Raw genomic sequence first — 56585 nt, 5'->3', positions numbered from 1 at the left:
CGTGATGGCCGGCCCGATCCACCTGGATCCACACCGTCTCGTCGGGATGGCTGCGGAGGGTCCGATGCGCGCCCTTCCACATGACGAGGTCGTCCTCCATCTGCAGGTGGACGAGCAACCTGGCCCCTTCGCCGGCGGCGCGCATGTCCGGCAGCGCGCCGTCATCGGCGGGGCGCCACGACGTGGCCGGCTCCAATGCCCTGATCGGCAACTCCCGTGGGTCCAGAATTCCGTGAAGCTCCTGCAGCGCCGGGACGTCCCAGCGCCACTGCCCCTCCTTGCGTTCGGCGAGCACGGACCGCCCCGCCGTCACCCGGTCCTCATGGATCGTCAGTTCGCCGGGCACGCCATTGCGCACAAGGCCAGGCGAGTGGCCGAACTCGGCGACGATGAACTCATCGAGCATCCGCAGGTCGGCGTCCTGCAGCCGTCGGCTTTCCGGGCCGCTCCCGGCATCGGACGGCCTGAACCTCAGCAGCGAGTCGGCCTGCGGGCCGTCCTTCATCCCGGGCCAGACGATCCGTATCGTCCCCGCCGCCCGGTCGAGCGTCTGTGTCGCCTGGGGCATGAACCGGGCCAGACGCGCCAACGGGGTCGCCTCGTCCACCCCGACATCGATCGGGGTCTGCAGCGAGGCCATCCTCGCCTGCCGTTGTGGCAGCAGGCTGGCCAGCAGATCGCCGCGATGGACCCGGCTGCCATCAGGATACGAGGTCCATCCCACGCCCGGGGCCGGGGCGTCGCTCAGATAGATCGGCGTCTGCAGCAGATGGCTGCGGGCCAGTTGCATCGCCGTGCCGTGCACGACGTCCAGAACGTCCAGTGCCGCGTGGTCATTCGCGTCGTCCGACAGGGACATCCGGATCACGGCGTCCGCATCGACGGCGAACGGGCGTTCGCTCAGCATGACCTCCAGGAGCGCCAGGGTCTGCCGCGCATAGGACCGCCCGACGGGATCGGGCCGGGTCTCGAGGGGGAGCCTGTCCATGGCGCTCACCGCGCTTTGCAAACCGAAGAGCAGGGCCGCGTCATGAAGCGGGACGTCCATCGACGGGTCGAAGCGCTGGAGCAACTGCGACGGCATCCGCGCCCGTTCGACCAGACCCGTCGGGAGGCCGCTCCAGGACAGCTCCGCAACATCCCGGCCAAGGGGATCGCCGATGTCGGACAGCTGGATGTAGGCCGCGCGGAGCTTCTCTGGATCCCGCTGCCAGACGCCGTCGGCGATCAACCTCGCCACAGGGGGCAAGGCGCCGACCGGGATGTCGTCGTCCAGTTGGGAGAACAGCGCTGCCAGGTTGGCCCGCGTGTTCTCGACCACGGCGTCGGGAGCGCCGGCCGTCAGTGTCATGAGGCCGCCCCTGGCTTGAGTCGATGTCAGCGTGGAGAACAGCTCGGAGAGCCTGCCGGCCGCGCCCGGTCGAAGATCCCGGACCTCGGACGGCTCGACGGTCTGGATGGCGGCCAGTCCGTAGGAATCGCCCTCCCCGGCGGGGTACTTGTCGGTCCGGACGATCTCGCCGGTGCCGGGGTTCCTCTTGAAGACCCAGGTCACGTCGGGCGCACGGGTCGTCTCGTCCGCGCCCGGATACCGTCGCGTGAACCGGGACCGCGCCTCTTCGCCCGCCTCCAGGTGCATCTTCAAGTGCTCGCTGTACGAGACCAGTGCGGCGTCCGGGCGGATCACGCCCTGGCGGATCGCATGATCCAGGAACTCGGCGCCGAAGCTGTGCTGGACCGACGGCGTCTCGAGCGCGCAGGAGACCAGCGTGACCTGTTCGGCCCGGCCCTTCAGCTGGAGCTGGTCGAGCACCTGGGCGACCCTGTCCACCAGCGTCGTGGAGAGATACCCCGACAAGGCCTGCGACCGTGTCGCCAGGTCATGTCGTCCATGGCCTGTGATCTCGATCTTGACGGGGAGATCGGCGGCGGCCTGCCGCAGCAGGCGCTCTCCCCACCGGATCACGTGGTTGCCGGCGCTGTCCACCTGGATCCAGACCATCTCATCCCGATGGCGGACGATGCTCCGACGCGCATAACGGAGCATGACCGGATCGTCCTCCATCTGCAGCAGCACGCGGAGCTTCGAAGCGCCTCCGCGGGGGAGTCTTTCCTTCGGCCAGCGCAGGCCGTGGAGATCGAAGTCCCACGACGACACCGGCTTCGATCGATCCGCCGAGCCTCCGCCGTGCCCCACGGCCGACCAATGTTGGCGGAGCGCTTCATGGACCGGCACCCACCCGCCGTCCTTCCGATCGGCAAGCGTGGCGCGGCCGGCGGTCAGCGCGACCCCGTCGAACCTCAAGTCGCCGGGCACGGCGTTCAACGACGACACGGACGAGTCGAAGAACGCGCCGACGAGGAACTCGTCGACGGCACGGATCTCGGCCTCCTGAACGCGCTGGCTGTGCGAGCCGGGCATGGCATCGGCCGCCGCGAACCGCAGCACCGAATCGGCCTGCGGTCCCTCCGGGGTCCTGGGCCAGACGATCGTGATCGTGCCCGCGCCCCGGTCAAGCTGCTGCTTCGCGTCCGGCATGAACGCGAACAGGCGGGACAGCGGATGAACCTCGTCGAAGTCGGCGCTGCCGTTGGTCCGCGCCCGCGTGATCTGCGCTCGACGCCCCGCCAGCAGGTCCGGCAGGAGATCACCGTGATGGACGCGACTGCCGTCCTCATGGCGCGCCCATCCGGCGTCGGATGGCTCCCGCGCGAAATCCGTCAGGTAGACCGGCGCCGGCATGACGCCCTTGCGGGCGAGCTTCATCGACGTGCCGTGCACGATCTCGAGGACGCGCAGTCGCGCGCGATCACCGGCCTCTCCGGACGCGGCCAGGGCATCCAGGTGATCCGCATCGACCGTGAACGGCCGTCCGCTCAGCGTGGCCTGCAGCAAGGCCAAGGTCTGTCGCCCCAGCTGAAGACGGACCGGATCGTTCCCGGTCCCGGCGGCCCCCCCGTCCAACGCGCGCACGCCGGCGTCCACGCTTTCCATGAACGCGAATTCCTCGATCGGGAGTGCCAGGGTCCTGGGGGAGCGCGACAGCAGCGCCGACGGCATGCGCCCTCGATCGACGACACCCATCGGGCGATCGTCGACCTGCCAGTGACGAGGCGCCTGCGGGAAAGGGTCGTACGCACGGGAGAGCGCGACAAACCCGTCGTGCATCAGGTCCGGGTCCTGTCGCCAGAGGCCGTCGGCGATCAACCGCGCGGCGCGCGGCAGGAGGTCAGCGTCCGCCTGCGGCTGCTCGGCGCCCAGGTCCCCCAGGCGGCGCAGGACCGCCGTCGCGATCGCATCGGGCGTCTCGCCGAGGAGCACGGCCTGGAATCCCTCCGTCGCGTCGATCGGCACCTTCTTCAACGTGCCCTTCAGCGTCGAGAACAGCTCGAACAGCTTGCCGGCCTGACCGGCCTGGGGAATCCCGCGTGCTCGCTCCGGGGCGACGCCGACGTCATCGGCACCATCGAACGACAGGGCCGATCGCCGATGTTCCGGTGAAAGATCATCGACCTCTCCCCGCCCCAGCCCCAGCGCCAAGGCTTGGACCGGCATCGCCGGATACTTGTCCCGGACCGTGATTTCTCCGGTCTCCGCATGCCGCTGATAGATCAGCGTCACATCGGGCGCGCGATGGCGTCTCTCCGCGCCCCTGAACGGCGACGAGGTGCGCCGCCAGTGTCTCTCGGGGACGTACATCAAGTGCCTGTAGGCGGTCACGGACGCCGAGGGGGTCACCAGCCCGTCGCCGTAGGCACTGCGAAGAAACGGCTCGGCAAAGCCGGTGTCGGCTGCCAGGGATTCCAGAGCGCAGGAAAACAGGACGACATGATCCGCCGGCCGGTGTATCCCGTACCCGCGCAAGGTGTCCGTGGCCAGTCGCGACAACTCCGTCGGTCTGTGGTTGCCCACGGTGATGGTTCCACCGTCGTTCCACACCCGGAATCCATGACCGGCGATCATCAGCTTGATGGACGTTTCGGGTCCGACCAGCTGCGCGAGCGCCTCGCCGTGAACGATGCGCGACTCCCCGGAGGGGCCTCGCTGAATCCAGATCGTGAAGGCGGGCGCCTTGTCGGCCAGCGCGTTGCCCAATGCCTGGCTGGCGTCGTCCGCCTGGACCTGAAGGACGATGCGCAACTCGTCCAGGATCCCTGCCGTTCGCGTGACACCCGGCGACTTGCCGGGCAACGACCATTCGGACAGCGCAGGTTCCTCCTTGATCCAGTACGTGCCGAAGGAGGAGATGGCTTCCCGGACTGCCGCTCGATCGAGGCGCCAGCCCTCAGGGGAATGCTCGGCCAGTGTCAGGCGCCCGGCCCTGATGCGTCCGGCCTCCATGACCAGGTGGTCGGGCAGGTTCCAGGTACCGTCGAAGTGAGCGACGGCGAACGCCTCCATCGAACGGAGCGTCTCGTCCTGGCGCCTTCGCGCAGCCTCTCCGTCCTCCGGTTGCCAGGGCTCGAACCGCATCGTCTTGGTATACGGTGCGCGCGCGTCGGTCAGTTCGAGCGTGAGCGTCCCCTTGCCGCGATCCAGGATCTGATCTGCTTCGGAAGAGCGCATCGCAAAGATCTTCCAGGGCTCGCGATCGTCGATGACCGGTGGCTCACGCCGGACCGGCTGGCCAGCGGGTCCGGCGGCACTGGACACCACCGCGCCATCCTTCCAGGACATGATCGCCGGCGGCGCCAACGCGCCCTGCCCGGCTGCCCATTGCACGTCTGGAAAGACCTTCCAGAACGCCTGCAGACGCGCCTGATCACGGGGTGCCGAGGAGCCGGTCAGCGCCTCGATGGTCTCCGCGTTGACCCTGAGCGTGTGTCCGGCCATGGCGGCTCGGAGGACCTCCTCGATCAGGTGGGACAGCTGCCCCCGCACGCCGGGTCCGGCAGCATCGGCCGGAAACTCTCCCGACGATGCCAAGTCACGGATCCGTTCGTTCACGGCCTGCACAGCCTGGAGGAAGAAGGCAGTGACGCTCGACAGCTTCGCACTCTTCGGTTTGTGCGATGAGAACGCGTATTTGACGGATTCAGGATCCACCTTGGCACTCACGTCGGTGCCGCTCAACATCTCATCGGGCAGCAGGTTGACGTACTGTTCGGACGTCGTGCCGATGGCGTACGTCTCCGGATGACTCTTCCCGACGATCTGCCGGATGACGTCGTACGCCCGATAGAGTTGTTCAGGATCAGCTTCCCAGAGCCCTCGCGCGAGCGCCGAAGAAGCCTCTTCCAGCAGCCGCGCATGCGAAGGCCCCGAACGGGTCACGTCCCGCTTCGGTCCGAGGATCTGCCGGGCAGCCTCCACAAGCTCCGGTGGGCAGAGGGGGATCGTGGTGGACGACGCCTCGGTCGCCCACGACGCCTTCCATCGCTGCGTCAACAGGAGCAAAGCCCCTTCCGCCTCGATGCCGGACGGCCCGTTGTCGTACGGGTTGGTCCGGTGCATGAAGCGCGCCCCGGTATCAGGCAGCCCGTCCCAGTCGTCCTTGAGGACCGGGAGCCGGCGCGCCCCCTCGTCGGCGGCGCCGTCCGTCCGATCGCCCGGCGGCATCGACGGTCCGCCGATCGGTTCAACGTCGGGGGGAACTTGTCGCGCCGGGTGACCTGCCGCGTGGCCGGATCGAACTCGTACACGAAGGTCCCTTCAGGGGCGTGCGTCTCGTACGGCCCGCCCATGTAGGACTGCAATTCGCGCGATCCGCCCGTCGCCACCCGGAGCGCGTGGGCATAGGCGGTCAGCGTCGTGACGCCGGGGCTGAGCAGGCGCTCGCCGTGCGCCGCGCGGAGGAACTCGCTGCCGTAATCATGCGGGAGGACCGGGGTGGCAAGGACGCAGGTGTCCAGGGTGATCTGGTCGACCAGCCCGGGGGGCAGTCGCAGCTCCCAGAGTGCCTTGCGCACCCGCTGAGCCAGCGCCTTGGGCGAGTAACCGGAGAGCGCGGCCTGCGCCCCTCGACCTCGCCGGCCAGCGTGACCGACGATCTCCAGCTTGACGGTGCCGTCCTTCGCCAGACGGCCGAGGAGCTCCTCGCCGGACACGACCCGCACACCGTGGGAGCGATTGAGCTGGACGTGGACGGACTCCCCCGGGTGCTTCGCCATCAAGGCCGCGGCGGTGCCCTGCATATCGACCTCCCTGGGCCCGTCCGGCTCCAGCTGCAGGATGAGGCGCAGACGGGGCACGGCTGGGTCTTGAGAAGCACGCCTCGGGGCCACGCGCGACTGCATGTCTGCAAAGGACCCGACGACATCGTGCGAGGCCAGCACGGTGAGGGCCTGGTTGATGGCGGCGGCATCGGCGGACCAGCGTCCCCCTGTCCGGGTGGCGACGACCAGTTTTCCCGCCAGGATCCTGTCTCCGTCCAGTTGCATCTCCGGAGGGAAGACGACCGACGGATCGACGATGTCCGGCGTGAAATGCGCTCGCACGAAGTCGTCGAGCAGCCGGATCTGACGATTCTGATTCGCGCGCGCTTCGGCGGAGGCCTTGTCGGGCAGAGGATCGAATCGCACGATCGACTTGAACGCGCCGATGCCCCCCGTGGCGCCACGTTCAACGACGATGCGCCCCTTGGCGCGATCGAGCCTCTGCGACACGGTCCCCTGATCGGCCCAGAACGCGCGCAGGGGTGCCTTCGGATCGACCGGCGCATCCGGTCTCATCGGCAGCGGCGGCGGCAACGGTGCCGACAACGCGTCCAGGAGGTCCGCGTCGGTGAACATCAGTCGGCTGTCAGGCAGTTCGCGCCACTCCGGGCGGTTGAAGTCGGAGACGAAGCGCGGGGTCTTCGACAGGCCGCGCTTGGCCAGCCGTTGCAGCATCGGGTAGACCGACCGCAGCGCATCGAGCCGGGACCGGTCCGCGTCCGCCGTCGAGGCGGCCATGGCCGTGACAGCGCCAGCGTCGATCATGAACGGCTCGCGCAGGACGGCCGCCCTGAACACCTGCTCCATCACGCGCGCCGACGCCAGCCGCGCGCCATCGATGCCCGGGGCGGTCGCCACGACCTCCAGCGCGTCGGACATGGCAACGAGCCATGCGGCCTTGTCCCTTCGCACCGCCCGTCCGGCCTGCAGTGCCGCTCGACCGCGAAGCTCGAGTTCAGGTTCCGCCGCAAACCATCCCGGAGCGTCGCTTCGCAGCATCACGCGATCCCTGAACTTGCCGCGCGTCATCTTGAACGCCGACTCGACCTTCCGGTAAGCGTCGTACAGCTTGCGTGGGCCCACGTCGCGCAGCGCCTCGACGAGGGTTTCGCCCGCCTGGCGGAGCTGCGCTTCCATCTGCACCAGGATCGACGGGTCCGACTTCGATCTCGACGTCATGTCGGCCGTGGCGGACCGCGTCGCGATCTCCGGCGAAGCCTCCGGCTTCACCTCCGAATCGAGGGTCAGGACATTCCAGAGCGCGGCGACCGAGCGGTCGACGGCCGTCGATTCGAGGCCGCCGCCGCTCGCAAACTTCGGAAGCACACGCTCCAGATCCTGCGAGAGCAGGTCGAGCAGACCCTGGTTCGCCCGGGCTTCGAGCCGATGCGGCTCCGTGCCCGCCGCGCGGATCAACGCTTCCGTCTTGCGGCCGAGGTGGCGTCGCATCGGTGGCGTCCACGCCGTCGCGCCTTCCTGCTGGGGAACGGGAGACGGCGCGTCGAGAGCAGCAGCGGACGGAGCGGAGGTGTGCGTTTGGGAAGTCATGAAAGCTGTCGCAGGAAATCTGAACAGCGCCTCAGTGACAACCTCCGTCCCGCGGTTGTCGTGTTCGCCGACGGTTCCCGACGGCGAACCCGGGCATCCGACAACCGGACCTCAGACCGGGCCGCAGACTGGACCACAAGCCGGGCCGCAAGCCGGGCCTCAGACCGGCCCACTACACTGCCGCCCGATGCTCAACCGCATTTCCTTCCGCCAGATGCTGCTGATCGGCTTCCTGTCGATCGCCGGCCTGCTCGCCGCCGCGTCGCTGGGCGGCCTGCTGACGCTCGAACGGCTGACCGTGCAGAGCCGCGAAGCCGTCGTGCGCGCCGCGCGCATGAGCAGCGAGGTGCAGCAGCTCGGCGACCGCGGCGTCAGCATGGAACGCGCCGCGCGGCAGTACGCCGTCCTGGAGGACCACGTGCTGCGCCAGCGCTTCGAGGAGGACGCCGACGACGCCGAGCGGCTGCTCGGCCTGCTGCGCGCGCAAGGCCTGACCCCCGCGCCGCTGGACGCCTGGAAGACCAAGCTCGACGAGATCCGCGCGCTGATGGACACGCCCCGCGGCGCCAATCCGCGCAAGCGCGAGACCGACCTGATGACGCGCTTCCGCGAGCTCGGCGGCCAGACCGGCGGCCTCGCCGAGGACGTCCGCAAGCACGCCGAGACCAGCAACCGCGTGCTGCAGGACAAGCTCGAGAACGGCCGCGTGCTGCTCGGCCAGCAGGTGCTGGGCGCGATCGGCGTCGCGGCGCTGCTGTCGCTGGTGTTCGGGATCTTCCTGACCCGTCCGCTGCGCCACCTCGCCCGCGCCATCAAGGGCCTGGGCGAGAACCGCCTGGACGACCGCATCGAGATCCGCGGCCCCGCCGACCTGCGCGTGATCGGCCAGCGCCTGGACTGGCTGCGGCTGCGCCTGGCGGAACTCGATGCCGACAAGGCGCGTTTCCTGCGGCACGTCTCGCACGAGCTCAAGACCCCGCTGGCCGCGCTGCGCGAAGGCACGGCGCTGCTGGAGGACGAAGTCGCCGGACCGCTCAACGACAAGCAGAAGGAAGTCGCCCGCATCCTGCGCGACAACACCGCCGTGCTGCAGCGCCAGATCGAGGACCTGCTGCGCTTCAACGCCGCCGCCTTCGAGGCGCGCGACCTCAAGCCGCAGCGCACCGAGCTCATGTCCCTGATCCAGGGCACGATCGACCACCAGCGGCTGCAATGGCAGGCACGCGGATTGCACATCGCGCTCAACGGCGGACCGCTCGAGGCGGATGTCGACCCGGCCAAGATCGCGGCCGCCGTCGGCAACCTCCTCTCCAATGCGATACGCTTCGCCCCGCCCGGCGGCCGCGTCGACATCGACCTCGCGCGCCAGGGCGGCCAGCTCACCATCGACCTGCGGGACGACGGACCGGGCGTCGCGCCGGCGGACCAGGCCCGGATCTTCGAGCCCTTCTACCGCGGCGAACGCCAGCCCGAAGACGCCCTGAAGGGCACGGGCATCGGCCTGTCCATCGTCACCGAATACATCGCCGCCCACGGTGGTCACATCGACCTGCTGCCCGCCGACCAGGGCGCCCATTTCAGAATCACGCTGCCATGCGCCCACACGCCCCGGTTCCTGAAGTCCACCAACGCCTGACGGCCCGCCCCGCGCCGGCCGGCCCGCGCGGGTCCGCGCCTGTCGCCGTCCGCCTTGCCGCCTGCTTCGCCGTGGGCCTGTCGACGATCGTGGCCGCCGGCTGCGCGCAGCAGCCGCCCCGGACCATCGTCAAGGAAGTGCGCGTGCAGGTGCCGGTGCAGGTGCCCGTCGTCGCGCCCACCGACAACGCGGCGCGCATCGTGCTCAACCTCAACGACCGGCTGCGCCAGATGAGCCCGCTCGAACTCGCGCAGGAAGTCGCCCCGCGCGACGACGGCGCGCTGCCGCCCGGCAACGCCGTGCAGCTCGCGCTCGCGCTGATGTTCAGCCACGCCAACGGCGAGACCTTCCGCGCCCAGACGCTGCTCGACCAGGTCCTGCGCGACGCGCGCCCGGAGGCCGACGAATGGCGCCCCATGGCGCAGTTCCTCGTCGACCGCGTCGCCGAGCAGCGCCGCATGGAAGGCGAGCTCGACAAGACCCGCCTGGCCCGCGACGACCTGCAGCGCCGCCTTGATGAGGCGAACCGCAAGCTCGAGGCGCTGAAGGCGATCGAGCGCAGCCTCGGCGGGCCGCGCTCGGCGTTGGACAAGCCATGAGCGCCGCGCAGGGTCGTTCCGAGGGGCTCACATGAGCGGTGGTGCACGCCTGCTGATCGTCGACGACGACGCCGACCTGCTCAAGCTGCTGTCGATGCGGCTGGAGGCCGCCGGTTACGACGTCACCGCCGTCGGCAGCGCCGAGGCCGCGCTCGCGCAACTGGACGTGCAGCGGCCCGCGCTGGTGCTCAGCGACGTGCAACTGCCCGGCATGGACGGGCTGGCGCTGTTCAACACGATCCGCGAGCGCCACCCCGCCCTGCCCGTCATCCTGCTGACCGCGCACGGCACGATCCCCGACGCCGTCGCCGCAACCGCGCAGGGCGTCTACACCTACCTGACCAAGCCCTTCGACGGTCGCGCGCTGCTCGACACCATCGCGCAAGCCCTGACCCTCACCGCCGTCCACCAGGACGACAGCCCCGACCAGGCCTGGCGTGAATCCATCGTCAGCCGTTCCAACGTGATGGCCGAGGTGCTGGCCGAGGCCCGCCTGGTCTCGGCCTCGCAGGCGCCGATATTGATCCGCGGCGAGAGCGGCAGCGGCAAGGAACTGCTCGCCCGCGCGATCCACGCAGCCAGCCCGCGCGCGAAGCGGCCCTTCGTCGCCGTCAACTGCGGCGCGATCCCGGAGCCGCTGCTGGAGTCCGAGCTCTTCGGCCACGTGAAGGGCGCCTTCACCGGCGCGCTCGCGAACCACCGCGGCCTGTTCCAGGCCGCCGACGGCGGCACGCTGCTGCTCGACGAGATCGGCGACATGCCGCTGCCGCTGCAGGTCAAGCTGCTGCGCGTGCTGCAGGAACATCAGGTGCGCCCGGTCGGCGCCAGCGCCTCGGTGCCGATCGACGTGCGCATCCTGTCCGCGACCCACCGCGACCTCGAGGCCGCGCTGGCCGAGGGCCAGTTCCGCGAGGACCTCTACTACCGCCTCAACGTCGTCAGCCTGACGCTGCCCACGCTGGACGAGCGCCGCGAGGACATCCCGCTGCTGGCGCAGCACTTCCTGCAGAAGCTCGCCGCGAAGTACGACAAGCGCGTCAACGGCTTCGCCCCCGACGCGCTGAAGGCGCTGACGATGGCCACCTGGCCGGGCAACGTGCGCCAGCTCCACAACGTCGTGGAACAGGTCAGCGCGCTGGCCACGTCGCCGCTGATCCCGCTCTCGCTGGTGCAGCGCGCGCTGCGCCTGCCCAGCATTGAAGTACTTCCTTACGCCGAGGCGCGACAGCGCTTCGAACGCGAGTACCTGGTGGGCCTGCTCAAGCTCACCGACGGCAATGTCGCCGATGCGGCGCGGCTCGCCGACCGCAACCGGACCGAGTTCTACCGCTTGCTGCAGCGCAACGGACTGGAGCCGTCGATGTTCCGCGCCGACGGGCCTGTCGCCGATTAGCGACAAGAAAATCCCTTTCAAATCAACGACTTGGAAGAAGAGGCGGCAATCCCGTCGCCTCACGGCGACAGAAATTCCCGTGTGCGGCACCGCACCAACGACGCAAGTCGTTGATTCATAACGGAAATCCCATGTGGCACAGGCCTTGCAGTAGGTCTGTCACATGAGAAATATTCACTCCCCCTCCTCTCGGGTCCTCATCCAGGCGGCCAGTGCCCGCCTCCAGGCCGACCAGCGTCGGTGGATGGGGTCGGTTCTCGGGCTCGCGGTCGGCGCGGCGCTGCTGGCGGCTTCCGTCGCGGCGCACGCCTTCGGCTTCGACGAGGTGGCCGAGCGCGCCAAGGCGCTCGCCGCCAAGCCCTACGTCGCGCCGCCGGATTCGCTGCCGGTCGAGTTGAAGAACCTCAACTACGACCAGATGCGCGACATCCGTTTCAAGCCGGCGCGCGCGCTGTGGCGCGAGGAGAAGCTCCCCTTCGAGCTGATGTTCTTCCACCTGGGCCACTACCAGACCCAGGCCGTGCGCATCAACGAGATCGTCGGCGGCCAGGCAAGACCTGTCCCCTTCAAGCGCGAGGACTTCGACTACGGCAAGAACAGCCAGCTGTCGCCGCAGAAGTGGGGCGACGTCGGTTATGCAGGCTTCCGCGCGCATTACGCGCTCAACAACGACAAGTACAAGGACGAGCTGGCCGTCTTCCTGGGCGCGAGCTACTTCCGCGTGCTCGGCGCCAACCAGCATTACGGCCTGTCGGCGCGCGGCCTGGCCATCGACACCGTCGGCGGCAAGGGCGAGGAATTCCCGCGCTTCAGCGAGTTCTGGATCGAGCGCCCCACGGCCGACGCGAAGTCGCTGACCGTGCATGCGCTGATGGACTCGCAGCGCGCCAGCGGCGCCTACACCTTCGTGATCAAGCCGGGCGCCGAGACGGTCGTCGAGACGCGCGCGCGGCTGTTCCTGCGCTCGCCGGTCGCGACGCTGGCGCTGGCGCCGCTGACCAGCATGTACCTGTTCGGCGAGAACCAGCCGCAGAAGGGCGACTTCCGGCCCGAGGTCCACGACAGCGACGGCCTGATGGTCGCCAGCGCGAGCGGCGAATGGATCTGGCGTCCGCTGATCAACCCGAACGGCACGCTGACGACCTCGTTCACCTTGCCGGGCGTGAAGGGCTTCGGCCTGATGCAGCGCGACCGCCGCTTCGCCAGCTACGAGGACACCGAGGCGCGCTACGAGATGCGTCCCTCCGCCTGGGTCGAGCCGACCAGCGACTGGGGTCCGGGCCGCGTGGAGCTGATGTCGCTGCACACGCCCGACGAGACCCACGACAACGTCGTCGCCTACTGGGTGCCGGCGAAGCAGCCGGCCCCGGGCCAGCCGCTGGACTACTCGTACCGCCTGCACCTGCAGGGCGAGCAGCAGCAACGCCCGCCCGGCGCCTGGGCCGTGCAGACGCGCACCGGCTACAGCTACGCCAAGCTCGACAAGAACGAGCAGCAGTTCATCGTCGACTTCGAAGGCCCGTCGCTCGCCGCGCTGCCCGCCGGCGCCGAGGTCAAGGCCGTCGCCAGCACCAATGGCAACGGCGAGGTCACCGAGGTCAACGCCTATCCGAATCCGGTCACCGGCGGCTGGCGCATGGCCGTCCGCATCAAGCAGCTCCGCCCCGGTCAGTCGACCGAGCTGCGCGGCTTCCTCCAGACAAAGCAACAGGTCCTCACCGAGACCTGGAGCCTGATTCTTCCTCCCCAGTGAAGGAGCACGACATGACCGCATCCCTGCCCACCGGCACCCTGCATCAGGCGGCTTCCGCGCCGGGTCCCGTCGGACCGAGCGCCCCGGCGATCAAGCGCGGCGCGATGGTGCCCCGCGCCTGGGGCCAGCGCACGCCGCCGGTCGAGTCGCTGCCCGCCGCCCAGCCCCCCGAGGCCTGGGAGACCGCAGCGAAGCACCGCCGCAACGCGCTGAAGCTGTCGATCCTCGGCGCCACCGCGCTGGCGACCAGCGTGCTCTGGCGCACCCACAACGGCTGGGCCGCCGACCCCTGGGCCTTCGCGCTGCAATGCGTGCACCTGGCGCTGTTCGCGCTGCTGTTCGCCTGGGTCAGCGCCGGCTGCGTCACCGCGGTGATGGGCTTCTGGGTCATGCTGCGCGGCGACCGTCACGCCATCAGCATCAAGGACGCCGGCAATGACGCGCTCGGCGCCGACGCGCGCACCGCGCTCATCATGCCGATCTGCAACGAGGACGTGACCACCGTCTTCGCCGGCCTGCGCGCCAGCTGCGAGTCGCTCGCGGCCGCCGGCGCGCTGCGCCTGTTCGACGTCTACATCCTGTCCGACAGCAGCGACCCCGAGCGCCGCACGCAGGAGCTGGCCGCCTGGGCCGAGCTGCGCGCGCAGTTCGCCGGCCGCGGCCGCATCCATTACCGCTGGCGCCAGCGCCGGGTGAAGAAGAAGGCCGGCAACGTCGCCGACTTCTGCCGCCGCTGGGGCCGCAACTACCGCTACATGGTGGTGCTGGACGCCGACAGCGTGATGAGCGGCGACTGCCTGCTGGGCCTGGTCCGTCTGATGGAGAAGCACCCGCGCGCCGGCATCCTGCAGGCCGCCAACCAGGTCTGCGGTCACGACACGCCGCACGCCCGCGCGCAGCAGTTCGCGAGCCGCGTGACGGGTCGCCTGTTCGCCGCCGGCATGCAGTTCTGGCAGCTGGGCGAGGCCCACTACTGGGGCCACAACGCGATCATCCGCGTCGAGCCCTTCATGAAGCATTGCGCCCTGGCCCCGCTGCGCGGCAAGGACATCATGTCCCACGACTTCGTCGAGGCCGCGCTGATGCGCCGAGCCGGCTACCAGGTGTGGCTGGTGGCGGACCTGCCGGGCAGCTATGAACAACAGCCGCCGCACCTGCTGGCCGAGCTGCAGCGCGACCGCCGCTGGTGCCAGGGCAACATCCAGAACGCCGGCCTGATCGCCGAACCCGGCCTGCACGGCGTGCACCGCGCGATGCTGGTCACCGGCGCGCTGTCCTACCTGGCCGCGCCGCTGTGGCTGCTGTACGTGGGCCTGGGCGTGCTGCTCTGGAACGTCGGCGGCAGCGATGCCTTCCAGCCCTTCCTGGAAGACGGCTCGCTGGCCCCGGGCGTGGCCACGCTGTGGTTCGGCACGATCGGCATGCTGGTCCTGCCGCGACTGCTGTCGGTGGCCGCGCTGATCCTGCGCGGCGAGCAGTCGCAGTACGGCGGCTCGCTGAAGCTGGTGGCGTCCTGCGCCACCGAGGCCGGCATGTCGCTGCTGCAGGCGCCGCTGCGGATGGTCGCCCACTCGATCTTCTGCGTGGTCGCGCTGACGGGGATCTCGCTGGACTGGAAGTCCCCGCCGCGGGCCGCCGAGGATGTGTCCTGGCGCGAAGCGTTCGCCGCCTACGGCCGCATCAGCGCGGTGACGCTGGTCCTCACCGCACTGATCGGCGCGCTGAGCCCGTCGACGCTGATCTGGATCGCGCCGATCGCCCTGCCGCTGCTGCTGGCCGCGCCGATCACGGTGCTGTCGAGCCGCTCCCGCCTGGGCGAGCGCATGCGCCGCGCCGGCCTGCTGGTGATCCCGGAGGAAAGCCGCACGCCGACCGTGTTGCGCAACGCCTGGGCCTATGGTCGCCAGGAGCGTCATCTCCCCGGCTTCGCCGACCTGCTGGCGAGCCGCCGCCTGACCGCGCTGGCAGCCGAGGCGATGGGTCGCCGCGACGTCGGCCAGGGCACGCGCGCACAGGTCCGTGGGCATCGCATCAGCGAACTGACGGCGCAACCGGGTGCGCTCGACACGATGTCGAATGCCGATCGCATGCGCTTCCTGAGCGAGCCGGGTCACCTGCTGCGCCTGGCGCAGCCGCTGCGCCCCTCGACGTTCACCGAGGTCCGCCCGGACCTGCGACTGGCGGCCTGATCAGAGAAACGCTCCATCGGCCCGGGCACCCGTCGACGAGTCATGGCGGAGGCGCGGCGCCCGGGACCGGTGGTTGCGTTGCGCGTGCGGGAGGCCGAGCGCGGGCGCTCCACGGTGCAGGGGGCATCCCTCCGGGAACCCCCAGCACCATTCCGGCCCCAGCAGCGCTCGCGGTGTTCCCGTTTCGACCGCTACGTCGGATCCCGGTCGTAGGTTCTGACCTCCTCCGGCAATCGGACCCAGCCGTGCATGCGGCAGGTATAGACCGAGTCCTGCGGGGGCGGGAACGACGGATCCGCGAAGGCGCCGACGGCGACGCCGACCGAGCCTTCGACACCCTCTTCCGTGTGGAAGACGTTGCTGCCGCAGACCGGGCAGAAGTGGAAGCGGAAACGGGCGCCTTGGTCCCCGGCGCGCACGAACTCGGTGGCGATGCCGACGACCTCGTAGGGCTCGGCGAAAGCCGCCAGCGTCGCGAAGACACTGCCCGTGCGACGCTGGCACGCCAGGCAATGGCAGAGGCCGGTTCCCAACGGCTCTCCCTGCACCACGATCTTCAATTGGCCGCAACTGCACGAAGCGGTACGTGAAGCCATGCGATCACCTCCCTGGAGACCGTCTGTGGAACGGCCATGCTAAGCGCTGCCTTAGTGTGCTGGCTACAACTCTGAGACATCGTTGCCACAACGACATGCATGGGCGTCCCCAGAGTGGGGGATGCGCGCGGGCCGGAGACTTGCCCTGGCATCGCCCTGATGCGGGGCCTACATCGCCCAGAGGCGGGGCGAGGTGCCGTCCAGGCCCCACAAGACCTGACGCCAAGCGGCCCAGCAGCGGCGCAGCAGCAGCGACACCGGCTCGACGACCGGTCCCAGCGCCCGCACCACCAGCACGCCGTCCTGCGCCGCCGTGGCGCCGGCGGTGAGGCGCAGCGGATCGGCCTCGATCAGCGCGCGGACGGCGTCCAGTGCCTGCTCGCGACGTTCGCGTCCGATCGCGGTGCCGGCGGCGAACACCAGGGTGCCCAGGCAACGGTGGCCGGCCAGTCCGAGGTCTCCGTCCATCAGCAAGGCGTCGTCCGCATCGAGCAGGCCGCGTTCGAGCCAGGCGCCCGGGATCTCCAAATGCTGCTGGAAACGTCCTGACGCATACGGCTGCCCCGCGCCGGGCAGGCCAAGCGCGGTGATGTCCCACGCGAACATTTCCGCCGTCGGCGCGAGCGTGAAGCGGGCCTCGTTGAGCGCCTCGCAGCCGGGATAGGCGATCGCCTCGAGCGGCAGCCATTCGAGCCGCGCGTGATCGCCCAGCTGCGCCTGCACGCGCTGTGTCGCGAGCGCGCCCGACGGGCTGCGATAGAAACGCGTCGCGCCCGGCGTGGTCACCAGCGCGTGCGCGCCCTCCCCCACCGTCACGGCGATGTCCAAGGTATCCCCGCCGACCAGGCCGCTGGGCGGATGCACCAGCACGCTGTGGCAGATCCCGTCGCCTTCCGGATAAAGGCTCTTCAGCAGGCGCAGCGGTCCCTCATGGTCATGGCTGACGACGCAGCGACCGCGCTCGACGCGGTAGTCGGCGCGCAGGCGGGCCAGCCACTGCTTGGCGGCCGGATCGTTGGAGGAGGCGGAAGCGGGGGAAGGCGAGGACTCGGGAGGCGCGGTCATGGGCGCGGATGTTAGGGGCATCCGCCCCTCATTTCGGCAGCGTGACCCAGGCGTAGTCCAGCCAGTTGTCGGCGCGGTGAACGGCCTTCACGCCCTGGCGCACCGCCCACGGCGCCGCCTGCCGATGCAGGGGCAGGACGTGGATCTGCTCACGGTACTCCTGCAGCGCGGCCCGGATCAGCTGCTCGCGCTTGACGGGATCGGCCTCGGTCGAGGAGGCGCCCGCGAGTTGATCGAACTTCGGATTCCTCGACCGGCCGTAGTTGTAGTAACCGGCGCCGGACGGCTTGTCGTCGCTGCGGTAGACCGGCGTCAGGATGGTCTCCGCGTCGGTGATCGCGCCGCCCCAGCCCATCAGGTAGAGGCTGGTCTCGTAGCGCTCCAGCTTGGGGAAGTACAGGACACGCGGCATCGCGTTCACCTTCACCTTCACCTTGATCTGCGCCCACATCGACGCCAGGGCGAGGCAGATGGCCTCGTCGTTGACGTAGCGGTTGTTGGGGCAGTCCAGCGTCACCTCGAAGCCGTCCGCATAACCGGCGTCGGCCATGGCCTTGCGCGCGGCGGCGAGATCGAACGGCAGGCGCGTCTCCAGCGCCGGATCGCCGAAGGCGCCGAGCGGCGACGGCGTCAGCCCGCCCGTGGGCTGCGACAGCCCGTTCATCAGCCGCTTGTGGATGGCGTCGATGTCGATGGCCTGGTACATCGCGCGGCGAACGCGCAGGTCCTGGAACGGGTTCTTGCCGCTGGGCGAGCGGCCGTACACCAGCGTGTCGCGCGCCTGGTCCATGCCGACGAAGATCAGGCGGTTCTCGAGCCCCTCGATCACCTGCACGCCCGCTGTCGCGCGCAGCCGCGGCACGTCGCGCGGCGCGGGATCGAGCAGCAGGTCGATCTCCCCCGACACCAGCGCGGCGAGCCGCGTCGCGTCGTTCGAGATCGGCGTGAACTGCACCTCCTGCACGTTGCCCTCGAAGCGGCCCCACCAGTTGGGGTTGCGCTTGTAGACGGTGCGGATGCCGGGCTGGCGGCGGACCAGCATGAAGGGGCCGGTGCCGTTCGTGTTGAAGCTGGCGAAGCTCTCCTCGTTGTCCTTGAAGCTGAGCGGCTTCGTCACCTTGTGCTGTTCGCTCCAGGACTTGCTCATGATGAAGAGCAGGTCCAGGTGCTGCAGGAAGATCGGGTTGAAGCGCGGCTGGGTGATCTCGACGGTGAGCTCGTCGAGCTTGCGCGCGGTGCCGACCGCGTTGGCGTAGACGGCGACCTGCGAGGTCGGCGCCTTGGCGCGCTGCAGCGAGAAGACGACGTCGTCGGCGGTGAACGCCGAGCCGTCATGGAACCTGACGTTGGGACGCAGCTTGAAGCGCCAGACGAGCGGGCCGACCTGCGTCCACTCGGAGGCAAGACCCGGCACGATGTTGAGCTGGCGGTCGCGGGCGGTGAGCCGCTCGTAGACCTGCGAGTTCATGCCGTTGGTCAGGCTCTCGTTCTGCGAGTGCGGGTCCATCGTCTGGGCGTCGCCCTGGCTGGCCCAGCGCAGCGTCTGCGCGTGGGCCGCCGGCGCGCCGCCGACAGCTCCCCCGACCACGCCGGCGCACAGCGCCAGCAGCATGAGCAGTCGTGTCATCCCGCGCTCCCCGACGTCGTGTGATGTCGGGGAGTGTAGGGAGCACGGGCTCAGCGGGAGGTCGGGGTCTTTCCGGACGGGTCACTGCTCATCGGGCAGTACGCGAGAAGGGACAGTGAAATTCTGGGCGTAGTGCCAAGCCCTGCGCGCAGCCTCTTCTTCCGACCACGACCCTGCAACCCCCGACGTCGGCGTGGGCATCGGCAGCCGTTTTCGATTCATATCAAACAGACCGGGGTACATCCGCAACATGGCTTCGAACATCAGCTGGCGTGAGCGCGCAAAAACTTCGTGCATGGGTTCCGTCGTGTACATGTGAAAGTTCCTTGTCGATAAACGGAAAAGGGAGCAGTTGGACCGTAGGCGCAGCGAGGGTGTTGAGCGAAGACATCGAATGGCCGAGCCGCGTCGCGACCTCGGCCACTGCATCCATCGGCTCCCGGACGTCGTAGAACAGCCGCTGAGCCTCCTTGCGATCGATCGCGAACGCATGCGATGGATATCGCCGCATCAATTCATTGATCCCGTCCGCACCGATGTTGCCGCCCTTCTGCGCCAGACGCTCCCCGTAGGCGGCGGCAATGGCCATCGCACGCGTCACCTCGACGAGCCGACGAGGATCGACCTTTTCGAGCAGCGGCCGGAACAGTCGCGCGGTCATCAATGAAGCCGCATTGACTGCCGCCTCGTTGGACAGGCCCTGGGCCGAGATGGCATGCACCGCGATGGCGAAGCTCTGTATCTGGTGTGGCAGCAGCTGGTCCAGGACGCCGCCGAACTCGAGCCCGGAGCCGCGAACCGAGAATTCGCCCACCCTCGGAACCTGCATGTCGATAGGCCCCAACTCGCCACGATCGCCCATGTGCAACACGGACGCGCCGAGCACGATCAGCGTTCCCGCGCTCTTGCAGTAGCGCGGCACGAGCGCCTCGACACGCTTGTAATGAAATCCCAGGGCCCTCGCGATACGGGACGCCGCATGCGGATCACCACCAGGCGTCTCCAATACGACAAGGACATGCTCGTTCGTGCGGTGCTCGTCGAGCACTGTGCTCAGTCGTTCATAGCCCTCGACTGTGACCGGCCCCGCATAGGTCACTACATCGAACGGCGGTGCCAGAGGCGCCGCCCTTGATCGTTGGGCCGGCACATCGTTGGCCGGCGCCACTTCCTTCATAAGAACTGCCATCAGATGCCCTCCAGCGCCATTCATCAGCGCGAGGTCTGCATCTTCGAGCGGACGCGTCAGGCGAACCATTGCCTGAACTAGGAGACTTTCACCTCAAAGATTGAGGAGCGCCACCGCTCTGAGTCAGCGGCAGCCACCAAGACTTGCTGTCATCGCGTGGACCGTCTCTCCCGAGGCGATCCCCCGGCGTCACTTCGCCGGCGCCTGCCAGAGCTCGTCGAGCCGCTGGAAGCCCCAGGTGGCCGGATCCTCGCGGCCGACGATGCGGTCCGACGCGTGGTTCGCCGACAGGTCCAGCACCTGCGTCGGGATCGGCATCTGCGACTTCGTCGAATAGAACACCCGCACCCGCGGCGCCGTCAGCGCCGTGGCGTTCTGCTCCAGCACCACCCCCAGGCGGCCCGACTGCAGCTTCACCAGCGTCCCCACCGGATAGATGCCCACGCACTTCACGAAGGCCTGGAACACCCGCGGATCGAAATGCCCCGTCCACTGCGCCATCCGCGCCAGCGACGACGCCGGATCCCACGCGTTCTTGTAGGGCCGGTTCGAGGTGATCGCGTCGTACACGTCGCACACCGCGCCCATGCGCGACAGCAGGCTGATCTGCTCGCCCGCCAGCTTGCCGGGGTAGCCCGTGCCGTCCATCTTCTCGTGATGCCGCAGCGCGACGTCCAGCGCCGCCTCGGGCACCGAGGTGCCTTCCTTGAGCATCTCGAAGCCGCGCGTCGGGTGGTCGCGCATGATCGCGAACTCGGCGTCGGTCAGCGCGCCCGGCTTGTTCAGCACGTTCAGCGGCATCATCATCTTGCCGACGTCATGCAGCAGACCGGCGAGGCCGGCCTCGCGCGTGCGCGGCTCGTCCAGACCCATCTGCCGCGCCAGCGACACCATCAGCGCGCACACCGCCACCGAGTGCATGTAGGTGTAGTCGTCCTTGGTCTTCAGCCTCGCCAGGCTGATCAGCGCCGACGGATTGCGGACCACCGAGCTCGCGACCTCCTCGACCAGGGGCAGACATTGCTCGGCGTCGATCGCCTTGCCCAGCCGGGCCTCGCCGAACAGCGTCATCACCGCGCGCTTGGAGCGCTGCATCACCTGCGTGGCGCGCTCGAGCTCCTCGCCCATCGACGCGGGCGCGGTGCTCAACTCGAGTCGCGGCGCCGCGGCAAGGACGGCGGGAGCGGCGGGAGGCTCCGTCGCCGCGGGCGCCGCGGGCGCCGCGGACGGGGCGGGCGCGGCAGCGGGCGGAGCCAGGGCCGCCTTCGGCGCCTCGGGGGCGTCGACGTCCAGGCCCTTGGACGCGTCGATCCAGCAGAACGGCACGCCGCTGGCCTTCAGCGCCTTCAGATCCTCGGGATCGGTGAGGACGAATTTCGTCTTCCAGAAAGGGTGCGACAGCCACGACCCTTCCATCCCTTGCAGATACATGCCCAGCTTCACCTGGGCGGTGGGGACCTTCTTCAGCATGACTGGCGTTTTCGTCCAGGGCAACACAGTATGGCGCCCTCCCCGGCGCACGCACAGTCAGTACAGGCAATAAAAAACCGCCCTAGCGGGCGGTTGGCTACTGCTCTTCGCTTGCACCGAGGCTGGCTCACAGCCTGCCACGGATCAACGGAACCGCGATTGCGGGACTGTACGGAGTTCGGATGGCAAGCCTGCCAAATATTGCGACAGAAGCTTCAGTTCGGCGTGACTGAATTGCTTCACCTGGCCCGCCATCACCGCGTTGGTGCGCCCGTGATACGGCTTGCCCTCGATCTGGTAGGACTTCAGCGCCACGTACAGATAGTCGGCGTGCTGGCCGGCGATCTTGGGGTAGGTGCCGTCGATCGGCTTGCTGAAGTTGGCGCCATGACAGCTCGCGCACGCGCCCTTGTCCAGCAGCTTCTTGACGTCGGCCGGCGCCTCGACCGTCGCGGGCACCGCGTCGACCTTGGCCAGGCCGGCGTAGTACTCGGAGATCTCGGTGATGTCCCGGTCGCCCAACGGCAGCGCGATGCCGCGCATGGTCGGGTGCTTGCGGTCGCCCTTGGCGTACGCCGTCAGCGCATTGGCGATGTACTTGGCGTTCTGGCCCGCGATCATCGGGACCTTGTGCACCTCGGGGAAGGTGGCCTGATAGCCGGGGATGCCATGGCAGCCGATGCACATGGCCACCTTGGCCTGCACCGGGGCCTGGGGGCCAGGTGTTGCCGCGGACGTCGCGGCGGGGGTGGTCGTCGACGGCGCTTGTCCCGGCGCGGGCGACGAAGGGGCGTTGGACTGAGCGGCTACAACAAACGCACTTCCGGCCAGCATCAACGCGAGGGAGATCTGCAGTTGTCTTCTCATGGTCCCGATCTTCTAGGATTTGGGGCGGCGCGATTATAGGGGGGGCCCTATATACTGGTTTTCACCCCTGCGCTAGAGAAGCCCCTCATGAAATTCCAAGGTTCCCAGGACTACGTCGCCACGCCCGACCTGATGCTGGCGGTCAACGCGGCCATCACGCTGACGCGGCCGCTGCTGGTCAAGGGCGAACCGGGCACCGGCAAGACGCTGCTGGCCGAGGAAGTCGCCAAGGCCCTGGGACTGCCGCTGCTGCAGTGGCACGTGAAGAGCACGACCCAGGCGCAGCAGGGCCTGTACGAGTACGACGCGGTCAGCCGGCTGCGCGACAGCCAGCTCGGCGACGACAAGGTGCGCGACATCGCCAACTACATCGTCAAGGGCACGCTGTGGGAGGCTTTCGCGTCGGACACGCCGGTGGCGCTGCTGATCGACGAGATCGACAAGGCCGACATCGAGTTCCCCAACGACCTGCTGCGCGAGCTCGACCGCATGGAGTTCTACGTCTACGAGACCCGCGAGTGGGTCCGGGCGAAACACCGGCCGCTGGTGTTCATCACCTCCAACAACGAGAAGGAGCTGCCCGACGCCTTCCTGCGCCGCTGCTTCTTCCACTACATCAAGTTCCCCGAGGCCGACACGATGCAGGCCATCGTCGACGTCCACTTCCCCGGGCTGAAGAAGGACCTGCTGGCCGTCGCGCTGAAGACCTTCTACGACGTGCGCAAGCTGCCGGGGCTGAAGAAGAAGCCCTCCACGTCGGAACTGATCGACTGGCTCAAGCTGCTGCTGGCCGAGGACATCCCGCTGGAGGCGCTGCAGACGCAGGACGACAAGGTCGCGATCCCGCCGCTGGTGGGCGCGCTGCTGAAGAACGAGCAGGACCTGACCCTGTTCGAGAAACTCGTCTACATGCAGAGCCGCAACCGCTGAGCAGGGTCAGCTGAGCAGAGTCAGCTGGGCAGGATCCGCCGAAGCCGCCGGGCCAGAACAAAATCGGAACAAGGATGAGACAGGCATGAGCCAAGACTTCAACGCCGCCTGGCGCACCGCGCTGGCCGACGCGCTGGGATTCGTCGGCGGCGGCGTGATCGGCCTGCTGGTCGGCCGCTCGCTGGGATGGGAATTCATCGGCGAGCCCGGCTGGGGGCCCACACAGATCCTGGGCCTGCTGACCATCCTCGTCGGCATGGGCGGCTGCCGCTGGCTGCTGCGCCGGCTGCTGCTCGGCAACAAGGGCTGAGGCCCGCCCTGCCCTCGCCCGTCCTTCACCCTCCCCCTTTTCCTCGCACCGCCGGCCGAGGGTCGGCTCGACTCATGACCGCACCCACCCCCTTCACCGCGCCGGTCACGCTGACCGGCCCGCATGCGCGGATCGAGCCGTTGTCGCAGGATCACCGCGAGGCGCTGGTCGACGCGGTCGCCGACGGCGAGCTCTGGAAGCTCTGGTACACCACCGTGCCCGCGCCCGACCGCATGGGCGCGGAGATCGACCGGCGCCTGGGACTGCGCGACGCGGGCTCGATGAACCCGTTCACCGTGTTCGATGCCGACGGCCGCGTCGCCGGCATGACGACCTACATGAACATCGACGCGACCAATCGCCGCGTCGAGATCGGCTCCACCTGGACCCGCGCGTCCAGCCAGCGCAGCGGGCTGAACACGCAGTGCAAGCTGCTGCTGCTGCGGCACGCGTTCGAGACGCTGGACTGCATCGCGGTGGAGTTCCGCACCAACCGCCTCAACACGCAGAGCCGCCGCGCGATCGAGCGCCTGGGCGCGCAGCTCGACGGCATCCTGCGCTCGCACGTGATCATGCCCAGCGGCCTGCCGCGCGACACCGCCGTCTACAGCATCACCGCGGCCGAATGGCCGACCATCCAGACCCACCTGCAGTGGCTACTCGACAAACCCCGGAGCGCCTGATGCCCGCCGTGAAGAAGACTCCCGCGAAGACCCCCGCAAAGACTCCCGCGAAGAAGCCCATCAAGAAGCTCGCGATCCGGAAGCCCGCCGCCACGAAGAGCGCATCGAAGAAGAACGCCTCCGCGTTGAAGACCTTCGACGTCGACGCGCTGTGGGCGCTGGCGCGCATCGGCGCGCCGAGCCTGTCGCCGGACGGCGCGCAGGCCGTCGTGCCGGTGACGCGCTACGACATGGAGAAGAACAAGGGGGCGACCGCGCTGTGGCTGCTGTCGACGCTGGGCGGCGAGCCGCGCGTGCTGACCTCCGCCGGCGAGAAGGACGGCCAGCCGCGCTGGAGCCCGACCGGCGAATCCGTCGCCTTCATCGCGCGTCGCGACCAGGAAGGCGACAAGGACGACGCACCGCAGCTCTACGTGATCCCGCCTGATGGCGGCGAGGCCCGCCGCGTGACGAAGCTGCCTTTCGGCGTCGAGTCCTTCAAGTGGTTCCCCGACGGCCAGCGCCTGGCCTTCGTGTCCTGGGTCGACCCGGGCCTGAAGGGCCAGGCCGCGCAGGCCGATCGCCGCAAGGCCGAGAAGGACCGCAAGGAATCGGCCTACGTGACCGAGGAAGGTTTCTACCGCTTCTGGGACCACTCGCTGCCGATGAACCGCGTGCCACATCTGCACGTGATCGACCTGGCCAGCGGCGAGGTCCGCGACCTGTTCGAGGGCACCGAATTCGAACTCAGCCGCGCCGAGCCCGATGCCGACACCTTCGACATCTCGCCGGACGGCCGCCGCATCGTGTTCAGCTTCGACCCGAACACGCCCAAGACGCTGGAGCACCGCAACGCGCTGGCCGAGATCGACGTCCGCTCGGGCCGCGCGCAGGTGCTGCTGCACGAGCCGGGCTGGGACCTGGTCGCGCCGGTCTACAGCCACGCGGGCCACCACATCGCCTTCATCGCCACCCACCAGGGCCTGAAGCACACGATGCCGCAGCAGCTGGCGGTGCTCGACACGCACGGCAACTGGGCTGTGCTGTCGGAGGACTGGGACCAGGAAGTCGCCGCCCCGCTGCGCTGGGACGAGGACGACCTCGGCGTGCTCTTCTGCGCCGAGGACCAGGGCCGCCGCCATCTCTACCGCTTCGACGTGAAGACGCTGCACGCGTTCCCGCTGTGCGAGGGCGGCCATGTCGGCGCGTTCGCGCTCGAGGCCGGCACGCTGGTCGTGCTGCACGACAGCGCGTCCTTCCCGCCGCAGGTCTCCGTCGTCGATCGCGAGGGCGACGCCGAGGAGCAGGTGCTGCACCGCATCGAATCCTTCAACGACGAGGCGCTCGCCTCATTGCGCTTCGGCGAGGTCGAAGAGCTCTGGTACGAAGGCGCGCTGGGCGAGCTCGTCCAGATGTGGCTCTACCACCCGCCCGGCTTCGACCCGAAGCAGAAGACCAAGGTGCCGCTGATGCAGCTGATCCACGGCGGCCCGCACACCGCCATGGGCGACAGCTGGCACTGGCGCTGGAACCACCAGGCGATGGCGTCGCAGGGCTACGTCGTCGCCTGCGTGAATTACCACGGCTCGTCGAGCTTCGGAAACCGCTTCGCCGACTCGATCACCGGGCGTTGGGGCGAGCTGGAACTGCAGGACGTGGAAATCGCGACCGACCTGCTGCTCAAGCAGCCCTGGGCCGATCCGAAGCGGGTCTTCGCCACGGGCGGCAGCTACGGCGGCTACATGGTCGCGTGGATGAACGGCCACGTGCCGGCCGGCCGCTACCAGGCCTACGTCTGCCACGCGGGCTGCTTCGACTGGACGGCGATGTTCGCGAACGACGCCTACCTGTGGCATGCCAAGGAGTTGGGCACGGCGTACTGGAAGGATCCGGCCAAGGTCGCCGCGCAAAGCCCGATCGGCTACGCGCAGCACTTCAACACGCCGACGCTGGTCATCCACGGCCAGCTCGACTACCGCGTCCCCGATGCCCAGGGCCTGGCCTACTACAACACGCTGAAGGCGCAGGGCGTCGACGCCCGGCTCGTCTGGTTCCCCGACGAGAACCATTGGGTCATGAAGCCGCGCAACTCCAGGCTCTGGTACGGCGAGTTCTTCGACTGGCTCAAGCGCCACGACACGACCGGCACGAAGGCGGGCATCAAGGCCGGCGCGAAGTCGGAGGCGAAAGCGAAAGCGGGCGCGGGAGCGAAAGCGGGCGCAAGGAGCGGCTCGAAGAAGCAGCGCGCCTGAGGAGCAGCACCAGCAACGCGAGGCCCGCCGCGGCCATCGCGAGCGTCGAGGGCTCCGGCACCGCCGGCGGCGGCAGCTGCTCGGTACGCGGTGGCAGCACGAACAGCGGCGGCGTCGGCACGGAGAACGGTGGCGGTCCCGCGGGCGGTGGCCCGATCGACACGCGCGGCGGACTCGAGAACGAACCCGGCGGCGTCTCCGGCACGCCGGTCAAGGGCGTGGGCGGCAATGTCGACAAGGGCGGCGTGTCCGCCGGCACCGGTGTCGGCGCACCGGCGCCCGGCGGATCGAAGAGCAGTTCGCCTTCGCCGGGTGGCGTGGCGCCTCCACCCCCGCCGCCGCCCGGCACGCGGGCGACGCGGCTCACGTTGCGGCACACGGTGGGCACCATCACGCAGGCCGTGCCTTCGCAATAGACCAGCGCACGCTCGCGCTGATCGTCGGACCAGCGATCCCGCGTGACGCTCGCACAGACGCGTCCCTGGCCGAAATGCATGTCGCGGATCTGCGGCTCGTAGCCCGCGTTCCCCTCGATGCGATCGCGCGAGATCTCGACGACGTCGTCGTACTCGTGCGCCCGCATCCGCGTCTTGAGGCGCTCACGCACCGCCGGCGCAAGATCGGTGTAGCGGTCGACGGCCGCGGGCACGTCGCCCATGAAGCTGTCGTGGCCCGGACGGTCCCATGAACAGGCGGCAGGCGCGGCGGCCCGCGCCGGCACGGGGGCGAGGAGCGCCCCAACCGCAAAGGCGGCAAACAGGTACTGCAGTCGTGACATGGGAGGGCGACGGCCCTGTGGGACCTCGGCAAAGTTGAACGCGAGCTTCCTTTGGCAAGACCGGGACCCGGGGACAGGTGTTGCGCAAGGCGTACTGCGTATCGCCGAGAGCGTCGCGCGACTGCGTGTGGCGCGACGGTGGGTGGCGCGACTGCGTGTCGCCAAGCGCGGGCACTCCACGGCGCAGGGGGCATCCCTCCGGGAACCCCCAGCACCATTCCGGCCCCAGCATCGCCCGTTGACTGCGGGCCTGGGTGTGCGAGGTGCTGGCTACACCTCGTCCCAGTCGAGGTCGCCGCAGAGGACGCGCAGGCGGCCATCCTGCCAGTAGGCGACGGATACGGTCACGCACATCCTGGCGCCGTGCAGGCTCAGGTAGGGGCGCGTGGTCTGGATCTCGCCGACCGTCTCGACCGCGCGGCGGAAATAGGGTCGGCGCGCCCAGCGGGCATCACCCGCACGCTCCATCGGCAGGAAACGTGGATCGATCTCCGCCGGGCCCGAGGCGGGCACCGCGCGCGCACCGATCTCCCGGCCGTCGTCGTCCAGCAGGTAGCACATCTGCGCCCCGTCCAGCTTGAGGAAGGGCTGGCAGGCCTCGACCAGCGGACGCCCCTGCTGCACCGTCTGCAGCGCCAGCGCCAGCGCCGTGCGGAACGGCGTCAGCCGGTCCAGGTGATCACGCCGCAGTTGCGCCTGGCGCTCGTTGAACAGGCGCCAGACATCCTCCAGCGCGGACACGCCCTCGCCGTCGCGCAGGAACGGCGCCGGATGGCCGAAGGCGAAACCCTGCACCAGGTCGACGTCCGCATCCATCGCGAGCTGCGCATCCTCGACGGTCTCGATGCCCTCCAGCAGCACCAGCGAACCGCACTCGTGCAGCAGCGCCACCATCTGCGAGAGAACCCGCGCCATGCGCCGCGAGCCGCGCGAGCGCATCAGCAGCGAACGGTCCAGCTTGACGATCTCCGGCCGGATCCGCCAGATGCGATCGAAGTTCGAGTGCCCCACGCCGAAGTCGTCCAGCGCCAGCAGGCAGCCGGTGGCGCGCGCGGCCTCGACCGCCTCCTCGAAGCTGTCGTCGCGAGCCATCACGTCCTCGGTGACCTCGAAGACCAGGCGGTGCGTCGGCAGGCCCAGCTGATGCACGACCTCGACCGCGCGCGCCAGCATGCGCACCTGCAGCGCCGCGTGCATGAAGACGGCCGGATGGATGTTCAGGAACAGCCAGCAGTCCGGCTGCCGCTGCGCGACGAAGTTGTGCACGTGCAGCAGGCGGCACAGGCGGTCGAGCCAGATCTGCTGCTCGAAGCTGCCGACGCCCTCGAAGGCGGTGACCGGGGTGATGGGACGGCCGCGCTCGTCCTCGACGCGGATCAGGCCCTCGTAGCCGACCGGCCGGCGGTGCGGATAGCTGTAGACCGGCTGGAACGCGCTGGTCAGCCGGTAGTTCTGGAAGCTGCCGACCCAACGGCCGCGCTCCTCGCCGACGGCGCCGTACAGCGCCTGCAGCATGCCTTCGACCTCGGCGTTGTCGTCGCCGCTGCCTGTCCCGTGATCCATTCGCCCGACCCCAACGTTGGAGGCTGCGCGGTTCCGCGACCGCGGAGCCGTGTTTGACGCCGATGCTACGCCTGGGACCCGCCGGCCGGCATGGATAATGCCCTGATGCCCCGGAGTCCAGGGGGAGGCCCATGCTGATCCAGTTCTTCTACACGCTGCGCGCCGCCAAGCTGCCCGTCTCCGTCAAGGAGTACCTGACCCTGCTCGAAGCGATGAAGGCCGGCGTGCTCGACGACACCGACATCGGTGGCAGCGGCCCCACGGTGGACAAGTTCTACGCGCTCGCCCGGACCTCGCTGGTCAAGGACGAGGCGCTGTTCGACAAGTTCGACCGCGCCTTCGCCGCCTACTTCAAGGGCGTCGAGCTGATGGGCGACCTGTTCAAGGCCTTGCCGCAGGAATGGCTGACGAAACAGCTCGAACGCGAGCTGACGCCCGAGCAGCTCGCGCAGCTGAAGGCGCTGGACTGGGACGAGCTGATGGACACGCTGCGCCAGCGGCTCGAGGAACAGCAGGAACGCCACGAAGGCGGCAGCCGCTGGATCGGCACCGGCGGCACCAGCCCCTTCGGCAACGGCGGCGCGAATCCGCGCGGCGTCCGCATCGGCGGCCCCGGCGGCCAGCGCAGCGCGGTCAAGGTCTGGGACCAGCGCGCCTACAAGGACTACGACGACAACATCGAGCTGGGCACCCGCAACATCAAGGTCGCGCTGCGCCGGCTGCGCCGCTTCGCGCGCGAGGGGTCGGAGCTGGAGCTCGACCTCGACGACACCATCCACAAGACCGCCGCCAACGCCGGCATGCTCGACATCCGCATGATCCCGGAGCGTCACAACAAGGTGAAGCTGCTGCTGCTGATGGACGTCGGCGGCACGATGGATGAGCACGTGCACCGCGTCGAGGAGCTGTTCTCCGCGGTCAAGAGCGAGTTCAAGCACCTGGAGTTCTTCTACTTCCACAACTGCGTCTACGACTTCGTGTGGAAGAACAACCGGCGCCGCTTCAGCGAGAAGACCTCGACCTGGGACCTGATCCACAAGTACAACCGGGACTACAAGCTCATCTTCGTCGGCGACGCCACGATGAGCCCCTACGAGATCCTCCAGCCCGGCGGCAGCGTCGAGTACAACAACGAGGAAGCCGGCGCCGAATGGCTGCAGCGGCTCACCGCCCATTTCAACAAGCACGTCTGGATCAACCCCGAACCGGCCGGGGTCTGGCAATACCGCCAGAGCATCTCGCTGATCCAGCAGTTGATGCAGCAACGCATGATGCCGCTCACCATGGGCGGACTCGAACAGGCGATGCGCGTGCTCAACCGATGACGGCGACGACCCTGACGCGTCCGGTGACTCATTGGCTGCGGCGCGCGCTGCCGATCTTCACGATCGGCGCGGCGCTCGCGCTGCTGGGCGGCTGCTCGCTGCTGCCCACCGACCGCAAGGCGCAGCTGAAGGTCGCGGCGACCGAAGAGGCCGATGCCAACAATCCCTACGTGACCAGCACGCGCAAGATCTCGGCCTATGAGCTGACCGTCGAGGCGCCGCCCGAGCTGCGCTCGCTGCTGATGGAGCACCTGGACCTGGCGCGCTTCCGCGACACGCCCGAGGACATGCGCCTGACCGCCGGGGAGTTGCGCCGGCTTGCCGCCGTCGCGCCCGAGCAGGCCACCAAGCTGCTGGAGACCGCCGGCTACTTCAACGCCAAGGTCCGGACCGAGGAAGTGGGCGACCTGTCCGACGGCGTGCGCAACCTGCGGCTGATCGTCGACACCGGCCCGCGCGCGCTGGTCCGGCAGATGGACCTGCGCATCGAGGGCCCGCTGAAGACCGCCACCGAGCGCGGCGACAAGCTCGCGGTGGCCCTCGACCGCACGTTGACGCAGAGCTGGCTGCTGCCGCCGCAGACGGGCTTCAGCCAGGGCGACTGGGCCGCCGCCAAGAACGCGCTGCTGACGCGCGCGCGGGCGCAGGGCTATCCGCTGGCCCGGATGACGCACAGCGAGGCCGTCGTGCAGGCCGACGACAACCAGGTCGACATCGCCGTCACGCTGGAGAGCGGGCCGCTGTTCACGCTCGGCGAGCTGACCGTCGAGGGCCTGAACCACCAGCCCGAGGAAAGCGTGCGCCGGCTGGCGGGCTACCAGCTGCACCAGCCCTACAACGAGAAACTGCTGCTCGACTTCCAGGAGCGTCTGGTGGGCACGCAGCTGTTCGACAGCGCCAGCGTCGAGATCCAGCCCGAGAGCGTCACCCCGCCGCCCGGCGCCGAGACCGTCGAGGTGCCGGTGACCGTGAAGATCCGCGAGGCCGCGCGCCAGCAGGTCACGCTGGGCGTCGGCTACCGGACCGTCGACGGCCCGAGCGCCAACATCGAATACACGCACCGCAAGCCCTTCGGGCTCAACATCCGCGAGCGCAGCAAGCTCGAGCTGTCGCGCGTCCGCCAGGCGCTGGACACGGAAATCAGCTCCCACCCGCAACCCAACATGCAGCGCAGCCTGGCGCTGGTGAAGGTCGAGCGCATCGACGACAACGACCAGGTCAACCTCAACCTCAGCACCCGCTTCGGTTATGCGAAGGAGACGGAGCCCGAGGACCGGCTGACCTACGTCGAGGTCATCCGGTCCTGGGAACACAAGCCGGCGGTTCCGACGACGGTGGCCGGCGCGGTGTCGCTGAACCAGCAGATGACGTGGCGGCGGCTGGACTCGCGCGTGCTGCCGACCAAGGGCTGGAGCGCCACCGCCACGGTCGGCGGCGGCTGGGCCGACAGCTCGGCGGAGAAGAACGGCCCGTTCGCGCGGGCGACCGGCAAGGTCTACTGGTACTCGCCGCTGTCGGGGCGCTGGCTGTTCTCGACACGGCTCGAGGGCGGCCAGATCCTGGCCAAGGGCAAGCTGGGCCTGCCGGAGGCGCTGCGCTTCCGGACCGGTGGCGACGACAGCGTGCGCGGCTACGGCTACAACGACCTGGGCCCGGTGAACTCCACCGGCGCGCAGACCGGCGGCCGCGTGCTGCTCAACGGCAGCGTCGAGGTCTCGCACCCGCTCACGCCGCGCATCCCGCAGCTGATGGGCGCCGTGTTCATCGACGCCGGCCAGGCCGCGCAGAACTGGGGCGACTACCACCCCGCCTGGGCCTACGGCACCGGCCTGCGTTATCGCAGCCCGGTCGGCGTGCTGCGCTTCGACTTCGCCAAGGGCAACCTGGTCGACAAGTGGCGCCTGCATTTCAGCGTCGGCATCAACCTGTAATCCGATGAGCGACCCGCGCGACGACCTTCCCACGCCCTCGTCTCCGGACGCGGCGCCCGGCGGCGTGCCCGCGCCGGCGGCGGCGGCGGCACCCGCCGCTTCGGCTTCGGTCGAGGCAGAGGCAGAGGCCGCACCGCGTCGCCGCCGTCGCGGCCGTGGCCTGCTGTGGGTGCTGCTCACGATCCCGGTGCTGATCGGCCTGATCGCGCTCGCCCTGACCTGGGCGCTGAAGACGGAAGGCGGCACCGCCTACATCCTGGCGAAAGTGCCGGGCCTGTCGCTGCAGAACGCACGCGGCCGGCTGCTGGGCGACTTCGATGTCGACCGCGCCGAGCTCGTGCTGCCCGGCACCGAGGACCGCATCGTCCTCGAGCAACTGCAATGGCGGAACGTTCGGCTGGTCTGGAACCGTTCGCCGCTGCTGTGGGGCGAAGTCCGGGCGGACCGGCTGGCCATCGCGCGCCTGCGGGTGCAGGTCGCGCCCAGCGCGTCGACCGAACCGGCCAAGCCGCCGCTCAGCCTGCTGTCGCCGGTCGCGATCACGATCGCGGACCTGGAGATCGGCGAGGTCTTCGCTCCCGGCCTGGTGCAGCCGCTGCGCGGCCTGCGCGGCAGCGCGGCGCTGGGCGCCGACGGCGGCAGGCAGCACGCGCTGACCGTCAAGTCCTTGGGCTGGCAACAACTGACCCTCGCCGGCGAAGCACGGATCGCGACGCAGGACGACCTGAAGCTCGCCAGCCGCTGGACGCTGAGCCAGCCGACCGGCGAGCTGCCGTGGACCGCGCCGTTCCAGCTCGACGGCCCGATCGCGGACCTGACGCTGAAGGGCTCGCTCGAGGCGGCGAAGCAGCGTCTGCAGGTGCAGGCGCGCCTGCAGGCGTTCGCGCCCTTCCCCGTCGCGCAGCTGGAGACGCAGGCCAAGGACCTGGACCTCGCCGCGCTGCTGCCCGGCACCGCCGGCGTGCCGCGCACCGGCCTCAGCGGCAAGGTCACGATGACGCCGAACGCGGACAAGTCGCTCAGCGTCAAGGCGGACCTGGACAACAGCGCCGCCGGCCGGCTCGACCAGGATCGCCTGCCGCTGCGTCAACTGCAGCTGGACCTGCTGCTCGATCCGTCGAACTGGACCCGGCTGCGCCTGCCTCGACTGGACGCACTGCTGACCGGCGGCGGCCGGCTGCAGGCGGTGGGTCAGACCAGCCAGGCCGACGGCAGCGTGCTGACGCTGCGCCTCACCGGCCTGGACAGCCGCCAGATCGACGCGCGTTGGCCCGTGGTCCAGGCGCGCGGTGAGCTCAAGCTCAGCACCAAGGCCAACCTGGTGAAGGCCTCCGCGGACCAGTCGCTGCAGGTCGAAGGCGACCTCACCGGGCAACTCGGCCAAGGCAAGCTGCAGGCGCCGCTCGCGGTCACGCTGGCTGCGGAACTGCGCACGCAGTCGATCGACGTGCAACGCCTGCAGGCGCGCTCGGGCGCCGCCACGCTGAACGCCGCGGGCGAGTTCACGCTGAACGAGGCCCTCGACTTCGCCTCGGGCTGGAAGACCCGCGTGGAAGCCTCCGTGCAGGGCCTGGATCCGCGCCGCCTCAGCCCGGAGCCCCTGCCCGCCGGCGCGGCGCCGCAGGCCATCAACGGCCGCTTGAAGGCTGCGCTCCAGTCGGTGCGCGGCAGCCTGTGGCCGCAGGGCAAGGCCGAGCTCGACCTGCAACCCAGTCAATGGCAAGGCCTGCCCCTCAGCGGCCAGGTCCGCTACAGCCGCAACGGGACCGCCGCGCCGGACCTGCTGGCCGATCTGCGACTGGCCGACGCGACGCTGCAGGCGCGCAGCCGCATCAACGCCGCGGCGCGGCGCGAGCAGGTCGATCTGTCGATCAATGCGAACGCGCCCAGGCTCGCCAGCCTGCAGCCGATGCTGCGCGCGCAGTTCCCGCAGGCGACGATCGTCGGCAGCGCGCAGGCGCAGGCGACCGTCGTGCTGATCCAGCCGGGCGCGCGCCAGGCCCAGTACGGCAGCGACGGCAAGTGGCAGTTGCAGGGCTTCGGGCTCTCCGGCGTGCCGGGCCTGCCGGCCAACTCCGGCAGCCGGCCGGCGCTGCAGCTGGACAACGCCTCAGGCCAATGGACGCTGTCCAGCCTCAAGGACGCGAAGCTCGCGTGGACCACGCAGCTCCGCAACCTGCGGCTGCCGCAGCAGAGCATGCGACTCGACGAGCTGCAGCTGGACCTCTCCGGCAGTTGGGCGCAACACCGCCTGACGCTGACGACGCAGGGCCAGGTGCCGCTGCCGCCGGTGCTGACGCACCCGGCGCCGACCAAGGTGGTCGCGCGGGCACAGGCGGCGAGCGCGAGCGGTTCCGCCCTCGCGCAGACGGTGCCGCTGGACCCGCAGGGCGCGCGCGCGCGGATCGCGCTGGACGGCGCGCTGGAAGCCGATCCGCTGCAGGCCTGGCGCCAGGGCGCGGTGTGGAACGCGCGCGGGCTGACGCTCGCGCTGGAAGCCAGCCAGCAGGCCACGCCGCTGCTGAAGGCCGGACCGCTGGCGCTCGCGCTGAGGCTGGATCCGGGACTCGACCCGCGCCAGGCGACGCTCGCGCCGGGGCGGATGGAGCTGCTCGGCGCCGGCCTGCGCTGGGATCGCATGATGTGGCAGAGCTCCAACCAGCCCAACCTGCCCTCGGGCGAGTGGGACGTCCAGGCGGTGATGGAGCCGCTGGCCGCCGCACCGGTGCTGAGCAAGCTGCAGCCCGACTTCGGCTGGGGCGGTGACCTGCAGATCGAAGGCCGGTTCAAGTCGCGGCGCGACGCGCGCGGCCTGACGGTGGACGCGATGCTCGAACGCACCAAAGGCGACCTGACCGTCACCGACGAAGTCAGCACGCAGCGGCTCGCGCTCACCGACCTGCGGCTGGGCGTGATCGCGGACCAGGGCGTGTGGCATCTGGTGCAGGGCGTGGCCGGCGAGAACATGGGCGCCATCGGCGGCGCGGTGACCTTCCGGACCGCCAATGCGCACGCGCTGCCGACGCCGGGCGCCAAGCTCGAGGGCGGCATCGAGGCCAAGGTCGACAACATGGGCAACTGGGGCCCGTGGCTGCCGGCGGGCTGGCGCCTGGGCGGCAGCCTGGCCGCGACGCTGAACTTCGGCGGCACGCTGGGCGCGCCGGAAGTCCGCGGCCAGGCCGGCGCGCAGAAGCTGTCGCTGCGCAATCCGCTGATGGGCGTGGACATGCAGCAGGGCGAGCTCGCGCTGACGATGAGCGGCCGCGAAGCCAAGCTCGAGAAGTTCACCGCGCGCGCCGGCAACGGCACGGTCAACATGGACGGCACGCTGCGCTTCGGCGCGCAGCCCAGCGCGGAGCTGTCGTTGAAGGCGGACACCTTCGCGCTGCTGCAGCGCGTGGACCGGCGCATCGTCGCCACCGGCGCCGCGCAGCTCAAGGCCAGCGCGCAGCTGCTGGACCTGAAGGGACAGTTCGTCGTCGCCGAGGGGCTGTTCGACTTCTCGCGCGGCGATGCGCCGCAACTCGACAGCGACGTGCAGGTCGTGCGCCAGAACGCGCCGCCCAAGGCCGTCGACGGCAGCGGCAAGCCGATGCGGCTCAAGCTCGACCTGGACCTGGACCTCGGACGGCGCCTGCAGCTCAAGGGCTACGGCATCGACACGAAGCTGCGCGGCCTGCTGCACCTCGCGCAGGACGGTCAGCCGCGGCCGCAGATGACCGGCGAGGTCCGCAGCGAAGGCGGCACCTTCAACGCCTACGGCCAGAAGCTGGTCGTCGAGCGCGGCATCTTCAGCTTCGTCGGACCGCTGGACAACCCGCGGCTGGACGTGCTCGCGATCCGGCCCGACATGGAGAACGAGGCGGTCCGCGTCGGCGTGACGGTCACCGGCACGGCCAGCAGCCCGCGGATCAAGCTCTATTCCGAGCCCGACATGAGCGAGACCAACAAGCTCTCGTGGCTGGTGCTGGGACGCTCGCCGGACAACCTGGGCCGCAGCGACACCGCGCTGATGCAACGCGCCGCGATGGCGCTGATCAGCGGCGACGGCGAGAGCGCCAGCGACAAGCTGATCCACAACATCGGTCTGGACGAGCTGTCCTTCAGCGGCGAAGGCGACGATGCGCGCGGCACCGTGGTGCGGCTGGGCAAGCAGGTCAGCCGCAACGTCTTCGTCGCCTACGAGCGCGGGCTGAACGCCACCACGGGGTCCTGGCAGGTGATCTACAAGCTCGCTCAGCGCTTCACGCTGCGGGCGCAGGCCAACGAGTACCAGCAGGGCCTGGACGTGATCTGGCAGTGGAAGTGGGAGTAGCGGTCCGATAGCAAGCGCATGGCATGGGCATGGCAGTCGGAACGGCAGCGGGCGTGGTCGCCTGCACGCCAGCCCGGGCGGGCCCACTGAGGCGCGCGGCTTCATGCGAGAATCCGCCGCTTTCGCGGACAGGGCCCCACCGGGGCCGGTTCACGCGGGCTCTCCGTAGTTCAATGGATAGAACGGCCGCCTCCTAAGCGGCAAATACAGGTTCGATTCCTGTCGGAGGGACCAACGCCTGGCGTCGGTCCCGACGCCTTCCGCGCTCCTGCGGCACTAGCGCTTCAGCACGATCGTCACCAGCGCCGACGCGTCCACCACGCCGGTCACCGTGTGCACCACGCCCCCTTCGAGATAGCACAGCTGCCCCGCGCGCAAGGGCTGGCGCTGCTCCGCGCCGTCGCGCTGGACGATCAGCTCGAGTTCGCCTTCCAGGCAATGCAGCGTGATCTCGCCGTCGACCTTGTGCGACGGCAGCGACTTGCCCTTGGGCAGGACGACACGCATCACCTCCAGGCCCTCCGACTTGAACAGTGCGGAAGACGGTGTCGCGGTCAGCGCGGCACCCAGCGGCGCGACATCGATCGGCTGGGCGGGGGCGGCATGCGGCAAGGCCATGGAACTCCTCCTGGTGGGCGGGCGACTGCGGCGCGTCGAGGTCGCACCGCGGCTGGCGTTGCATCGATCATGGCACCGTCCGTGCCCGTTCGCATCCCCGAGGCGGCCGACACCCTGCCGGAAGTCATTCCCCGCGTTCACCCACCGCGTACCCACCGTTTCCACACCGCGCCCGGAATGCGCGCAAGATGCTCGCGATACGCGTAAATGCGGGGTAAACCGGCTTTTCATGCCGGGCCGCTTTTTTGCCTCACGCATATACTGGGAACGCCTTTGTTCCGTCCCGCACAACGGGGACGGACCATGCGGCGCCAAGCAGCCAGGCTGTACTGATTCAAGGTTTTTCATCATGGGCGCCAAACTGAAAGTCGCGGGCTGGGTCGCATTGGGTGCGATGGCCGGTGTCATGACGACGATGCAGCTGCAGGCCAATGCCCGCAGCACCACCAGCCCCCTTCCGCTCGAGGAACTGCAGCAGCTCGCCGCCGTCTTCGGGATCGTGAAGTCCGACTACGTCGAGTCCGTCGACGAGAAGAAGCTGATCAACGACGCCATCTCCGGCATGGTCAGCGGCCTGGACCCCCACTCCCAGTTCTTCGACAAGAAGAGCTTCAAGGAATTCCGCGAGAGCACGTCCGGCAAGTTCGTCGGCGTCGGCATCGAGATCGGCATGGAAGACGGCCTGGTCAAGATCGTCTCGCCGATCGAAGGCAGCCCCGCCTTCCGCGCCGGCCTCAAGAGCGGCGACCTGATCAGCAAGATCGACGACACGGCCGTGCGCGGCCTCACGCTCGATCAAGCGGTCAAGAAGATGCGCGGCGAACCGGCCACCAAGGTCACGCTGTCGATCTACCGCAAGTCGGAAAGCCGCACCTTCCCCGTCACGATCAGCCGCGAGGAAATCCGCGTGCAGAGCGTGCGCGCCAAGCTGGTCGAACCGGGCTACGCCTGGATCCGCGTGAGCCAGTTCCAGGACCGCACCGTCGAGGACTTCAGCCAGAAGCTGGCCGAGCTCTACAAGCAGGACCCCAAGATCAAGGGCGTCGTGCTGGACCTGCGCAATGACCCGGGCGGCCTGCTCGAGGGCGCGGTCGCGATCTCCGCGGCCTTCCTGCCCAAGGGCGTCGAGGTCGTGTCGACCAATGGCCAGCTCGCCGAGTCGAAGGCCAGCTACCGCGCCGATCCGGACTTCTACGCCCGCCGCGGCTCGGGCGATCCGCTGCGCCGCCTGCCGGACGCGATCAAGAACGTGCCGATGGTGGTGCTGGTGAACGAAGGTTCCGCCTCGGCCAGCGAGATCGTCGCCGGCGCGCTGCAGGACCACAAGCGGGCGACCGTGATGGGCCTGCAGACCTTCGGCAAGGGCTCGGTGCAGACTGTGCGCCAGTTGGGCCCGGACACGGCGGTCAAGCTGACCACCGCGCGCTACTACACGCCGAGCGGCCGCTCGATCCAGGCCAAGGGCATCGTCCCGGACATCCCGCTGGACGAGACCGCCGAGGGCAACGTCTTCGCCGAGCTGCGCATGCGCGAGGCCGACCTGGAGAAGCACCTCCACGGCTCGGACGAGAAGACGGAAGAGTCGCGCTCCAAGGAACTGGAGAAGATCCGCGAGGAACGTCGCCAGAAGCTGGAAGCCGACTACGCCAAGCGCGCCGAAGCACCGAAGCCGCTGCCCGAGTTCGGCAGCGCGGAAGACTTCCCGCTGCGCCAGGCGCTGAACCAACTGCAAGGCAAGCCGGTCGCGGTCTCCAAGGTCGCGCAGGAACGCAAGGCGGAAGCGAAGACCGAATAAGTCTTCCCCAGCCCCAAAGACAAACGCCCGATGCTTGCATCGGGCGTTTTGCTTGGTGGGTGCCGATCAACTCGGCGAGGTGCCGTTGCTTTCTTCCGCTTCGGCGTCCGGGGCCTTCGAGTAGCGGGCGAAGGCGTTGGCGGCCCAGAGGCCGACTTCGTAGAGCAGGCACATCGGGATCGCCAGCGCGAGCTGCGAGACGATGTCCGGCGGCGTGATCACCGCCGCGATGACGAAGGCCAGCACGATGAAGTAGCCGCGGAACTGCTTGAGCTGCGGCACCGTGACGATGCCCATGCGCGCCAGCACCACCACCACCACCGGCACCTCGAACGCGGCCCCGAAGGCGATGAACATGTTCATCACGAAGCCCAGGTAGGCCTCGATGTCCGGCGCCGCCGTGATGCTCTTGGGCGCGAAGCTCTGGATGAAGGTGAAGACCTTGCCGAACACGAAGAAGTAGCAGAACGCCACGCCCGCGAAGAACAGCAGCGTGCTCGACACCACCAGCGGCATCACCAGGCGCTTCTCGTGGGAGTACAAGCCCGGCGCGACGAAGGCCCAGACCTGGTACAGCACCACCGGCAAGGCCACCAGGAAGGCCGCCAGCAAGGTGATCTTCAAGGGCACGAGGAACGGCGACAGCACGTTCGTCGCGATCATGGAGCTGCCCTGCGGCAGGTGCGAGACCAGCGGCACCGCGAGCAGGTCGAACAGACCGCCCGGACCGGGCCAGGCGCACAGCACCCCGAAAGCGATGGCGACCGCCACCAGCGCCCGGATCAACCGGTCGCGCAGCTCCATCAGGTGGGACACAAAAGGCTGTTCGGTGCCGGCCAGTTCGTCTTCTTGGGGGCTGCTCATGGGGCTCGGCGGGAGGGACGGAAGCGCGCCACGCGGGCCGCGCCGGATTGGGCGTGGCGACGCACGCCCTGCCGCTGCTTGTACCAGACCGGCGTGGCGCCGCGCTTGAGGCGCCAGTTCTTCTTCGGATGCGCGTAGACAGGGACCTGCCCGCCGTAGCCACCGATCGTGCCGTCCGCGTTCGTCCCGTCCACGGACAGGTCGGACCAGGTGGACTGCAGCGACTGGTTGGCGGCGTCCATCTGCTCCTGCACGCTGGACTGCACGTCGTTGACGGCGGTCTGGAACTGGCCCTTCATCTTCTGGAGTTCCTCCAGTTCGATGGACCGGTTCACCTCCGCCTTCACGTCGGACACGTAACGCTGCGCCTTGCCCAGCAGCGTGCCCACGGTGCGGGCAACGCGCGGCAGGCGCTCAGGGCCGAGCACGACCAGCGCCACGGCGCCGATCAGCACCAGCTTGTCAAAGCCGAAATCGACCATGCGAGCCGCGCTCAGGAGCGCGTCTTGGCGTCGACGTCGACGGTGTTCGGATCAGCCGCCTTGTTGGCGTTGGCCACCTGCTGCGGCGGCGTCTCGGACGAGGTGCCGTCCTTCATGCCGTCCTTGAAGCCCTTGACGGCAGCACCCAGGTCGCCGCCCACGTTGCGCAGCTTCTTGGTGCCGAAGACGGCGATCACGACGACCAGCACGATCAGCCAGTGCCAAATACTCAAACCACCCATGACAATCTCCAGAGTCGGAAGCCGAAATTCTACGGTGCGCGCATGACAGGCATGTCGGCGATCAATGCCCGTCCATGGCCGCATCAGCGGCTTATGGACCTCGTGCTAACCGCTGAGCGAACAGCGAACGTCACTGTTCGCCACGGTTGCGCTGCGGATTGCTGCAGCGGCGGCCAGTAAATGAGGCCGGCGCTCAGCCTTTCAACCAGGGACGCGGACCGCCGATGGCGTGCATGTGGAGGTGGAACACCTCCTGGCCACCATCCGATCCGGTGTTGATGACGGTCCGGAAACCATTTGTGACGCCGAGTTCCTTCATCAACGTCGGCACCAGCACGGACATCTTGCCGAGCAGCGGCGCGTGCTCGGGCTGCAGGTCGACCATGCTGGCGATGTGCTGCTTGGGAATCAGCAGGAAATGCACCGGCGCCCACGGATGGATGTCGTGGAAGCCGATCAGGTCGTCGTCCTCGTAGACCTTCTTCGCGGGAATCTGGCCCTGGACGATCTTGCAGAAGATGCAGTTGGGGTCGTGGCTCATGGTCGGCGGCGGTCGGAAGCGGTCGAAAAGCGGTCGAAACGGTGAACGGTTGTCAGATCGGCATGGGCCGGCGGTCATTCATGGCCAGCCAGCCTCGCACGATGCGGTAGAGGAACCAGATCGAGATCAGGCACCAGGCGATCCAGCCCGGGATGATGAACAGGAACCACAGCGGGATCGTGACGACGTACAGGATGCCGCACCACAGCACGCTGCGCAGCCGCCAGGAGAAGTGGGTGGCCTGCCAGGTGCCGGCGGCCTCGTCGCGCTTCACCAGGTCGACGATCACCGCGACGATCAGCAGCACGATGCTGGCCTGCACGCCGGGCAGCAGCGCGCCGATCGCGACGACGGCATGCAGCGCGTAGCTGATGATCCCGACGGTGCGCAGGCCTGCTTCGCGCTGCGGGTCGAGGACGACGTCGGGCGGCTGCGGTTCGAACGTTTGGGTCATGCGTTCTCCTTCATGCGTCCCCCGGACGGGGGCTTCGACGGGCGAATTCCTCGAGGCCGGACAGCCCTTCGCGACGGGCCAGCTCGGCCAGCACCTGCTCGGGACGCAGGTCGAAGGCCGCCAGGGCGACGATCGAATGGAACCACAGGTCGGCGACCTCGTAGACCAGCTTGTCCGGCACGCCGTCCTTGGCCGCGAGCACGACCTCGGTCGCTTCCTCGCCGACCTTCTTGAGGATCTGGTCCAGACCCTTGGCGAACAGCTTGGCGACGTAGCTCTTGTCGGGATCGCCCTCGGCGCGGCGTTGGGCGACGACATCGCCCAGATGCGCCAGGACGTCGGTCCCGTTCAGCGGAGCCGTTGCCGCGGCAGTCAGCGGTGCCGTCACCGCGGGCGACGGGCTGTCGGGCGGGAACGGCGTGTCTGGCGCGGCGGTCAGGTCAGGCGTATCCATGGCGCTCATGCCTTGTAGATGCTGGCCGGGTCCTTGAGGACCGGCTCGACCGTCGTCCACACGCCGTTCTCCAGCTTCTGGAAGAAGCAGCTGTGGCGGCCGGTGTGGCAGGCGATGCCCGGTTCGTGGCCGTGCTGCGTGATGCTCAGCAGCACGACGTCGTTGTCGCAGTCCAGCCGGATGCCGTGGACCTGCTGCACGTGGCCGGACTCCTCGCCCTTGTGCCACAGCCGCTGGCGCGAGCGGCTCCAGTAGACCGCCTCGCCGACCTCGGCGGTGCGGGCCAGGGCCTCGCGATTCATCCACGCGAACATCAGGATGTCGTTCGAGCCCTGTTCCTGGGCGATGACGGGCACCAGCCCGTCGCGGTCCCACTTGATCTGATCCAGCCAGTCCATCGGGGCAGTGTAGTCCGCGGTCGCCGCGGCGGCAGCGTTCACACCATCGGTCGTGCCTTCAGACGACATGGGTCGCCCCGACGTGGAAACGCTCCGCGGCGAACCACTGCAGCACCGGGATCGTGCCCGGCAGCACCGGTTGCACCTGCACCGGCAGATGCTGCCAGCTCATCGACTGGCCTTCGCGCATCTCGAACTCGCCCTGCCACTCGTACACCTTGCAGAAGTGCAGCCGCACCTTGGCGTGCGGGTACTCCATCAGCTCGATCTTCCACGGCTGCGCCGCGCCGATCGTGATGCCGAGCTCCTCGTGCAGTTCGCGACGCAGGGCCTGCTCGACGGTCTCGCCAGCTTCGAGCTTGCCGCCCGGGAACTCCCAGTAGCCGGCGTAGACCTTGCCCTCGGGGCGCGAGGTCAGCAGGAACTCGGTCTCGCGGCCGTTCGGCTCGCGGCGCACCAGCACGCCGACGGCCACGTCCACCGGCACGCGATCGCTCGCGGCGGACGGGCTGTGCGGGTTCGCGGATTCGTTCTTTGAAGACATGGACTTGTCAGACATGGTCGAGGCCCTCCGGCGCATCGCCGTCCCGGGCCGGGGCCGCGGCGCCGTCGGCGGCACCGCCCGCAGCAGCCCCCTGGCCCGCCAGATCGCGGGCGAACTGGTAGGCGACGCGCCCCGAGCGCGATCCGCGTTCCAGCGCCCAGACCAGCGCCGGCTGGCGCGCGGCCTCGATGCGGGCGGCATCCAGGCCGAAATGCGTCAGCCACTGCGCGACGATCGCGAGGTACTCCTGCTGACTGAAGCTGTAGAAGCTGATCCACAGGCCGAAGCGCTCGGACAGCGAGATCTTCTCCTCCACCGCCTCGCCCGGATGCACCTCGACATTGCCGTCGCGCTCCGAGTAGGTGGAGGCGAGGTTGTCCTTCATCTGCTCGGGCAGCAGGTGGCGGCGGTTGCTGGTCGCGTAGATCAGCAGGTTATCGGTGGCCGCGGCGACCGAGCCGTCCAGCATCGACTTCAAGGCCTTGTAGCCGGCCTCGCCTTCGTCGAAGCTGAGGTCGTCGCAGAAGATCACGAAGCGTTCCGGGCGATCGGCGACCAGGTCGGCCAGGTCCGGCAGGTCGACCAGGTCGCCCTTGTCGACCTCGATCAGGCGCAGGCCCTGTCCGGCGAATTCGTTGAGGCAGGCCTTGATCAGCGAGCTCTTGCCGGTGCCGCGTGCGCCCGTCAGCAGCACGTTGTTGGCAGGCTGGCCCTGCACGAACTGGCGCGTGTTGCGCAGCAGGCGATCCTTCTGCGGCTCGACCTCCTTGAGGTCGGCGAGCCGGATCGTGGAGAGGTGCTTCACCGGCTCCAGCCGGGCGCTCGCGCCGCGCTTGCGGTAGCGGAAGGCGACCGCGGCGTCCCAGTCGGGCGGCGTCAGGGGCTGGGGCAGCACGGCCTCCAGGCGGTTCAACAGCGCGTCGGCGCGCCGCAGCACAGCTTCAAGGGCGTCGGGAACATTGGCCATAGCCACCGAGTGTAGGCGGCGCCCCGAGCCGTTCAGGGCGCTTGGCATCGCGAAAGCTCAGGCGAGCATTCGCATCGCGGCATCCAACTGTTCGGTGGGAAGCCGCTTGAAGCCGGAACGTGCATAACGCTGCAGCCGGCCGATGATGAAGCTCACCAGCACCGAGGCCTGCGCCTGGGCCTCGACGGTCGGCGTGGTCGATCCCGAGGCTTCCGCGGCGGTGCGCAGTCCTTGCCGCAGCGAGGACTCGACCTTGTCGAAGAACTGGTTCATGCGCGCGACCAGGCGCTCGTTCTCGTAGACCAGCGCGTCGCCGACCATCACGCGGGCCATGCCCGGATTGCGCTCGCCGAACTGCAGCAGCACCGCGACGATGCGCTGGGCCTGCGCCAGGCCGTCGGTCTCGCGTTCGGCGATCTGGTTGAGCAGCGAGAAGATGCTGGTCTCGATGAATTCGATGAGGCCCTCGAACATCTGGGCCTTGCTGGCGAAGTGGCGGTAGAGCGCCGCCTCGCTGACCTCCAGCCGCGCCGCGAGCGCGGCGGTGGTCACCCGTTCCGCGCCGGGCTGCTCCAGCATGCTGGCCAGCGTCTGCAGGATCTGCACCCGGCGCTCGCCCGGCTTGAGCCGCTTGCGTGGCAGCTCCGCCGGCTTGGCAGCGGCGGAGTCCGGGGTGTCCGAGGAGCTGGGGTGCATGGAAGGGGCCGAAGTGTGCGGCGATTCTGGCACAGCCGGAACGCCGTCTTGACGTCGATGCCGGACGTCGTACGCCGACTCCCCGAGGACGCCCCGAGGCCGCGCCAAGGCCGCCCAAGGCCGGTTCCCGGCTCATGTCGGGAAGACCGCCCCCCTGCGAGGTGGCAGTCCTTACCCGTTCCGTCGTCGAGCGGTCCCGGCCGGTCCGCGCTCAGTCGCGCAGCCAGCCGAGGCGGCGCGCCTCGTAGATCGCCTCGACCTTGGAGCGCACCTGCAGCTTGCGGTAGGTGCGCTTCACGTAGGTCATGATGGTGTGCGGCGACACGTTCATGAACTGCGCGATCTCGTCGAAGGTGAAGCCCTTGGCGGCCAGGTGCAGCACGCGCGATTCCTGTTCGGACAACGCAACGACCTGTTCGTCGACCAGCGGCATCGGGGCCGAATCGCCGAAGCCGCGCGGATGCGAGCCCGCGCCCTGCGGCGCCAGGCGCAGCAGCAGCCGCCGCGCGATCACCGGCGAGATGGGGCTGCCGCCCGCGCGCAGCGAGCGGAGCTGGCCCGGCAGATCCAGCGCCAGCGAGTCCTTGAGCAGGTAGCCGGTCGCGCCGGCTTCGATGCTCGAGAGCACATGCTGCTCGTCGCCGAAGACGGAGATGACCATCACCTCGCACTCGGGCGCGACGTGGGCCGCGTGGCGGATCAGTTCGATCCCGCTGCCGCCGGGCAGGTCGAGGTCGACCAGCAGCACGTCGGGACGCGTCTGGTCGAACATCTTCCGGCCCTGCTGGAGATCGGTGGCCATGCCCACCAGACGGATGTCCGGCGCTTTCTCAAGGGCATGGGCGAACGCTTCGCGGAAACGAAGCTGATCCTCGACGATCAAGACGCTGAAAAGTGACATGCAATCCCTCACGGCCTGTGCAGCCGTTTCGTGGCGCATTCTGGGATGTCGCGTGTTTCAGCGGCAATCCCCAGCTTGCAGTGGTATGACCTTCGACCAAGCCCGGTGGCCAGCGGGTCAGCCAAGGGCAAGCGGCGATCCTGGCGGCCTGGCAGAAACGACCGAGCCCCCTCGTTCGGAGGGGGCTCGGTGCATGGATCCACCCATCAGGGGGACCGGAACGGCAGCGCGGGCGGCCTCTTGCGAGGCCGGGTGACGCGCAATCGCTCAGTGCGAGCGGATCATCGTGCCGTAGGCCTGCTCGGACAGGATCTCCAGCAGCATCGCATGGGGGACGCGGCCGTCGATGATGTGGACGGCCTTGACGCCGCTGCGGGCGGCGTCCAGCGCGGAGGCGATCTTGGGCAGCATGCCGCCGGACAGCGTGCCGTCGGCGAAGAGCTCGTCGATCTCGCGCGCCGACAGGTCGGTCAGCAGGTTGCCCTGCTTGTCGAGCACGCCGGGGGTGTTGGTCAGCAGCACCAGCTTCTCGGCCTTGAGCACCTCGGCCAGCTTGCCGGCGACGACGTCGGCGTTGATGTTGTAGCTCTCGTTGCTCTCGCCGAAACCGATCGGGCTGATGACGGGGATGAACTGGTCGTCCTGCAGCGCCTTCACGACGCTGGGGTCGATGGCGACGATGTCGCCGACGGAGCCCACGTCGTGCTCCTTGTTCGGGTCGTCCTTGTCGATCAGCTTGAGCTTCTTGGCGCGGATCATGCCGCCGTCGCGGCCGGTCAGGCCCACGGCCTTGCCGCCGGCGACGTTGATCAGGCCGACGATGTCCTGCTGCACCTCGCCGGCGAGCACCCATTCGACGACGCTCATCGTCTCCTCGTCGGTGACGCGCATGCCCTGGATGAAGTGGCCCTTCTTGCCGAGCTTGTTGAGCGCGTCCTCGATCTGCGGTCCGCCGCCGTGCACCACCACCGGGTTCAGGCCGACCAGCTTGAGCAGCACCACGTCCTCGGCGAAGTCCTGCTGCAGCGCGGGGTCGGTCATCGCGTTGCCGCCGTACTTGATGACGATGGTCTTGCCGTGGTACTTGCGGATGTAGGGCAGCGCCTGGGACAGCAGCTCGGCCTTGTCGCGCGGCGGGATGTGGCTCAGATCGGCGTCGTGGACGGGAGGGGTGTTGCTCATGGTGCTGTCCGGAGGAGGCTGAGGGGATGGGACCAAACGGGCGCCATTCTAGGACCGGCAAAATCGACGCCATGCAAGTGCAGCAATATCTGAAGCTGTCCGCCGGCGTGGCCGTGCTGACCATCGCCCTGAAGACGGCCGCCTGGTGGTGGACCGGCTCGGTGAGCCTGGCCTCCGACGCGCTCGAATCGGGGGTGAACCTGGCGGGGGCGCTCTTCGGTCTGGCGATGGTGACGGTCGCGCGGCGGCCGCCCGACGAGGACCACCCCTTCGGCCATCACAAGGCGGAGTACTTCTCCAGCGCCTTCGAAGGCGCGCTGATCCTGATCGCGGCGCTGGGCATCGGCTGGGCCGCGGTCGAGCGGCTGCGCGCGCCGCAGCCGCTGGAGCAGCTCGGCCTCGGCATGGCGCTGTCGCTGGTGAGCACGGCCATCAACGGGGCGCTGGCGTGGAAGATGCTGCAGGCCTCGCGCGAGCATCGCTCGATCGCGCTCGAGGCCGACGCGCGCCATCTGTTCACCGACGTCTGGACCTCGGTCGGCGTCGTCGCCGGCCTGATCGGCGTGATGCTGACGGGCTGGACCTGGCTCGACCCGCTGCTGGCGATCCTGGTCGCGCTGAACATCCTGCGCGAGGCGGTGCATTTGATGTGGAAGTCCACCGGCGGGCTGATGGACATGGCGCTGGACCCCGAGGATCAGCAGGCGATCGCCGAGGTGCTCGCGCGTTTCGAGGCGCCCGAGCTGCGCTTCGATCACGTCGCGACGCGCGTGGCCGGGCAGCAGCGCCATGTCGATTTCCATCTGCACGTGCCGGCCCGATGGACGCTCGGCGAAGCCGCCGCGCTGCGGGGTCAGGTCGAGCAGGCGCTGATGCGCGCCCTGCCCGGCCTGCGCGCCAGCATCCAGCTGCTGCCGATCAATGTCGAGACGCGCTTCGCTGAAATGGCGGCGCGCGAAACCGCCACCTCGGGGGCCACCTCACCCGTCACCTCAACGGCCGCGACCGCGGCCACCCCCCACCAGAAAGGACAAGGATGATCGCGCTGCTGCAACGGGTGAAGGAAGCCCGGGTCGATGTCGGCGACCGCTGCACCGGACAGATCGGCACGGGCCTGCTGCTGCTGATCTGCGCCGAGCCGCAGGACACCGAGGCGGTGGCGGAGAAACTGCTGCAGAAGATCCTGAAGCTGCGCATCTTCAGCGACGACGCCGGCAAGATGAACCGCAGCGTGCAGGACGTGGGCGGCGGCCTGCTGATCGTTTCGCAGTTCACGCTGGCGGCGGACACCTCGGGCGGCAACCGGCCGAGCTTCACCGGCGCCGCGCCGGCGGAACTCGGTCGCCGGCTCTACGACCACGCGGTCGCGTTCGCGCGGTCGCAGCATCCGGTCGTGGCAACCGGCGAGTTCGGCGCGGACATGCAGGTCCGGCTGGTCAACGACGGGCCGGTCACGATTCCGATGCGGATGTGATGAGAATGCGGTACTACCACTGCACATCGAAGCAAGGAAACCCACCATGATCAGCTACGTCACCCTGGGCAGCAACGACCGCCGCGCGGCCAAGGCGTTCTATGACGCCGCGCTCGCGCCGCTGGGCCTGAAGCCGGGCTACTCGGACGACGAGATGGTCGGCTACGGCCCCGAGGGCGGCGAGACGCAGCTGTGGGTGGTGCAGCCCTTCAACGGGCTGGACGCGACGCCCGGCAACGGCACGATGCTGGCGCTGGCGGCGTCGACGCGGGCGCAGGTCGACGCGGTGTACGCCGCCGCGATCAGCGGCGGCGGCAAGGACGACGGCCGCCCCGGCCCGCGCGAGAACTACGGGCCGAACTTCTACGCGGCCTACTTCCGCGATCTGGACGGCAACAAGGTGGGCGTGGTGTGCCGGTCGCCGGCGTGACGATGGCCGCCTGAGGAAGTCCTTCCGAACCCGCCAATGCAAAGGCCCGCCTGAGGGCGGGCCTTGAGGGAAGCGGGTCTCCCCGCTTCGGTGTGGTCGACGATCAGTCGGCCACCAATCCGACATCAATCGGGCCTCAGTCGGCGTACTGTCCGGCCGCCTTGATGACCGGCGTCCACTTGGCGATCTCGTCGGCGACGAACTTCTTGTGCTCGGCCGGGTTCACGCGGTTGTCGGTGACGATGACCGCGCCCAGCGCTTCCTCGCGCTTGTGGAACTCGGGATCCTTCAGCGCCGTCTTCAGCGCCGTGTTGATCTTGTCCAGCACCGCCTTCGGCGTGCCCTTGGGCGCGTACATGCCGTGCCAGATCGTCACGTTGAAGCCCTTCAGGCCGGACTCGTCCAGCGTCGGCAGCTTGGCGAGCGAACCGCCCAGGCGCTTGGACGTCGACACCGCGTAGGCCTTGACCTTGCCGCCGTCGATCTGCGTCGTGGTGTTCGTCGTCTGGTCGCACATCAGGTCGACCTGGCCGCCGATCAGGTCGGTCATCGCCGGGCCCGTGCCCTTGTACGGGACCGTGGTCATGTCGATCTTGACCGAGCTCATGTACAGCAGGCCGCACAGGTGCGACGCGGAACCCAGCCCCGCGTTGGCCAGGTTGATCTTGCCCTTGTTGTCGCCCAGCCACTTGACCAGGTCGGCGTAGTTGGCGGCCGGCAGATTGGGACGCGAGATCAGCGTCATCGGCACTTCGTTGATCAGGCCCAGGTACTCGAAGTCCTCCAGCGTCTTGTACTGCAGGTTGCGGTACAGGGCCGGCGAGGTCGAGATGCCGATGTGATGCAGCAGCAGCGTGTAGCCATCGGGCGCGGCCTTGGACACCTTGGTGGCGCCCAGCGTGCCGCCAGCGCCGCCGACGTTCTCGATCACGATCGTCGCGTTGAGGGGCTTGCGCAGCGCCTCGGCCAGGTCGCGCGCGACCTTGTCGGTCGGGCCGCCGGCGGCGAACGGGACCACGATGGTCACCGGCTTGTCCGGGTAGTCGGCCCAGGCGGCGCCAACGCTCAGCGCGGCGACGGAAGCGAGCAAGATCTTCTTCATGGTGTCTCTTCCTCGTTGGAAGTGTGGGTGATGGCGCGGATGCTAGGTCTCCCTCCCACATTGCAACTTACGGAAACTACGTAAGCCGGGATCCCCCGAGGCATAGAACCGATGCCATCCCCCCTCCATCTGCGGGAATTCAGTCGAACTTCCGCAAGTCCTCGATGACTTTTCCGTCATTGGGCAGCGCGCCCGCCGCGACGAACACCACCTCGCCGCGCAGCTTGGTCACATCGCGCAGCGCCGCCGCCAGACCGTCGGCAAGACCTGCCAGCGCGCCGCCGTCGGTCTCGACGCGCAAGGTCATCCGGTCCTGCGCCATCTCGCCCTCGACGACCAGCCGCCCGCGCCCCGCCTGCGGGAAACGCCGCAGCACCTCGGCCACCTGCCCGGCGTGCACGAACATGCCGCGCACCTTGGCGCTCTGGTCCGCGCGCCCCATCCAACCCTTGATGCGCACGTTGGTGCGTCCGGTCGGGCAGGTGCCGGGCAGCACCGCCGACAGGTCGCCGGTGCCGAAGCGGATCAGCGGGTAGTCGCGGTTGAGCGTCGTGACGACGACCTCGCCCACCTCCCCGTCGGGCACCGGGTCGCCGGTGCCGGGCCGCACGATCTCGAGGATCACGCCCTCGTCGACGACCAGTCCCTGGCGCGCCGCGGTCTCGTACGCGATCAGCCCGAGGTCCGCGGTGGCGTAGCACTGGAAGCCGGTGACGCCGCGTTCGCCGCACCAGTCGCGCAGCGCGGCCGGGAAGGCTTCGCCGCTGACCAGCGCCTTGCGCACGGACAGGGGCTGGCCCTGCTCCGCCGCCTTGTCCAGCAGGATCTTCAGGAAGCTCGGCGTGCCGACGTAGGCCTGCGGCCGGAGCTCGGCCATCGCCTGCAGCTGCAGCTCGGTGTTGCCGACGCCGCCGGCGAAGACCGTGCAGCCCAGCGCCTCCGCGCCGCCTTCCATCATGGCGCCGGCCGGCGTGAGGTGATAGCTGAACGAGTTGTGGACCAGGTCCCCCGCGCGCAGACCCGCCGCATGCAGGGCGCGGCCGACGCGCCAGTAATCGCGTCCGTGCCCTTCGGGCTCGTAGATCGAGCCCGGCGACTGGAACACGCGACGCGCGCCGGCATTGCGCTTCAAGCCGCGCCAGCCGATCGTCGAGAAGCCGCCGAAGGGTTCGAACGGCACGCGCTCCGCGTCCGCGCGCACCGCCTGCTGGCGGGCCAGCAGCTCCGACTTGCGCGTCACCGGCAAGCGCGCCAGCGCAACGCGCGTGCGGACCAGGTCCGGCTCGACATCGCCGAGCAGCTCGCCGAATGCATCGGTGTTCTGCCGCGCGTTGGCCACCTGGTGCGGCAGCGCCGCCAGCAGCGCGGCCTCGCGCGCGCCGGGATCACGCGTCTCCAACGCGTCGTAGAAATCAGCATCGGCGGCGCCCATCACTCTTCCGCCCATTGCGCCAGGCGACGCTTGAGGTCGTCCTGCAGCTTGCGCACGTCGGCCGCGTTGCGGCAGACGCGCGTCTCCCAGTCGGGGCTGCGCGCCGGCTTCTTCGCCAGCTTCGCGGTGATCTGGCCGTCGCCGGCCGCGAGCTGGAGCACCTCCTGGTTCTCGAAGCTCCAGCCGGTGCCGCGCTCCGTCAGCGCACGCAGGTCGCGCAGCGCGCGCTTCAACTGCACGAGCGCCTCCTCGGCCTTGAACGGCGGGGGCGCGAAGAAGTCGTTGTCCATGAACTGCTCTCCCATCAATCCTTGAATTCAAGCCAGCCAGCGCTTGCGGCGCTTGTAGCTCTTCACGTCGCGGAAGCTCTTGCGATCGGTGCCGCCCATGCCGAGGTAGAACTCGCGCACGTCCTCGTTGTCGCGCAGGGCCTGGGCCTGGCCGTCCATGACGACGCGGCCGTTCTCGAGGATGTAGCCGTAGTCGGCATAGCGCAGCGCCATGTTGGTGTTCTGCTCGGCCAGGAGGAAGGTCGTGCGCTCCTTCTGGTTGAGGTCGCGCACGATCTCGAAGACCTCCTCGACGATCTGCGGCGCCAGACCCATCGAGGGTTCGTCCAGCAGCACCATCTTCGGATCGGCCATCAAGGCCCGCCCGATCGCGCACATCTGCTGCTCGCCGCCCGAGGTGTAGGCCGCCTGCGAGCTCCGCCGCGTCTTCAACCGCGGGAAGTAGTTGTAGACCTTCTCCAGCGTCTGCGCGACCGCCGCCTTGCCGTCGGTGCGCGTGTACGCGCCGGTGAGCAGGTTCTCCTCGATCGTCAGGTGCGCGAAGCAGTGCCGTCCCTCCATCACCTGCACCACGCCGCGGTGCACGAGGTCCGCCGGCGTGAGCCGCTCGATGCGCTCGCCGCGCAGCTCGATCGACCCCTTGGTGACCTCGCCGCGTTCGCCCGCGAGCAGGTTGGACACCGCGCGCAGCGTCGTGGTCTTGCCGGCGCCGTTGCCGCCGAGCAAGGCCACGATCGCCCCTTCGGGCACGCGCAGCGAGACGCCCTTGAGCACCAGGATCACGTGGTGATAGATGACCTCGATGCCGTTGACGTCGAGCAGCGCGGGCGCCGCAGCCGCAGCCGCGGGCACTGCGACGGCGGAAGGGATGGAAGTGGCTTGCATGGCGGTGGTGCTCAGGCGGCGTTCAAGCGGGGTTCAAGCGGAACTCAAGCGGAACTCAAGCAGCCTTCAACCGCAGCTGCGCGGCTTCAGGTTCTTGTCCTTGGCGTACTTGGCGGCGTACTCCTTGACCAGCGGATCGATGTGGGTCTTGTCCGACTGGTACCAGTCGGACGCGAGGTTCCACTTCGCGCCGTCCCACTGGACGATGCGCGCCCAGTCCGTGCCCATGTGGTTGGCGCAGCTGGTCTGCACCGGGCGCATGACCTCGCCGAAGCCCAGCGCCTTGAGCCGGTCCGCGCTCAGGTTCAGGTTCTCGAAGCCCCAGCGCACCTGCTCCGGTGTCATGACCTTGCCCTTGCCGAACTTCTCCTGCGCGGTGCGGATCGCCTCGACCTGCAGCATCGAGATCATCATCCCCCGCGTGTGCGCGATCGCGCCGATGCCGGTGGCCGGGCCGGTGCCCTGGCCCTTGTCGTAGACGAACTTCTTCAGCTCGTCATGGACCTTGTCCTTCGCCGAACTGTTGTGCAGCGTGATCGCGTTGTAGCCCTTGGCGCCGGCGCCGATGTCCTTGACGTCGTGGTCCGAGCCGGCCCACCAGATCGCATAGATCTTCTCGCGCGGATAACCGCTGGCCTGCGCTTCACGGATGCCTGCGGGCGTCATCACGCCGGCGGACCAGAACAGCACGTAGTCCGGCCGCTGCTGGCGGATCTGCAGCCAGGTCGACTTCTGCTCGACTCCGGGCGGCGTGACCGGGTAGAGCAGCACCTCGAAGCCTTCGGCCGCGGCGCGTTTCTGGATCAGCGGGATCGGCTCCTTGCCGTAGGGGCTGTCGTGATAGACAAGCGCGATCTTCTTGCCCTTGAGCGAGCCCTTCTCCTTCTTCGCGATGTCCTGCAGCATGACGTCCGCGGCGGTCCAGTAGGTCCCGAGCAGCGGGAAATTCCATTCGAAGACGGTGCCGTCGGCCGACTGCGACAGGCCGTACCCCGGCGTCTCGACGACGACCTTGTCGACGAAGGCCTTGTCGGTCACCGCGAAGGTGATGCCCGTCGACTGCGTGTCGAAGCCCGATGCGCCACCGCCCTTGCCCTTCAGGCGCTCGTAGCACTCGACGCCCTTGGCGGCGTCGTACGCGGTCTCGCATTCCTCGAAGGCGAGCTTGACGCCGTTCACGCCGCCGTCGCGCGCGTTGATCAGCTTCAGGTAGTCCTGCTTGCCGTCCGCCCAGGGCATGCCCAAGGGCGCGAACTGGCCGGTGCGATACACCAGCAGCGGGATGAACTGCTCGGTCGCGGCTTGCGCCTGCGCCACGGCGGGCAGCATCGTCGGCAGCGCGGCTGCGACCAGCGTTGCCGCGCCTAGCGCGCCACGCGCGAAGGTCTTCAAGCTCATGGTGTCGTCTCCTGGTGGTGCACTCTGCGGTGCGGTTTGAAATCGGTGGGATTCAAGGCGCCCTCAATGAGGGAACGGCCACAGCCTCAGCTTTTGACGGGCGGTGGACCACAGGCGGGCCAGGCCGTGCGGCTCGACGATGAGGAAGAACACGATCAGCGCGCCGAAGATCATGTGCTCCAGGTGCGAGGCCGCGCCGGTGGACAGCGGCAGCCCCAGCCAATGCGGCACGTGGTTCAGCAGCAGCGGCAGCAGCACGATGAACGCGGCGCCGAAGAAGCTGCCCGCGATGGACCCGAGCCCGCCGATGATGATCATGAACAGCAGCTGGAAGGACTTGTCGATGCCGAAGGCCGCCGGCTCCCACGCGCCCAGGTGCACGAAGCCCCACAGCGCGCCGGCCACGCCGACGATGAAGCTGCTGACCGCGAAGGCCGTCAGCTTCGCGTGCACCGGCCGGATGCCGATGACGGCGGCGGCGACGTCCATGTCGCGCATCGCCATCCACTCGCGGCCGATGGCGCCGCGCACCAGGTTCTTGGTCAGGATCCCGCACACGACCACCAGCGACAGGCACAGCAGGTAGCGCTGCGCCGGCGTCTCCAGCGGCAGGCCGAACAGCTGCAGCGTGCCGACGCTCACCGAGCCCGACGAGGAGTTGTTCGTCACCCACGGCACGCGGTTGGTGAACCAGTCGATGAAGAACTGCGCCGCCAGCGTCGCGACCGCGAGGTAGAGCCCGCGGATGCGCAGGCTCGGCAGCCCGAACAGCACGCCGCAGACCGTCGCGGCCAGGCCGCCGCCGATCAGCGACAGCAGCAGCGGCATGCCCTCGATGCGCACCTGCAGGTTGTAGGCCGCGTAGGCGCCGACGGCCATGAAGGCGCCGGTCCCCAGCGAGATCTGCCCGCAGTAGCCCACGAGCACGTTCAGGCCCAGCGCCGCCAGCGACAGCACGAGGAAGGGGATCAGCACCGCGCGGAAGGTGTAGTCGCTCGCCAGCCAGGGCACGGCGACGAAGGCCACCAGCGCCAGCGCGATCACCGCCCGGCGGTCCTGCGCGATCGGGAACAGCGCCAGGTCCGCGCGGTAGCTGGCCTTGAACTGGCCGTTTTCACGATAGAACACGGTCGTCTCCTTGATCGTTCGTCGAGTACGGACTCAGACGCGATCGATGATCTTGTCGCCGAAGAGACCTTGCGGCCGCACCAGCAGGAAGCTCAGCGCGAGCACGTAGGCGAACCAGTTCTCGATGCCGCCGCCGACGGACGGGCCGAGGTAGATCTCCGACAGCTTCTCGCCGACGCCGATGATCAGCCCGCCGACGATCGCGCCCGGCACCGAGGTCAGGCCGCCGAGGATGACGACCGGGAAGGCCTTCAGCGCGACGAGCGAGATCGAGTACTGCACGCCCAGCTTGCTGCCCCAGATGATCCCGGCCACCAGCGCGACCAGCCCGCCGACGGACCAGACGATCACCCAGATGCGCGACAGCGGGATGCCGATGGACTGCGCGGCCTGGTGGTCGTCGGCGACCGCGCGCAGCGCGCGGCCGGTGCGGGTCTTCTGGAAGAACAGCGACAGCAGGCCCACCAGCGCCCCGGCGATCACGGCCGAGTACAGGTCTTCCTTGTTCAGCAGCAGCCCGCCCGGGAACGTGTCCCCGAGCACGAACAGCGGATCCTTCGGCAGGCCCACATCGATCTTGTAGGTCGAGCTGCCGAAGATCAGTTGCCCGGCGCCGTCGAGGAAGTAGCTGATGCCCAGCGTCGCCATCAGCAGCGTGATCGCCGGCTGGTTGACCAGTCCGCGCAGCGCCAGCCGCTCGACCAGCCAGGCGACGACGACCATGCAGGCCGCGGCGGCCGCCAGCGCCAGCACGTTGGCCAGCAGCAGGCTCTCGAAGCCGAACCACTGCGGGAACCATTCGGCGAAGCGCGCCATCGCCAGCGCCGCGAACAGCACCATCGCGCCCTGCGAGAAGTTGAAGACGCCGGAGGCCTTGAAGATCAGCACGAAGCCCAGCGCGACCAGCGCGTAGAGCATGCCGGCCATCAGGCCGCCGAAGACGGTTTCGAGGAAGAAGCCCATGATCGTTTCCTTTGTCTTCTTCCCGGCGTCACTCGCCCGCGCCGAGGTAGGCGCGGATCACTTCGGGATTGGCGCGCACCTCGTCGGGCGTGCCGTCGCCGATCTTCTTCCCGTAGTCGAGCACCACGACGCGATCGCTGATGTCCATGACCACGCCCATGTCGTGCTCGATCAGGACGATGGTCGTGCCGAACTCGTCGTTGACGTCGAGGATGAAGCGGCACATGTCCTGCTTCTCCTCGACGTTCATGCCGGCCATCGGCTCGTCGAGCAGCAGCACCTTGGGCTCCATCGCCAGCGCGCGGCCCAGGTCCACGCGCTTCTGCAGCCCGTAGGACAGGCCGCCGACCGGCGTCTTGCGATGCGCCTGGATCTCGAGGAAATCGATGATGCGCTCGACCTTCTCGCGGTGCTCGATCTCCTCGTGCACCGCCGGCCCGATCCGCAGCGCCTGCCACAGCAGGTGGCGCTTCATGTGCAGGTTGCGACCGGACATGATGTTGTCCAGCACGCTCATGCCCTTGAACAGCGCCAGGTTCTGGAAGGTGCGCGCGACGCCGCGCTCGGCCATGCGGCGCAGCCGCGTGCGGGGGCTCCACTGGCGCACGTCCTCGCCGCGATAGCGGATGTCGCCCTGCTGCGGCTGGTAGACGCCGTTGATGCAGTTCAGCATCGAGCTCTTGCCGGCGCCGTTCGGGCCGATGATGGCGCGGATCTCGTGCTCGCGGACGTCGAAGCTGATGTCGTTGAGCGCCTTCACGCCGCCGAAGGACAGCGAGATGTGCTCGACCTCGAGGATCACCTCGCCGATGCGCCGGCCCGGCGCCGGGTCGCCTGCGGAGCGCGGCGATGCCGCGCCTTGCGCCGGCGTCGTCGGCGGCACGGCCTGGCCGGCCTCCTGGAACTGCGCGCCGGCCGGGGCCGCGGCGCCGCCGCTCGCTGCATTGACGGTCAGACTGGCGCTCATCAGGCGGCCCTCCGGGTGTGCGGGAAGGTGGTCGCCTCCTCGATGCGCAGGTCGGCGCTGACGCTGCCGCTGCGGCCGTCCTCGAAACGCACCGCCGTCTCGACGAACTGCGAGGTCTTGCCCTCGTAGAGCGCATCGATCAGCACGCGGTACTTGTCGGCGATCGCGCCGCGGCGGACCTTGCGCGTGCGGGTGAGCTCGCCGTCGTCCGCGTCCAGCTCCTT

The 56585-nt window shown here is 68.9% G+C and carries 47 protein-coding genes, 1 tRNA gene and 2 pseudogenes (2 of these 50 cut by a window edge); 17 read left to right on the top strand and 33 right to left on the bottom strand.

Annotation, left to right across the window (positions count from 1 at the left end; all coding sequences use genetic code 11):
* Both AC1VNM_RS28460 and AC1VNM_RS28455 read right to left on the bottom strand, forming a co-directional pair.
* Positions 1–4342, bottom strand: partial view of a C80 family cysteine peptidase gene (locus AC1VNM_RS28460; protein WP_483109348.1) — the 5' portion only. The gene continues 9527 nt to the left of window position 1, outside the view; 4342 of the gene's 13869 nt are visible here — the first part of the coding sequence; the start codon lies at positions 4340–4342; the stop codon falls past the left edge of the window.
* Positions 4343–5385: 1043 nt separating this feature from the next.
* Positions 5386–7605, bottom strand: coding sequence for a C80 family cysteine peptidase (locus AC1VNM_RS28455; RefSeq protein ID WP_483109136.1), 2220 nt, complete (start codon positions 7603–7605; stop codon positions 5386–5388).
* A gap of 286 nt (positions 7606–7891) precedes the next feature.
* Between AC1VNM_RS28455 and AC1VNM_RS28450 the strand changes: the two genes are divergently transcribed.
* The 5 genes from AC1VNM_RS28450 to mdoH all read left to right on the top strand — a co-directional run bounded on the left by AC1VNM_RS28450 (position 7892) and on the right by mdoH (position 15274).
* Positions 7892–9340, top strand: coding sequence for a HAMP domain-containing sensor histidine kinase (locus AC1VNM_RS28450; RefSeq protein WP_483109135.1), 1449 nt, complete (start codon positions 7892–7894; stop codon positions 9338–9340).
* A complete protein-coding gene (locus AC1VNM_RS28445; protein ID WP_483109134.1) occupies positions 9298–9939 on the top strand; it encodes a hypothetical protein in 642 nt (213 codons plus the stop codon). Before AC1VNM_RS28450 ends, AC1VNM_RS28445 begins: the two co-directional genes overlap by 43 nt.
* A 31-nt stretch (positions 9940–9970) precedes the next feature.
* Positions 9971–11332 carry a sigma 54-interacting transcriptional regulator gene (locus AC1VNM_RS28440; protein ID WP_377156983.1) on the top strand — a complete coding sequence of 454 codons (1362 nt, stop codon included), beginning with the start codon at positions 9971–9973 and terminating at the stop codon, positions 11330–11332.
* Between the two features lie 244 nt (positions 11333–11576).
* The gene (locus AC1VNM_RS28435; protein WP_483109133.1) at positions 11577–13085 is read left to right on the top strand and encodes a glucan biosynthesis protein G; all 1509 of its coding nucleotides are present in this window, start codon (positions 11577–11579) and stop codon (positions 13083–13085) included.
* Positions 13086–13096: 11 nt separating this feature from the next.
* Positions 13097–15274, top strand: coding sequence for a glucans biosynthesis glucosyltransferase MdoH (gene mdoH / locus AC1VNM_RS28430; protein ID WP_483109132.1), 2178 nt, complete (start codon positions 13097–13099; stop codon positions 15272–15274).
* A gap of 191 nt (positions 15275–15465) precedes the next feature.
* On the opposite strand, the gene AC1VNM_RS28425 is transcribed toward mdoH, so the two are convergent.
* The 6 genes from AC1VNM_RS28425 to AC1VNM_RS28400 form a co-directional block, all read right to left on the bottom strand.
* Complete coding sequence (locus AC1VNM_RS28425; RefSeq protein ID WP_377156989.1) at positions 15466–15870, bottom strand: GFA family protein; 405 nt, start codon at positions 15868–15870, stop codon at positions 15466–15468.
* Between the two features lie 168 nt (positions 15871–16038).
* Entirely contained in the window at positions 16039–16935 is an 897-nt protein-coding gene (locus tag AC1VNM_RS28420) for an urease accessory protein UreD (protein WP_483109131.1), read from the bottom strand.
* Positions 16936–16963: 28 nt separating this feature from the next.
* A complete protein-coding gene (locus AC1VNM_RS28415) occupies positions 16964–18562 on the bottom strand; it encodes an ABC transporter substrate-binding protein (protein WP_483109130.1) in 1599 nt (532 codons plus the stop codon).
* A 223-nt stretch (positions 18563–18785) separates the two neighbouring features.
* Positions 18786–19820 (bottom strand): SDH family Clp fold serine proteinase, encoded by a 1035-nt coding sequence (locus tag AC1VNM_RS28410; RefSeq protein ID WP_483109129.1) that lies wholly within the window; start codon positions 19818–19820, stop codon positions 18786–18788.
* A 120-nt stretch (positions 19821–19940) separates the two neighbouring features.
* A complete protein-coding gene (locus AC1VNM_RS28405; RefSeq protein WP_483109128.1) occupies positions 19941–21221 on the bottom strand; it encodes a cyclic di-GMP phosphodiesterase in 1281 nt (426 codons plus the stop codon).
* Between the two features lie 144 nt (positions 21222–21365).
* On the bottom strand, positions 21366–22088 hold the full coding sequence (locus AC1VNM_RS28400) for a c-type cytochrome (protein WP_483109127.1): 723 nt from the start codon (positions 22086–22088) through the stop codon (positions 21366–21368).
* Between the two features lie 87 nt (positions 22089–22175).
* On the opposite strand from AC1VNM_RS28400, the gene AC1VNM_RS28395 reads away from it, so the two are divergent.
* From AC1VNM_RS28395 to AC1VNM_RS28380, 4 genes are all read left to right on the top strand, one after another.
* Positions 22176–23018 carry an AAA family ATPase gene (locus tag AC1VNM_RS28395; RefSeq protein ID WP_483109126.1) on the top strand — a complete coding sequence of 281 codons (843 nt, stop codon included), beginning with the start codon at positions 22176–22178 and terminating at the stop codon, positions 23016–23018.
* 85 nt (positions 23019–23103) lie between these two features.
* Entirely contained in the window at positions 23104–23328 is a 225-nt protein-coding gene (locus tag AC1VNM_RS28390; RefSeq protein ID WP_483109125.1) for a hypothetical protein, read from the top strand.
* A 74-nt stretch (positions 23329–23402) separates the two neighbouring features.
* Complete coding sequence (locus tag AC1VNM_RS28385) at positions 23403–24011, top strand: GNAT family N-acetyltransferase (RefSeq protein WP_483109124.1); 609 nt, start codon at positions 23403–23405, stop codon at positions 24009–24011.
* The gene (locus tag AC1VNM_RS28380; protein ID WP_483109123.1) at positions 24011–26242 is read left to right on the top strand and encodes a S9 family peptidase; all 2232 of its coding nucleotides are present in this window, start codon (positions 24011–24013) and stop codon (positions 26240–26242) included. Before AC1VNM_RS28385 ends, AC1VNM_RS28380 begins: the two co-directional genes overlap by 1 nt.
* On the opposite strand, the gene AC1VNM_RS28375 is transcribed toward AC1VNM_RS28380, so the two are convergent.
* Together AC1VNM_RS28375 and AC1VNM_RS28370 are read right to left on the bottom strand one after the other, a co-directional pair.
* The gene (locus tag AC1VNM_RS28375) at positions 26151–26900 is read right to left on the bottom strand and encodes an MHFG family PEP-CTERM protein (protein ID WP_483109122.1); all 750 of its coding nucleotides are present in this window, start codon (positions 26898–26900) and stop codon (positions 26151–26153) included. The genes AC1VNM_RS28380 and AC1VNM_RS28375 overlap by 92 nt on opposite strands.
* A 390-nt stretch (positions 26901–27290) precedes the next feature.
* Positions 27291–28583, bottom strand: coding sequence for an EAL domain-containing protein (locus AC1VNM_RS28370; protein WP_483109121.1), 1293 nt, complete (start codon positions 28581–28583; stop codon positions 27291–27293).
* A 131-nt stretch (positions 28584–28714) separates the two neighbouring features.
* Here AC1VNM_RS28370 and AC1VNM_RS28365 point away from each other — a divergent pair, with 131 nt between their 5' ends.
* The 4 genes from AC1VNM_RS28365 to AC1VNM_RS28350 all read left to right on the top strand — a co-directional run bounded on the left by AC1VNM_RS28365 (position 28715) and on the right by AC1VNM_RS28350 (position 36388).
* On the top strand, positions 28715–29908 hold the full coding sequence (locus AC1VNM_RS28365; RefSeq protein WP_431102068.1) for a vWA domain-containing protein: 1194 nt from the start codon (positions 28715–28717) through the stop codon (positions 29906–29908).
* A complete protein-coding gene (locus AC1VNM_RS28360; protein WP_483109120.1) occupies positions 29905–31839 on the top strand; it encodes an autotransporter assembly complex protein TamA in 1935 nt (644 codons plus the stop codon). Before AC1VNM_RS28365 ends, AC1VNM_RS28360 begins: the two co-directional genes overlap by 4 nt.
* Positions 31840–31843: 4 nt before the next feature.
* Complete coding sequence (locus AC1VNM_RS28355; RefSeq protein ID WP_483109119.1) at positions 31844–36154, top strand: translocation/assembly module TamB domain-containing protein; 4311 nt, start codon at positions 31844–31846, stop codon at positions 36152–36154.
* A 159-nt stretch (positions 36155–36313) separates the two neighbouring features.
* Positions 36314–36388, top strand: a tRNA-Arg gene (locus AC1VNM_RS28350).
* Between the two features lie 42 nt (positions 36389–36430).
* Here the strand turns inward: AC1VNM_RS28350 and AC1VNM_RS28345 are convergent.
* Positions 36431–36772, bottom strand: a complete 342-nt coding sequence (locus AC1VNM_RS28345; RefSeq protein ID WP_377157006.1) for a cupin domain-containing protein — start codon at positions 36770–36772, stop codon at positions 36431–36433.
* 349 nt (positions 36773–37121) lie between these two features.
* Between AC1VNM_RS28345 and AC1VNM_RS28340 the strand changes: the two genes are divergently transcribed.
* On the top strand, positions 37122–38567 hold the full coding sequence (locus AC1VNM_RS28340; protein ID WP_377157007.1) for a S41 family peptidase: 1446 nt from the start codon (positions 37122–37124) through the stop codon (positions 38565–38567).
* 66 nt (positions 38568–38633) lie between these two features.
* On the opposite strand, the gene tatC is transcribed toward AC1VNM_RS28340, so the two are convergent.
* From tatC to argB, 13 genes and pseudogenes are all read right to left on the bottom strand, one after another.
* The gene (gene tatC / locus AC1VNM_RS28335) at positions 38634–39431 is read right to left on the bottom strand and encodes a twin-arginine translocase subunit TatC (RefSeq protein ID WP_377157009.1); all 798 of its coding nucleotides are present in this window, start codon (positions 39429–39431) and stop codon (positions 38634–38636) included.
* Positions 39428–39577: pseudogene (tatB, locus tag AC1VNM_RS28330) on the bottom strand (Sec-independent protein translocase protein TatB); the annotation flags it as partial. The gene tatC and the pseudogene tatB (AC1VNM_RS28330), both read right to left, overlap by 4 nt.
* A 143-nt stretch (positions 39578–39720) precedes the next feature.
* Positions 39721–39913 (bottom strand): annotated as a pseudogene (tatB, locus tag AC1VNM_RS28325) (Sec-independent protein translocase protein TatB); the annotation flags it as partial.
* Positions 39914–39924: 11 nt separating this feature from the next.
* Positions 39925–40155, bottom strand: coding sequence for a Sec-independent protein translocase subunit TatA (gene tatA, locus AC1VNM_RS28320; protein ID WP_377157010.1), 231 nt, complete (start codon positions 40153–40155; stop codon positions 39925–39927).
* A 193-nt stretch (positions 40156–40348) separates the two neighbouring features.
* Positions 40349–40696 (bottom strand): histidine triad nucleotide-binding protein, encoded by a 348-nt coding sequence (locus tag AC1VNM_RS28315; protein ID WP_377157012.1) that lies wholly within the window; start codon positions 40694–40696, stop codon positions 40349–40351.
* 52 nt (positions 40697–40748) lie between these two features.
* Positions 40749–41150, bottom strand: a complete 402-nt coding sequence (locus AC1VNM_RS28310; RefSeq protein WP_377157015.1) for a DUF4870 family protein — start codon at positions 41148–41150, stop codon at positions 40749–40751.
* A gap of 10 nt (positions 41151–41160) precedes the next feature.
* Complete coding sequence (locus AC1VNM_RS28305) at positions 41161–41604, bottom strand: phosphoribosyl-ATP diphosphatase (RefSeq protein ID WP_483109347.1); 444 nt, start codon at positions 41602–41604, stop codon at positions 41161–41163.
* Positions 41605–41609: 5 nt separating this feature from the next.
* Entirely contained in the window at positions 41610–42002 is a 393-nt protein-coding gene (hisI, locus tag AC1VNM_RS28300; RefSeq protein WP_483109346.1) for a phosphoribosyl-AMP cyclohydrolase, read from the bottom strand.
* Positions 42003–42060: 58 nt separating this feature from the next.
* The gene (locus AC1VNM_RS28295; RefSeq protein ID WP_377161521.1) at positions 42061–42546 is read right to left on the bottom strand and encodes an NUDIX domain-containing protein; all 486 of its coding nucleotides are present in this window, start codon (positions 42544–42546) and stop codon (positions 42061–42063) included.
* Positions 42547–42553: 7 nt separating this feature from the next.
* Positions 42554–43513 (bottom strand): ATP-binding protein, encoded by a 960-nt coding sequence (locus AC1VNM_RS28290; RefSeq protein WP_483109118.1) that lies wholly within the window; start codon positions 43511–43513, stop codon positions 42554–42556.
* A gap of 57 nt (positions 43514–43570) precedes the next feature.
* A complete protein-coding gene (gene slmA / locus AC1VNM_RS28285) occupies positions 43571–44209 on the bottom strand; it encodes a nucleoid occlusion factor SlmA (RefSeq protein ID WP_297525826.1) in 639 nt (212 codons plus the stop codon).
* A 211-nt stretch (positions 44210–44420) separates the two neighbouring features.
* Positions 44421–45110, bottom strand: coding sequence for a response regulator (locus AC1VNM_RS28280; RefSeq protein ID WP_377157023.1), 690 nt, complete (start codon positions 45108–45110; stop codon positions 44421–44423).
* A gap of 267 nt (positions 45111–45377) precedes the next feature.
* Positions 45378–46292 carry an acetylglutamate kinase gene (gene argB / locus AC1VNM_RS28275; protein ID WP_377157025.1) on the bottom strand — a complete coding sequence of 305 codons (915 nt, stop codon included), beginning with the start codon at positions 46290–46292 and terminating at the stop codon, positions 45378–45380.
* A gap of 71 nt (positions 46293–46363) precedes the next feature.
* On the opposite strand from argB, the gene AC1VNM_RS28270 reads away from it, so the two are divergent.
* Genes AC1VNM_RS28270 through AC1VNM_RS28260 form a run of 3 tightly spaced genes read left to right on the top strand, consistent with a single transcriptional unit; the run spans position 46364 to position 48196 of the window.
* Positions 46364–47332: a cation diffusion facilitator family transporter gene (locus AC1VNM_RS28270; RefSeq protein WP_483109117.1), complete on the top strand. Its 969-nt coding sequence runs from the start codon at positions 46364–46366 to the stop codon at positions 47330–47332.
* Positions 47329–47766 carry a D-aminoacyl-tRNA deacylase gene (gene dtd / locus AC1VNM_RS28265; protein ID WP_483109116.1) on the top strand — a complete coding sequence of 146 codons (438 nt, stop codon included), beginning with the start codon at positions 47329–47331 and terminating at the stop codon, positions 47764–47766. Before AC1VNM_RS28270 ends, dtd begins: the two co-directional genes overlap by 4 nt.
* A 46-nt stretch (positions 47767–47812) precedes the next feature.
* Complete coding sequence (locus AC1VNM_RS28260; protein ID WP_377157031.1) at positions 47813–48196, top strand: VOC family protein; 384 nt, start codon at positions 47813–47815, stop codon at positions 48194–48196.
* A 136-nt stretch (positions 48197–48332) separates the two neighbouring features.
* On the opposite strand, the gene AC1VNM_RS28255 is transcribed toward AC1VNM_RS28260, so the two are convergent.
* From AC1VNM_RS28255 to AC1VNM_RS28215, 9 genes are all read right to left on the bottom strand, one after another.
* Positions 48333–49298 (bottom strand): tripartite tricarboxylate transporter substrate-binding protein, encoded by a 966-nt coding sequence (locus AC1VNM_RS28255; RefSeq protein WP_377157032.1) that lies wholly within the window; start codon positions 49296–49298, stop codon positions 48333–48335.
* Positions 49299–49437: 139 nt separating this feature from the next.
* Positions 49438–50730 (bottom strand): phenylacetate--CoA ligase family protein, encoded by a 1293-nt coding sequence (locus tag AC1VNM_RS28250; protein ID WP_483109115.1) that lies wholly within the window; start codon positions 50728–50730, stop codon positions 49438–49440.
* Positions 50730–51020: a hypothetical protein gene (locus tag AC1VNM_RS28245; RefSeq protein WP_377157036.1), complete on the bottom strand. Its 291-nt coding sequence runs from the start codon at positions 51018–51020 to the stop codon at positions 50730–50732. The genes AC1VNM_RS28250 and AC1VNM_RS28245 overlap by 1 nt, the downstream gene beginning before the upstream one ends.
* Before the next feature lie 27 nt (positions 51021–51047).
* Positions 51048–51905, bottom strand: coding sequence for an ABC transporter ATP-binding protein (locus AC1VNM_RS28240; protein WP_483109114.1), 858 nt, complete (start codon positions 51903–51905; stop codon positions 51048–51050).
* Between the two features lie 66 nt (positions 51906–51971).
* Positions 51972–53234, bottom strand: coding sequence for an ABC transporter substrate-binding protein (locus AC1VNM_RS28235; RefSeq protein ID WP_377161523.1), 1263 nt, complete (start codon positions 53232–53234; stop codon positions 51972–51974).
* Positions 53235–53366: 132 nt separating this feature from the next.
* Positions 53367–54431: a branched-chain amino acid ABC transporter permease gene (locus AC1VNM_RS28230; protein ID WP_483109113.1), complete on the bottom strand. Its 1065-nt coding sequence runs from the start codon at positions 54429–54431 to the stop codon at positions 53367–53369.
* A gap of 33 nt (positions 54432–54464) precedes the next feature.
* Complete coding sequence (locus AC1VNM_RS28225; protein ID WP_483109112.1) at positions 54465–55394, bottom strand: branched-chain amino acid ABC transporter permease; 930 nt, start codon at positions 55392–55394, stop codon at positions 54465–54467.
* 28 nt (positions 55395–55422) lie between these two features.
* Entirely contained in the window at positions 55423–56361 is a 939-nt protein-coding gene (locus AC1VNM_RS28220; RefSeq protein ID WP_483109111.1) for an ABC transporter ATP-binding protein, read from the bottom strand.
* Positions 56361–56585: the 3' portion of an AMP-dependent synthetase/ligase gene (locus AC1VNM_RS28215; protein ID WP_483109110.1), read on the bottom strand. The gene runs 1722 nt beyond the window's last position; 225 of the gene's 1947 nt are visible here — the last part of the coding sequence; its start codon lies off the right edge, out of view; it ends in the stop codon at positions 56361–56363. The genes AC1VNM_RS28220 and AC1VNM_RS28215 overlap by 1 nt, the downstream gene beginning before the upstream one ends.

It is taken from the genome of Mitsuaria sp. MSU3D (assembly GCF_056867975.1).
This window is presented reverse-complemented; position numbering and strand designations above follow the sequence as displayed.

Bases quoted from the DNA above. Each gene is read 5' to 3' on its own strand.
- AC1VNM_RS28455 (WP_483109136.1), bottom strand. From the start codon at position 7,605: ATGCGACGCCACCTCGGCCGCAAGACGGAAGCGTTGATCCGCGCGGCG.
- AC1VNM_RS28450 (WP_483109135.1), top strand. From the start codon at position 7,892: ATGCTCAACCGCATTTCCTTCCGCCAGATGCTGCTGATCGGCTTCCTG.
- AC1VNM_RS28445 (WP_483109134.1), top strand. From the start codon at position 9,298: ATGCGCCCACACGCCCCGGTTCCTGAAGTCCACCAACGCCTGACGGCC.
- AC1VNM_RS28440 (WP_377156983.1), top strand. From the start codon at position 9,971: ATGAGCGGTGGTGCACGCCTGCTGATCGTCGACGACGACGCCGACCTG.
- AC1VNM_RS28435 (WP_483109133.1), top strand. From the start codon at position 11,577: ATGGGGTCGGTTCTCGGGCTCGCGGTCGGCGCGGCGCTGCTGGCGGCT.
- mdoH (WP_483109132.1), top strand. From the start codon at position 13,097: ATGACCGCATCCCTGCCCACCGGCACCCTGCATCAGGCGGCTTCCGCG.
- AC1VNM_RS28425 (WP_377156989.1), bottom strand. From the start codon at position 15,870: ATGGCTTCACGTACCGCTTCGTGCAGTTGCGGCCAATTGAAGATCGTG.
- AC1VNM_RS28420 (WP_483109131.1), bottom strand. From the start codon at position 16,935: ATGACCGCGCCTCCCGAGTCCTCGCCTTCCCCCGCTTCCGCCTCCTCC.
- AC1VNM_RS28415 (WP_483109130.1), bottom strand. From the start codon at position 18,562: ATGACACGACTGCTCATGCTGCTGGCGCTGTGCGCCGGCGTGGTCGGG.
- AC1VNM_RS28410 (WP_483109129.1), bottom strand. From the start codon at position 19,820: ATGGTTCGCCTGACGCGTCCGCTCGAAGATGCAGACCTCGCGCTGATG.
- AC1VNM_RS28405 (WP_483109128.1), bottom strand. From the start codon at position 21,221: ATGCTGAAGAAGGTCCCCACCGCCCAGGTGAAGCTGGGCATGTATCTG.
- AC1VNM_RS28400 (WP_483109127.1), bottom strand. From the start codon at position 22,088: ATGAGAAGACAACTGCAGATCTCCCTCGCGTTGATGCTGGCCGGAAGT.
- AC1VNM_RS28395 (WP_483109126.1), top strand. From the start codon at position 22,176: ATGAAATTCCAAGGTTCCCAGGACTACGTCGCCACGCCCGACCTGATG.
- AC1VNM_RS28390 (WP_483109125.1), top strand. From the start codon at position 23,104: ATGAGCCAAGACTTCAACGCCGCCTGGCGCACCGCGCTGGCCGACGCG.
- AC1VNM_RS28385 (WP_483109124.1), top strand. From the start codon at position 23,403: ATGACCGCACCCACCCCCTTCACCGCGCCGGTCACGCTGACCGGCCCG.
- AC1VNM_RS28380 (WP_483109123.1), top strand. From the start codon at position 24,011: ATGCCCGCCGTGAAGAAGACTCCCGCGAAGACCCCCGCAAAGACTCCC.
- AC1VNM_RS28375 (WP_483109122.1), bottom strand. From the start codon at position 26,900: ATGGGCGACGTGCCCGCGGCCGTCGACCGCTACACCGATCTTGCGCCG.
- AC1VNM_RS28370 (WP_483109121.1), bottom strand. From the start codon at position 28,583: ATGGATCACGGGACAGGCAGCGGCGACGACAACGCCGAGGTCGAAGGC.
- AC1VNM_RS28365 (WP_431102068.1), top strand. From the start codon at position 28,715: ATGCTGATCCAGTTCTTCTACACGCTGCGCGCCGCCAAGCTGCCCGTC.
- AC1VNM_RS28360 (WP_483109120.1), top strand. From the start codon at position 29,905: ATGACGGCGACGACCCTGACGCGTCCGGTGACTCATTGGCTGCGGCGC.
- AC1VNM_RS28355 (WP_483109119.1), top strand. From the start codon at position 31,844: ATGAGCGACCCGCGCGACGACCTTCCCACGCCCTCGTCTCCGGACGCG.
- AC1VNM_RS28345 (WP_377157006.1), bottom strand. From the start codon at position 36,772: ATGGCCTTGCCGCATGCCGCCCCCGCCCAGCCGATCGATGTCGCGCCG.
- AC1VNM_RS28340 (WP_377157007.1), top strand. From the start codon at position 37,122: ATGGGCGCCAAACTGAAAGTCGCGGGCTGGGTCGCATTGGGTGCGATG.
- tatC (WP_377157009.1), bottom strand. From the start codon at position 39,431: ATGAGCAGCCCCCAAGAAGACGAACTGGCCGGCACCGAACAGCCTTTT.
- tatA (WP_377157010.1), bottom strand. From the start codon at position 40,155: ATGGGTGGTTTGAGTATTTGGCACTGGCTGATCGTGCTGGTCGTCGTG.
- AC1VNM_RS28315 (WP_377157012.1), bottom strand. From the start codon at position 40,696: ATGAGCCACGACCCCAACTGCATCTTCTGCAAGATCGTCCAGGGCCAG.
- AC1VNM_RS28310 (WP_377157015.1), bottom strand. From the start codon at position 41,150: ATGACCCAAACGTTCGAACCGCAGCCGCCCGACGTCGTCCTCGACCCG.
- AC1VNM_RS28305 (WP_483109347.1), bottom strand. From the start codon at position 41,604: ATGGATACGCCTGACCTGACCGCCGCGCCAGACACGCCGTTCCCGCCC.
- hisI (WP_483109346.1), bottom strand. From the start codon at position 42,002: ATGGACTGGCTGGATCAGATCAAGTGGGACCGCGACGGGCTGGTGCCC.
- AC1VNM_RS28295 (WP_377161521.1), bottom strand. From the start codon at position 42,546: ATGTCTTCAAAGAACGAATCCGCGAACCCGCACAGCCCGTCCGCCGCG.
- AC1VNM_RS28290 (WP_483109118.1), bottom strand. From the start codon at position 43,513: ATGGCCAATGTTCCCGACGCCCTTGAAGCTGTGCTGCGGCGCGCCGAC.
- slmA (WP_297525826.1), bottom strand. From the start codon at position 44,209: ATGCACCCCAGCTCCTCGGACACCCCGGACTCCGCCGCTGCCAAGCCG.
- AC1VNM_RS28280 (WP_377157023.1), bottom strand. From the start codon at position 45,110: ATGTCACTTTTCAGCGTCTTGATCGTCGAGGATCAGCTTCGTTTCCGC.
- argB (WP_377157025.1), bottom strand. From the start codon at position 46,292: ATGAGCAACACCCCTCCCGTCCACGACGCCGATCTGAGCCACATCCCG.
- AC1VNM_RS28270 (WP_483109117.1), top strand. From the start codon at position 46,364: ATGCAAGTGCAGCAATATCTGAAGCTGTCCGCCGGCGTGGCCGTGCTG.
- dtd (WP_483109116.1), top strand. From the start codon at position 47,329: ATGATCGCGCTGCTGCAACGGGTGAAGGAAGCCCGGGTCGATGTCGGC.
- AC1VNM_RS28260 (WP_377157031.1), top strand. From the start codon at position 47,813: ATGATCAGCTACGTCACCCTGGGCAGCAACGACCGCCGCGCGGCCAAG.
- AC1VNM_RS28255 (WP_377157032.1), bottom strand. From the start codon at position 49,298: ATGAAGAAGATCTTGCTCGCTTCCGTCGCCGCGCTGAGCGTTGGCGCC.
- AC1VNM_RS28250 (WP_483109115.1), bottom strand. From the start codon at position 50,730: ATGGGCGCCGCCGATGCTGATTTCTACGACGCGTTGGAGACGCGTGAT.
- AC1VNM_RS28245 (WP_377157036.1), bottom strand. From the start codon at position 51,020: ATGGACAACGACTTCTTCGCGCCCCCGCCGTTCAAGGCCGAGGAGGCG.
- AC1VNM_RS28240 (WP_483109114.1), bottom strand. From the start codon at position 51,905: ATGCAAGCCACTTCCATCCCTTCCGCCGTCGCAGTGCCCGCGGCTGCG.
- AC1VNM_RS28235 (WP_377161523.1), bottom strand. From the start codon at position 53,234: ATGCTGCCCGCCGTGGCGCAGGCGCAAGCCGCGACCGAGCAGTTCATC.
- AC1VNM_RS28225 (WP_483109112.1), bottom strand. From the start codon at position 55,394: ATGGGCTTCTTCCTCGAAACCGTCTTCGGCGGCCTGATGGCCGGCATG.
- AC1VNM_RS28220 (WP_483109111.1), bottom strand. From the start codon at position 56,361: ATGAGCGCCAGTCTGACCGTCAATGCAGCGAGCGGCGGCGCCGCGGCC.